The organism is Streptomyces griseorubiginosus (assembly GCF_017614965.1).
GTDB lineage: Bacteria > Actinomycetota > Actinomycetes > Streptomycetales > Streptomycetaceae > Streptomyces > Streptomyces griseorubiginosus_B.
In genome coordinates this window covers 1-45107 of sequence record NZ_WVUG01000035.1, presented here as the reverse complement: position 1 = coordinate 45107, position 45107 = coordinate 1, and the positions used below count along the sequence as shown (strand labels likewise).

The following is a 45107-nucleotide window of genomic DNA, read 5'->3' as shown; positions in this document are numbered from 1 at the left end:
CCCCACAGGCGGTCATCGCTCCCCCGGCCAAGGCCGCCAGCACCAGCCGCCGAGTCGTACTCATCCACTCCCCCACCTGCCGGAACGTCCGTCGGCCATGCTAAGCAGCGCGCTCCCCGCCCCCGCCCGCACACCGGACAAGGCTTCCCCAACAATCCTTTGTTGATCATTTGCCCCACCCGACCGAACCATCCCGACCGGTTCGGCCGCAGGGGGAGCGTGAGCGTGGTCGACGAGGTGACCCCGTCGTAACCTCACCTGACGTCGACGAAATCCCCCGCCGTCTTCGCCGGCCCGGTCGTGTCCGTACCGGCGAAGACGAAGCGGAAGTAGCCGTCCCTCGTGGCCTTCGTGGTGGTTCTCAGCGAGCCGCCGCTGCCGCTGGTGACGGTCTTGAGGGTGGTGTAGGTGCTGCTGCCCTTCTTGCGGAACTGCAGTTGCACCGGCCGCCCCTGGTAGCCGCTGTACTTCCCGCTCCCCCAGTCGGCGCGGGTCAGCCTGCCGCTGACGGTGATGGTCCTGCCCTTCTTCACCGGCTCGGGCGAGGCGTTGACCGTCAGCGTGGCGTACCGCTTGAACTGCGCCGTGCCGGCGACGTCGGCGTCCGTCCAGTCGTCGGTGGTGTCCTGTGCCTCGGCGAGCACCTTCCAGGTGCCCGCGAGGCCGTTGTGGTGGAAGTCCCGCGCGGCGTCCACTCCGAAGCTCACCGTGCAGGTGGAGGTGGTGGGGTCGGTGGCCGAGACCGTGCAGGTGCCCGGCGGCGGATACAGGGGCAGGTGGCCGTCGGCGTCGTCGGTGTTGGGACCGTGCCACAGGTAGGCCCAGGTCTTCGCGACGCCGTCCGGGTCCGTGGCTCTCCAGGTGATGGTGACGGTCCTCTTGGTGGTCAGGCCGAGCACGATGTCCTTGCCGCCGTTGACGACGACGTCCGAGAACGTGGTGTCACTGGGGGCGGCCCGGTCCGCCGCGTCGGCGGCTGCGGGAACCACCGACACGGACAGGGCGGTGGCGAGGGACACGGCGGCGAGGGCCGGGCGGATGCGCATGGCTTTCCCCTTCGCGTTCGGAGGGCTCGCCCGTCTCCCCATGGCGAGACCTGATGATGCGTCACGCGTGTTGGACACTCGGGGGCCGGTGGTGGTTGTCCCGTGCTCGCAGTCGCCGCGAGCGCGGGAGCAGCGGCGGCTGCTCCCGCCGAGGTCTCAGGAGGCGATGGTCGTCGTCTGGCCGGTGCCGCTGTTCTGCAGCCACTGCGACCAGGACAGGTTGAAGTCCGCGTAGCCGTTGTCGCCGGCGGCCTTGCCGCGGGGAGAGCCGGTGATGGTGATCGGGTCGCCCTGTTTGACGAAGTCGTAGAACCATTTGGCGTCCGCCAGCGACAGGTGCACGCAGCCGTGCGAGCCCTCACCGTGGCCCGGATACGGGTCACCGGTGGAGTAGTGGACGTAGGTGCCGGAGTTGGTGAGGTGAACGTCCCACGGGAGGGTCAGGTCGTAGTAGTTCGGGTCGCCCTTGGTGCAGCTGATGCCGACGCTGCACGAGGTCATGTGGACCTCGGCCTCCTTGTCGATGACCGCCATGGTGCCGTCCCACGAGGGGAACGCCGCGCTGCCCGCGTCGATGGGCAGGGTCTTCACGAGCGTGCCGTCGTGCGTGACCCGCATGGTGTGGCCGGTCACCGACACGGTGGCCTCGTTGTCGTCGCCGATGGTGAAGGCGTGGTGGTAACCGTGTGTGCCGTAGCGGCCGTTGCCGTCGGTGACGCCGGTCAGCTCGGCGTCGACGCTGACCGAGGTGCCCGGCTTCCAGTAGGTCTTCGGCCGGAAGTCGACCCGCGTGTCGCTGAACCAGTGCCATGCGCCGATCGTCGGCACCGAGGTGGTGATCTTGAGGGCCTTCTCGATCCCGGCCCGTGCGGAGACGGCGACCGGCTTGCTGAAGACCACGGACACCGGCATCGCCACACCGACGGTGGTGCCGGTGCGCGGGGTGATGGACTCCAGGAGCATCGGCGGCCCGGCCGGCGTGCTCGGCTTGGCGTGGGCACCGGACCTGCCATGGGCCGCCGCCGCGTTCGCCGAGGCCGCCTTGCCGTTGGACGTGGTCGCCGGGTGGCTTCCGGTACCGCACGCGCTCGTCCCCACGAGCACCGCGCCGGTCAGCAGCGCGATCGAGACGGCCGTCCTGCGCCGGCCCGCGGTCACGCGCTTGTTCCCCCACAGCTGTGCATGCCTGCGCAATTCATCGCTCCTCGGATCGTCCCCCATGCCGGACATCTCATCGCACGCGTTCGGCCGATCCATGACCGATTCGTCTTGACCGTGTAACCGTCGTCCCGTGGGCCACCGGAGCGGAGTGCGCCACCCCTTGCTCGCCGGGTCAGTGGTGGGGTGAGCGCATCACCCGCTGGATCCGGTCCTCGCGGGTGTGCGCCTGTGGCCAGCGGCCGGCTGCCCGTACGGCGGCCACGATGGCCGCCGTGGCGACCGGGACGACCAGGGAGACCAGGACGACCACGGTGAGCATCAGCGGTCGGCCCGCTGCGGTTCTGCCGTGGCCAGCGCCCGGAACGCCGCCCACCGCACGCGGGGGCGTGGCAGGCCACGGCGTTCCAGATAGCGTGCGGTGGCCCGGTGCGTCCGGCGCAGCACCCGCAGCGCGTCACTCGGGCGCCCGGAGCCCATCGGCTCCACCACGGTGCCGGGCACCAGCAGCCAGCCACCGTCGGTCTGCCGCAGCTCTCCACGGACGAGGGTGTTGCGCATGTTGTTCAGCCGCTCGTCGTGCCGGTGCACCAGCAGGGAGGCGGGGCCGGCCGTCACGGCGACATCGGCGGGTACCGTCACCGCGAAACCCGCGTCCGTCGCCACGGGCCGGGTCCGGGCGAGTACGGGTGCGCCCGTCCCGTCGCACACCGCGAGCACCGCGTCCGGGTAGCGGGCGAGTTGCGCGGCCCCGAGCAGGGATGGCGCGGGGGAACCGGTGACCGGCCGGGTCCCGGGCAAGGAGGCCGAGGGAGGGCGTACGACGGCCTGTTCCGGGGTGACCGTGATGAGCAGGCGCAGGTAGTACCACTCCATCAGCCGCCGGACGCCGGGGGCGAGGTAGGACCGGCTGTGCGGCTGCCGTTCGAAGAGCATCCGCCAGTAGTTCTCGGCGCCTTCCGGCCCCGTCATGATCTCGTCCGGGCAGACGGCCCGGCCGCGGACGAGGATCTGCGGTGCGTGGTCGAGGCCGCTGCCGGTGGGGTCGGACCAGAGCAGGGCCACCCGCCCGTCCCGGCGTACGTTCAGCGCCTTCTGCGCGAAGGCCAGGGACGTGGTCAGCAGCAGCGTGCCGTCGGGCCGGCGTCCGACCGCGGCGGGCCAGGCCACCGGTGCGCCGTCCCGGCCGAGCGTGACGAACTCGCAGGTCCGGTAGGCGTCCAGGACGTCGAGGGGGACGGTGTCGAGGACGGTCACCGGCCCGTCCCCTCAGGCAGCGCGCCGCGCAGGGCACGGCAGGACGCGGCGTACTGCCGTCGGCCGACGGTCTTCCACAGCAGACGGCCGAGGAAGGGGGCCCTGCCGAGGAAGTAGGCGCGCTCCTCGGGCGTCGCGTCTTCGAGGATCGCGCCGACGGCCGTCATCACCTTGTTCCTGGGCAGTGCCTCCAGCCCACGCCGGCCCACCACGTCCCACTCGGCGACGGTCAGGTGGGTGGCGACCAGCGGCAGCACCAACCTCTCCTCGTCGTCGAGGTGTTCGAGCAGCGCGGTGCGATGCTCGGTCAGCGCCAGGGCCAGTTCCTCCCGGGCCATGGGATCGGCATCCCGCAGCCACACGGGCAGCCACTGGGCGACGACCGTGAGGCTCCGGTCGATGCGCTGGTGCTGCTGCTCCATCCGGTCGACCAAGTCACCGTCCGCGCCCCGGGCGTGCAGCAGTGGCCACACCAACTCGTCCTCCAGGGCGTGGTGATGGTGCAGCCCCATGACGTAGTCGTCCAGGTGGGCCGCGATGCGTGCCGCGCGGGTGGTGTCGCCGTCCGGCACCGCCCGTACCAGTCGGGGCGCGAGCGCCGACTCTCGCCGGAAGACGCGGTGGACGACCACCATCTCGTGGGTGTAGGGCCGTTGGCCGGAAGGGGAGGGAAATGCCGTACTGCGGGACACGCCTGCTTGCTCCAACATCGAGGGCCGTCAGATCGCGTCCACGGTCGCCCGACCGTCTTGGCATCTGCTTGGGACGCCCCTTGGCACCCCCCTTGGGACAGCGCTGACCAGCGCGTTTAGCGCATGTTGAACGGCCTGTCCGCACCGCTCGGGTAGATTCGCGCGGCGTGCTGCGTATTCGAGTCCTCGGCCCCCTGGGCGCCGAGCTCCGGGGGACGTCCGTCGCCCTGGGGGCTCCCCGGCAGCGGGCCGTTCTCGCGATGCTGGTCGCGGCCCGCCAGGAGGTGGTGCCCGTCGACCGCATGGTCGACGAGCTGTGGCGCGGGGCGCCCCCGGCCAAGGCCACCGTCTCCCTGCACGCCTATGTCTCGAACCTGCGCCGCCTGCTGGAACCGGAGCGACGCCCGCGCACCCGCCCGTCCGTCCTGGTCACCTCCCCGCCGGGTTACGCGCTGCGGCTGCCCGCCGAGGCGGTGGACGCCTGGCGGTTCGAGGCCCTGGTCTCCCGGGCCCGGAGCGCCCCGCCCGACCGGGCGCGGGAGCCGCTGGCCGAGGCACTGGGGTGGTGGCGGGGTCCGGCCTTCCTGGGACACCAGGACGAGCCGTGGGCCGTGTCCGAGGTGGCCCGGCTGACCGAACTGCACGCTCAGGCACGAGAGTTGGCCGTCGCGGCCGATCTGCGCACCGGACACGCGTCCGAAGCGGTGCTGGCGGCCGAAGTCCTGGTGCGGGACAGGCCGTTGCGGGAGGAGGGCTGGCGGCTGCTCGCCCTCGCCCACTGGGCCTGCGGCCGCCAGGGCGACGCCCTGTCCTGTCTGCGCCGCGCCGCCGCCGTACTGCGCGAGGAGCTCGGCTGCGACCCCGGACCGGCCCTGGCCGAGCTGGAACACGCCGTCCTCGCCCGGCGGTTGGACGTACTGCGCGCCGCCGTACCGATGGATGCGCCGGGGACGGCCGCCGGTGTTCCCGACGAGGAGGACGGCCTCTTCGTGGGCCGGGAGGCCGAACTGAGCGCCGTGGACGCGGCCGCGCGGGCGGCACGGCGCGCGGGCGGTGTGGTCCTGGTGACCGGCGAGGCCGGAGCGGGGAAGTCGGCACTGCTCGACCGGCTCGCCGGGCGGCTGCGGTCCGCGGGGTGGACGGTGGTCGTCGGGCGCTGCCCCGAGTACGAGGGGGCACCGCCCGCATGGGCGTGGGTGGAGGCGCTCGGCGCCCTCGCCGAGCACGTGCCTCCGACGCACCCCGAGGAACTGGTCGCCCTGCTGCGCGAGCCGGAGGCCATGGCCGCCACGACACGTGACGAGGCCGCCGCGGGACGCTTCCGTACCCACCGTGCCTTCGCCGCCTGGCTGCGGGCCGCGGCGGCCGGAGGGCCGCTCGCCGTCCTCCTGGAGGACCTGCACCGCGGCGACGGCGAGACCCTGGCCCTCCTGGAGGCCGCCGCGCAGATCACCGGTGTCCCCCTCCTCGTCGTGGCCGGCTACCGCCCGGCCGAGGTGGGCGAGGAGCTGGTCAAGACCCTCGGCCGGCTCGCCCTCCGGGCCCCGCGCCGCATCGCGCTCGGCGGACTTCCGCCCCGGGACGTCGCGACGGTGGTCACCGCCGTCTGCGGCGAACCCGTCGACGAGGACACGGTGGCGGCGCTCGCCGAACGCACCGGCGGCAATCCGTTCTACGTCCTCGAAAGCGCCCGTCTGCTGGTCAGCGAGGGCGCCCTGGTGGCCGTGTCCGAAGTGCCGCAGGGCGTACGGGACGTACTGCGCCGACGCCTGGCCCTGCTGCCCGCGGAGGCCCGGTCGGCCGTGCAACTGGCGGCCGTGGCGGGCCTGGAGGCCGAGGTCGCCCTTCTCGTCGACGCGGCGGAGACCGACGAGGACACGGTCCTGGAAGGACTCGACGCCGCGCTGGCCGCGGACCTGCTGAGCGAACCCGGGCTCGGGCGGGTGCGCTTCGTGCACGCGCTGGTCCGCGACACCGTGTACACCGACCTGTCCGGGCTGCGGCGGGCCCGGCTGCACGACCGCATCGCGCAAGGGCTGCGGCGCCACCGCCCGCACGATCTCGCGGCCCTGGCCTTCCATTTCGCCCGCTCGGGCAGGACGGCGAACGCGCCCCTGGCCGTCGACTACGCGCTAAGGGCGGCCGAGCTGGCCGAGCGGCGGTACGCCCACGACGTCGCCGTAGGGCTGATCGAACAGGCTCTCCACGCACACCAGGAGGCCGTCGCCGGCCGCGACGCCGCCCCGGACGACACGGTCGCCCTGTTCGTACGGCTGCTGGGCGCGCAGCTGCGGGCCGGGGCGACGGGCGCCGCCCGGGACACCCGGCAGCGGGCGGTCGACCTCGCGGAGCGGGCCGGCCGGGACGACCTGCTCGCCACGGTCTACGGCGCCTGGACCGAGCCCTCGCCCTGGCGCAGCCGGCTGGAGGGCTTCTTCGACCGGACCGCCCTGGCCCGCCTGGAACGGCTCGCCGGCGACCGCGCGCTCGACCGTGCGACGCGCGCCCGGGTCCTCCAGGTCCTGGTCGACGCCGTGGCCGCCGAGGAGGTGCCGCGGGCCGTTCAGGCGGCGCGCACGCAACTGGCGCTGGCCCGGGCGGAGGGCGAACCGCGCCTGCTGGCCTCGGCGTTGATGACCTCGGCCAAGCTGCTGCCGCACGAGGTGCAGGGTGCCGTCCGTACGCCGCTCGTCGCGGAACTGCGGCAGCTGGCCGAGACGCACGACCTGCCGGCCTACCGCTGGGTGTGCGAGCACCTCGACGGCATGACCGCAGCGACCCGCAACGACCCCGCCGGGCTGCGCCGGCACAACGCCGAAGGGCTGGAACTCGCCCTGCGCTACCGCATGGTGTGGGCTCAGGGCATCGCCGCCGCGACCTCGGCGATGCTGGCCGCGGTCAACGGCCGCTTCGACGAGGCCGAGGCCCGCTACGCCGAGGCCGACGGCCTGTTGCGGCGCGTCGGGGCCCACCACGCCACCGGTCCGCGCACCCTGGGCCTGATCACCATCCGTCTCGTGCAGGGGCGGGCGGAGGACATCGAACCGGTCGTCCGTGATCTGCACGCGGAGATCGGCACCCCCGTCGCCGTCGCCCACGCCCTGGTCCTGGCCCGGCTGGGTCGGCTCGAGGAGGCGGCGGCGGTGTCCTTCCTGCCGCGTCCGGTCACGGACCACCTTTACGGGATAGAGCTGGACTTCCGCTGCGAAGTGGCGGTCCTGCTCGGCGACACGGAGACGGCGGCCATGCTGATCGAACAAGTCCTCCCGATCCGTGACCAGTTCGCCGGGACGGCGGGCGCCGCCTACGCGACCCGCCCCCTGGCCCACGCGCTGGCCGATCTGTACCGGCTCGTCGGGGAGGACCGGGCGGCGGCCGATCACTACGCGCTGGCCGAGCGCGTCGCGCTCGCCTGGGACGCGCCGCACCACGTCACCGAGGCCCGCCGGGCGGCCGTACGACTGGAGGCGGAGCGGAAGCGCCGCCGAACCCTGGGTGTCTGACATCCGTCCCGCTGAGGCGCCGTGGGCGCGTCACGGCCGCCGCGGGTCGGAGAGGAGCGGCAGGCGCAGGGTGAAGACCGTTTCCGTGTCCGGGGTGCTGGTCACCGAGACGGTGCCGCCGTGCGCCTCGGTGAGCTGGCGGACGATGGCGAGGCCCAGGCCGCTGCCGCCGGTCTGGCGGCTGCGGGACTTGTCGGCGCGCCAGAAGCGGTCGAAGACGCGGGGCAGGTCGTCGGCGGCGATCCCGGTGCCGGTGTCGGCGACCTCGATCAGGACCTCGTCGCCCGCCCGGCGGCAGCCCAGGGTGACGGTACCTCCGGCAGGGGTGTGCCGGAGGGCGTTGGACAGCAGGTTGCCGACGGCCTGGCGCAGGCGTACGGGATCGGCGGACAGGACCGGGGTGTCCTCGACGCGGGTGGTGAGCGTGACGCCGGCGGTCTCGGCCCGGCCGCGGTGGGCCGCGGCGACGTGGTCGAGGAGGTCCCGCAGCCGCAGGGGCTCGGGGTGCAGCCGGAAGCGGCCCGCGTCGGCCTGCGCCAGATGCTGGAGGTCGTCGACGATGTGCTGGAGCAGCAGGGCCTCCTCCAGCAGGGAGGCGACGAACGCGTCGTCGGAGACGGCCAGTCCGTCCTGGGCCGCCTCAAGCCAGCTGCGGATCGTGCTGAGCGGGGTGCGCAGTTCATGGGCGACATCGCTGACCATGGCCTTGCGCTGGACCTCCACCCGCTCGCGGCGTTCCGCCAGGTCGTTGAAGGCGGCTGCCAGCCGGCCGATCTCGTCGTGGGTGGTCACCGGTACCCGCAGATGCTGCTGGGCCGGGTGGCGGGCGGCGTCGGTGAGCGTGCGCAGGGGCCGTACCAGGCGGGTGCCGACGGTGACGGTGACGGCCACGGTGAGGACGAGGACGAGCGCGGCGACACCGGCGACCCGGGCCGTGTTGGCCGAGGAGAGGTCGAAGCCGGGTGCGGCGGCCGATCCGGTGGGGGTGGCGACGAACAGCAGCGCGGCCGGAGCGACGTACGGGGCGAGCTGCTCGCGGCGGGCGGTGTCGATGCACGGCTGGACGGCGTCGCCGGCGTTTCCGGGGGGACTGAAGCTGAGATCGACCGGCACGGGACCCAGGTTCTGGCGTTTCAGGCAGCCGGTCACCAGGGTGTTGAGCCGGTCGAGCGCCCGTTTCTCGGTGGGAGTGGGGTCGTCCAGTCGGTACAGCTCGCACACCTCGCCGACCTTGCGCTGGGTCCCGATGTCGCCGCCGAGGACGAGGGCGGGCCTGCCGTTCGGCTCTTCGGTGACTCCGGCGGGGGAGCCGACGCCGCGCAGACAGGACTGCAACTTCCTCACCCGGCTGAGCAGTTCCGCACGGTCGGCTTTCCGCAGCCGGTACGGGCCGACCGCCCGCGGGTCGATGCCGTCCGCCTTGACCCCGGGCAGCAGCGCGGGGTCGGCCCTGAGCGGGTCGATCAGCGCCGAGGCCTTGGCGGGGAGGGTGGTCATGGTGCCGGACGCGGCGATGGGCAGGCGGTCCTGGGTGGTCAGGGTGATACGGCGGCCGGTCCGTTCGGTCAGCCGTTTCAGGACGGGCGTGACCGCGGACCAGCCGGTGTGGCCGGCGGCGTACCCGATGAGCGTGTCGTAGATCTGGGCGTCGTCGGCGAGGACCTGTCCCTGCTCCTGCTGGATGGCGCTGGTGGTGGTGCGCGCGGCGAGCCAGGCGGTGGCCGCGACCGAGCACACGGCGATGGTGATCGACGCGGCCAGCAGCCGGACCAGCAGGCTGCGCCGCCACGGCACCCTGCCGTCGGCCCTGCTCCGCTCAGCGTCCACGGCTGCCGTCGCTGAGGCGGTAGCCCACTCCGAACACCGTCTGCAGATAGACCGGCCGGCGGGGTACGGCCTCGATCTTCTTGCGGAGGTTCAACACGTGGACGTCGATGGTGCGTTCGGTGATGTAACGGTCGTCCCCCCGCGTGCCGGCCAGGAGTTGGCGGCGGGTGAAGACGCGTTCCGGCTCGGCGGCCATCATCGCGAGGACGTCGAACTCGCCCGGGGTGCAGGCCACTTGGCGGCCCTCGATCTCGACGGTACGGCGGACGGGGTCCACCGCGAGGGCGCCGACCCGCAGCACCGGGTCGCTCAAGACGGCGGCCGTCCTGGTCCGGCGGAGCAACGTGCGGACGCGGGCCATCAGTTCACGGGGGCTGTAGGGCTTGGTCAGGTAGTCGTCGGCGCCGAGGTCCAGACCGAGCAGCAGGTCCTCCTCGGTGCTGCGGGCGGTCAGCATCAGCACCGGCAGATCGCTCTCGCGGCGGAGGATCCGGCAGACGTCCAGACCGTCGACGACCGGCATCATCACGTCGAGGACCAGCAGGTCGGGCCGCCCGCGGCGGACCTCGTCGAGCGCCGCGCGCCCGTCGTGGACGAGCAGGGCGGTGTGCCCCTCCCGCTCCAGGTAGCGGCGGATCACCTCGGCCTGTTTGATGTCGTCCTCGGCCACCAGGACACGGGCGTTCATGGCGGCCAGGGTAGGCACGACGGGATCAGGCCAGACGGCTTTCTGACGGCGTCCTGACAGGATCGTCATAACTCCGGGCCATGGTCTGCGCCATGTTGAAACCCTCCACTCGAGCCGCGGTGTTCACCTCCGTCGGCGCGGCCGGCCTGCTCCTCCTCACCGCGTGCGGGGGCGCCGGCGGACACGACGACGCGGGCAAGGGCGGCAAGGACGAGGTCGCCTCGCTGAACACCCCTGCGGTGAAAGGCGGTTCGGCCAGTGCGAGCGCCGATCCCGACGCGGGCCGGCCGCAGATCCGGCTGGACAGCACCCAGGACGACGTCAACCGCATGTGGGACGGCTGGACCTCCTGTCTGAAGGAGCACGGCGTCGACAAGACGTACAAGAGGCACCCGGACGCCCCCGGCGTGAAGGCCTGCGCGGGGAAGCTGCCGCTCGATCCGCCGGAGCTGGACCCGGCCAAGAACCCGGACTTCGTCGACGACACCCGGGCCATGGTGAAGTGCATGAACGAGCACCACATCAAGAGCGTGGTCACGGACCGAGGCTGGGGCCTGGCCGACGGCGCCAGCCTGAGCGCCCCCGACTACGACCAGATCATGGTCGCTTGTCAGGTGAAGGCGTTCGGTGACCACCACTGACGACACGGAGGCCGCCCGCCCGTCGAGCGGACGGCGCGTGACACCGGGCAGAGGGCGGGTGGTCATCGGTGCGGTGGCCGTGGCGGTCGTCGTGGCGAGCGCGCTGACCGTGACCGCCTGGCAGAACGACGGCGGGAAGCCGGACACCGGCGGCGGCGCCGCGCACACCGCGACCGCCGTGGTGACCAGGAGCGACCTCTCCAACGCCCAGACCCTGGACGGAAATCTCGGCTACGGCCGGGCCACCATGGTGAAGGGCGGCAAGAGCGGCCTGCTCACCTGGCTGCCCGCGACGGGGGCCACGGTGCGCCGGGGCCGGCCGCTGTACCGGGTGGACAACGTGCCGGTACCGCTCTTCTACGGCGGCACACCGCTGTACCGGACCCTGGAGGCAAGGGGCACCACCGGCCCGGACGTGAGGACGGTGGCCGACAACCTCAGGGCACTCGGCTACGACATCGGCGTACAGCCCGCGGTGGGCACCTGGGTCACCCCGCGGCACGTCACGCCGACGGCCACCGCGAGCCCGCCGAGCCCCACGTCCGGCGCTTCCCCCTCCCCCACCACCCTCGCGGCGCCGTCCACCACCCCCGTCCGGGTCAAACGCGGCGACGGCGTCCTGACCGCCGGCCTCATCGCCGCGATCAAGCGGTGGCAGACCGCGGCCGGCATGCCGGCCACCGGTGTGCTGGGCGTCGGTGACGTCCTGGTGCTGTCCGGTCCCGTACGGGTCGAGGGCGTACAGGCGCAGCTCGCCGACCCGGCCGACGGGACCCTGATGACGGTCACCTCCACCGCCAAGTCGGTGACCGTCCAGGTCGACCCGGGCGAGGCGGGCTCGATGAAGCGGGGCGACACGGTGACGGTGAGCCTGCCCGACGGTTCCACCGCCCCGGGCACCATCGCCTCCATCGGCGCCACCGTCCGCACGACCGACGCCTCGAACGGCGACGACTCCTCCGGGCAGCCCCGGCTGACCGTCGGCATCGACCTGCGCGACACCGCGGCGGTGCGCGGGCTGAACTCCACGCCGGTACAGGTGCAGTTCACCTCGGAGACCCGCAAGGGCGTGCTCACCGTGCCCATCGGCGCCCTGACGGCGCTGCGCGAGGGCGGCTACGCGGTCCAGTTGCCCGGCGGCCGGCTGGTGGCGGTGAGGACCGGGATGTTCTCCAAGGGCGTGGTGGAGATCAGCGGTGACGGCATCAGCGCCGGGACCAGGGTGGTGACGACGTCATGAGCGCGCCACCGGTGCTGGCGGTGCAGGGCGCGAGCATGGTGTACCCGGGCGGGGTCACGGCGCTCCACGACGTCTGGCTGGCCGTCGAACAGGGCGAACTGCTCGGCATCGTGGGCCCGTCCGGGTCCGGCAAGTCGACACTGCTGAACATCATGGGCACGCTGGACCGGCCGACCAGCGGAACCGTGGAGATCGACGGCCAGGACGTGGCACGGCTCTCCGACCGCAGCCTGTCGGCGTTGCGGGGCCGCCGACTCGGCTTCGTCTTCCAGCAGTTCCACCTCACCGACGGGCTGACCGCCGCCGAGAACGTCGCCACCGGCCTGCTGTACGCCGGGGTGCCGCGCCGCAGACGCCGGCCGCTGGCCCTGGAGGCGCTGGACCGGGTGGGGCTGGCCCGCCGGGCCCGTCATCTGCCGCAGCAGCTCTCCGGCGGTGAGCGGCAGCGGGTGGCCATCGCCCGTGCCCTGGTCAACCGGCCCGTCCTGGTGCTCGCGGACGAGCCCACGGGCGCGCTGGACACCGCGAACGGTGTGGCCGTACTGGATCTGCTGACCACGCTGAACCGCGAGGGGACCACCATCGCGGTCATCACCCACGACCGGGACATCGCGGCCCAGTTGCCGCGCCGGGTGGAGATCCGCGACGGCCGCCTGCGCTCCGACACCCGCGTCGACGCCGACGCCCGCATGGAAAGCTGGTCATGACCATCACATCGACGCGTCGGCACGCCACCGGCGGGGTCGGCGACAGCAGGCCGGTGCGGCTGGCGCCGCTGGACATCCTGGGCCTGGGGCTGCTGGGCATCCGTACCCGCAAGATACGCGCGGCCCTGTCCGCGCTCGGCATCTCGATCGGCATCGCCACCCTGATCGTCGTCACCGGGATCCCGGCGTCCAGCCAGAGAGCGCTGATGAGGGAACTGTCCGCGCTGGGCACCAACATGCTCAGGGCCGTGCCCGCCCATCAGGACCCGCCGGTGTTGCTGCCCCCCGAGTCGGTGGACATGGTGCGCCGGATCGGGCCGGTCACGGCGGCCAGCGCGGTGGCCAACACCCATACGGAGGTCTTCCGCAACGACCGCCTGGGCGCCGACGACTACACCGGACTGACCGTCCTGGCCAGCAGACTCGACCTGCTGCGGACGATCAACGCGCGGGTGGCCTCGGGCCGCTTCCTCACCCCTGCGACGGAGAGGTTCCCCACGGCCGTCCTCGGCTCGGTGGCCGCCTCCCGCCTCGGCATCCCGAGGATCACCACCGGGCGGCCCGCCCCGCAGATCTACGTCGACGGCCACTGGTTCACGGTCGTCGGGACCCTCGCCAGAACCCCCCTCTCGCCGGACATCGACCGCTCGGTCCTCGTCGGCTGGGACGCGGCGCGCACCCTGCTGAAGTTCGACGGCCACCCGACCGTGCTCTACCTCAAGGCCAGGGAGTCCCAGATCGAGGCCGTGCGTGACGTACTGCCGGCCACCATCAATCCCCCACTGCCCGGCGTGGTCCAGGTCAGCCGCCCGTCCGACGCGCTGGCCGCCAAACGGGCCACCGCGTCCACGTTCTCCGCGCTCTTCCTCGGACTCGCCGGGGTCGCGCTCCTCGTCGGCGGCATCGGAGTCGCCAACACCATGGTCATCTCGGTCCTCGAACGCCGCCGCGAGATCGGCCTGCGCCGGGCCCTGGGCGCCAACCGGGGCCAGATACGCGCCCAGTTCCTCACCGAGTCGGTCGTCCTGTCGGCCCTCGGCGGCCTGGCCGGCACCGCCCTGGGCACGCTGGCGACGGTCGCCTACGCCACCCACCAGCACTGGCCACCGGTCATCCCCCTCACCTCGGTGACGGCCGGCCTCACCGGCGCGATCGTGATCGGCATGCTGGCCGGCGTCTACCCGTCCCTGCGAGCGGCCCGGTTGACACCGACGGAGGCACTGGCGACGACGTAGCCGCGCCTTCGCCGGGCACGCCGGGGCGCTCAGCCCGCCAGCCCCCTTCCCCGGTCGGCCCGACCACCCTGAGGCCGGCGTCGGGCCGCACCCGGGCGAGGTCTCGGACCCGCCCACGTGCCAGAATGGAGAAGTCCGTTCTCCCTTCCGGCTGCTCCGAGGTTCCCTTCGTGTCCCAGACCGTCGGCCGCGTGCCCCAGCGACGCAACGCACGGTCCAACCGGGAGCGCATCCTGGCCACCGCGCGCCAGGAGCTGGGGCGGAATCCCGACATCACCCTGGAGGAGCTCGCCCGCGCCTCCGGAGTCGTACGGCGCACCCTGTTCGGACACTTCCCCGGACGGGCCGCGCTCCTGGACGCCTTGGCCGAGGAGGCCGCGGAAGCCCTCCAGGCCGCCGTCGCGGTCGCAGCGGACACGACCGAACCGGCCGACCGGGCGCTCGCCCTCTTCTCGTTGTCGCTCTGGCCCGTCGGCGATCGCTACCGGATGCTCCTGGCGCTGGCCCGACGGGACCTCGGCATGGAACGGGTCGCCGGGATCCTGGAGCCCGCCCGGATCAGGGCCACGGCCATCGTGGCGCAGGGACAGCGGGACGGCGTCTTCCACTCCCAGCTGCCCGCCCCGGTGCTGAGCGCCGGCCTGGAGGCGATGACGGTCGCCCTGCTGGAAGAGGTCAACACCGGGGCGCTGGAGGACGACGGCACCCGGGTGGCCGTCACCGCGCTCATCGCGGCCGGCGTGCCGGAGAAGCGCGCGCGGGCCGTGGTCGACGACGTGGCCACCGCACCGGACGCCCCTGCCGGCTGAGCCACGACACGGCGACCGGCCTCGTCGGCCCGCTCCACACCTTCCGCATCCGCACCGTCATCGACCGCTGCCCGCTCCCCCTCCTGGCCCACGCCAGGCCCCCTGATGAAAGAGGAGGACGGTGCCGGGCGTCCCCTCCCGGCACCGTCCCGGGGCCGTGCGCCGCTCAAGGCACGGCCCGTCCTGGGGGTGGAGGAGGCCGGAATCGGGGTTCCGGCCTCCGGTGTACGGGGCTCAGGCGTCCACGGTCTCGGTCTGCTCCTCGGTCGTCTGCGCCGCCTCTTCCGCACCGTGCTCGATGGTGTGCCCGCGGCGGCCGGGCAGGACGGCGATGACGATCAGGGTGCCGGCGGCCATGATGATGCCGCCGATGAGACTGGTGTGGGCGATGGCGTGGGCGAAGGACTCGTGCACCGCCCCGAGCAGGGTCTGGGCCTGCTCGGCACCGCCCTGGGGGTTCTTGGCGACCTGCTCGGCGACCGCGACGCCGCCGCCGACCGAGTCCTTGGCGGTGTCCATCGCCTCGGCCGGGAGATGGCCGCCGACCAGGTCGGTCAGCTTGTCCTTGTAGGAGGTGGCCAGCAGCGAGCCGAGGATGGCGATGCCCAGCGAGGCGCCGAGTTCCAGGGCGGTGTCGTTGGCCCCGCCGCCGACGCCCAACTCGTCCTCGGGGAAGGAGCCCATGATGGTGTCGGTGGCCGGGGACAGGCTCAGGCCGATGGCGAAGCCGAGCAGCAGCAGCGGGGCCAGGAAGTCGGTGTAGGTGGAGCCGGAGTCGATCCGGCTGAGCAGGAAGACGCCTGCCGTGCCGATCACCATGCCGGTGCCGACCACGATCTTCACGCCGAGCTTCGGAGCCAGCTTGCCGGTGACCGCGGCACCGGCGAACACGGCTCCGGCCAGCGGCAGCAGGCGGATGCCGGTCTCCAGGGCGTCGTAGCCGAGGACGAACTGCAGGAACTGGGTGGAGTAGTAGATCGAGCCGAAGGTGCCGAAGAAGAAGAACAGCACCGCGAGCATCGAGCCGCCGAAGGGACGCTCGGCGAACTTGCGCACGTCCAGCATGGGGTTGGGGTGCTTCAACTCCCAGGCCACGAAGGCCAGCAGGCCCACGCCGGCCACGACGGCCGCGGTGATCGGGCCGGCGCCCCAGCCGAAGTGCGGGCCCTCGATGGTCGCGTAGACCAGGGAGCCGACCGACACGATCGACAGCAGACCGCCGACGTAGTCGATGCGGCCCATGCCCTCCGCCTTCGACGGCGGCACCAGCAGCAGCGCGCCGACGACGCCCAGGACGGCGATGGGGACGTTCATCAGGAAGGTCGAGCCCCAGGCGTGGTCCTCCAGCAGCCATCCGGCGGCCAGCGGACCGGCGGCGATGGCGAGACCGGAGGTCGCGGACCAGGCGGTGATCGCCTTGGCGCGCTCGGCCCTCGGGAAGATCGCGACCAGTAGCGACAGCGTGGCCGGCATGACGACGGCGGCGCCGACGCCCATGATCGCGCGGGCCGTGATGACCAGGTCGGTGTGGTGGACCAGGCCGCCCATCACGGAACCGCCGATGAAGATCAGCAGACCCAGGACGAGCGCGCCCCGACGGCTGTACTTGTCGCCTATCGCGCCGAGCACGAGCATCAGCGCGGCGTAGGGGACGGTGTAGCCGTCGATGACCCACTGCAGGTCACTGCTGCTCAGCCCCAGGTCCTTGGTCATGTCGGGGGCGGCCACGATCAACGACGTGTTCGCCATGACCACGATCAGCAGGCTCACGCAGAGCACCAGCAGCGCCCACCAGCGGCGCGGATAGGGGTCGGCCATCTTCTCGACGGGTGTCTTCGCAAAGAGCGGCATGGTCAGGCTCCTCGGCAGAGGGTGAAGCGGTGGCTTCGGGGTGTGGATCGGTGGGAGTGGCGCGGGTGAGGCCAAGAGGAGGCCCGACGCCAGGGCAGTTAATTGCCCGCTGATGTGCAATCTAGTTTATTGCCCGTCGATGTGCAACTATCGAGTCGCCCTCCCCCCGTCAACCGGAGGTCCGACATGACCCACGCACCCGTCGCAGCAGCCCGGGAGAGCAGCCGAACCCTGCTCACACGGGCTCGCATCCTCGAAGCGGCCCGACAGCAACTCGGCCGCGCCCCCGACAGCAGCCTCGGTGACATCGCCGAGGCGGCGGGCGTCGTACGGCGCACGGTCTACGGCCACTTCAACGGCCGGGCCGCGCTCGTGGAGGGGCTGGTGGAGGAGGCCGCGCAAGCATTGCGTCGGGCGCTCGCGGTCCCTCGGGCACCGGTGGCGGACGCCGTCACGGAGCTGGCCCGCTTCGTCCTCGCCCTGTGGCCCGTCGGCGACCGCTACCGCATCCTGCTCCGCCTCGCCCCCCAGGACCTCGACCCCGACCGGGTCACCCAAGTCCTCTCCCTCGCACGCGAGACGGCGGAGGCGATCATCTCCCGCGGCCGGCGCCAGCGGGTCTTCCAGACCTGCGCCCCGCCGGCCGTACTGGCCCGGACGCTGGAGGGCTACCTGCTAGGGCTCCTGGAGTGCGTGAACAGCGGGGTCTGGAGCGACGACGGCACCGACACCGCGACCGCCGCCCTGATCGCGATGGGGGTGGCCCCGGACAGCGCCACGACGTGCGTCCACGGACTCGTCCGACCTGAGGACGACGCCGCGTAGGCGCACTCCCCAGGCACCACCCGAAGAGGAGTCTCCATGTACCATTCCCGCCCCGACGAGGAGTACGTCGGCGAGCCCCACTACGGCGACGGCTCCCTGTACGTGAGCCCCCCGACCCGGACCAGGCGACGCCTGATCCTCGTCGCCGCGTCCCTGGCGGCCCTGCTGATCGGTGCCGTCGCAGTCGACCGGGCCGCCGCGGCACACGCGGAGAGCCGCACGGCCAAGGCCTTCCAGGACGGAATGGGAACCGCCGATCGTCCATCGGTACACGTCAGCGGCTTCCCCGTGCTGCCCCAGCTCGCCGAGGGCCGCCTGAACCACGTCGACCTCACCGCCCACGACATCCCCGCGAACGGCACGACCCGGCCCCTGCCGGTGACGAAGCTGACGGTCGGGATGGACGGGTTGAAGACCTCCGGGAGCGCCGGCGAGGCACACGCCCGCAGCGTTCGGGCGACCGCCCGTCTGTCGTACGCGGACGTGTCGAACGCGCTCGGCCTGGAGGTGTCGCAAGGCGACGAGCCGGGCCGGATCGACGCGACGGCCGGTCTGCCGCTCGTCGGCGACGTGACCGTGAGCGTGACCGTCTCGGCGGCCGGCGGCAACCGCATCGCCTTCACGGACGTACGGGCGGAGCAGGGCGAACTGCTTCCCCCGTTGAAATCACTGTTGGACAAGGCACTGGACGAGCCCATTCCGCTGCGGAACGTTCCCGCAGGGCTGCACCTTCGCTCGGTCACCGCCACCAAGGACGGGATCGACGCCCGCTTCACGGGCCGCGCGGTCACCTTCCGCCCGGACTCCTCGTCCGCTTGACGTCAGTCGATGTCGGGCAGGGGGCGCCGGGCGACCTCGTGGGCGTCGTCGGCGGGCAGGCCCAGCATGCGCAGGACCATCTCGGCGAGATCCACCGCGGCCTCGTCGCCGTCCACCTCAGGACGGGCGAAGCGCAGCTCCACCAGGGACAGCAGGGTGCCGCCCAGCGCGGACAGGGCGACCGTGGGGTCGACGGCGGTGAAGCGGCCGGAGGCCGCGCCGACCTGGAGGTCACGCAGGGCCCGGCGGGTCAGGCCGTTGTCCGAATGGATGTGGCCGAGACCGCCACGACGCAGGACCTGCATCAGCTCCGGATGGGAGTCGGCCATGCGGGCGCTCATCCGGAAGCCGGCGGCGACGAGTTCCGCCGGGTCGTCGATCCCGGCCAGGCGCTTGTCGAAGTTCTGGCCGAACTCCTCCAGCGCGTCCACCACCGCCGCCTCGAACAGCTCGTTCTTCGACTCGAAGTGGTTGTAGAAGGAGCCGAAGCCGACGTCGGCGCGCTCGGCGATCGCCTGGATGCTGGCGCTGGTGTCCCCGGTCTCGGCGAGTATCTGCCGGGCCGCGCGGATGAGCGCCTTCCGGGTCTCGGCGCGGCGCCGCTCGAACCGGTTGCTGGGCGGGGCTGACGTAGGCATGCGCGCAGTCTAGCCGCGTAGCGATCGTGATCGCAGTCCTGATGAATTCATCATTTCCGCTGGCGAACACCTTGACGAAGAGACTGTCAAACTTGATGATTTCCTCATTACGGCAATGTTGCTCGGAGGGCACCATGTCTGAAACCCGCGTCCACGGGGCCGACATCTTCACGGCCCACCAGGACCTGCACAGCGAGCAGGGCGCCCTGCGCGGAGAACACCCCGGCCGCTCCCGGAACCCCCTGATCAAGGTGGCGGACCTGGCCTGGCTGGAGTTCGAGAAGCCCGACCTGGACCGGGCCGAGGTCTTCGCCCGGGACTTCGGCTTCCAGGTCGCCGCCCGCACCGAGCGCGAGCTGTGGCTGCGCGGCACCTTCGCGGGCTCGCCCTGCATGGTGATCCGGCGCGGTCGGACCTCCCGTTTCATCGGCCCGGCGTTCCGCGCGGCGGAGCGCGCCGACCTGGACCGGCTGGCCCGGGCGACGGGCCGGGACCTGCGGGAGGTGGACGTGCCGGGCGGTGGCAAGGTCGTCGACCTGCTCGACCCCTCGGGCTTCCCCGTGCGGGTGGTGCACTGCGGCGAGCGGCTGCCCGCGCTGCCGGAGCAGCGGCCGCTCCTGCTCAACTTCGGCACCGATCACCGCCGTACGAACGCCACCCAGCGCCCGCCGCGCGAACCCTCCCGCATCCAGCGGCTGGGCCATGTGGTGCTGGAGACAAGGGTGTTCGCCCGCGCCCTGGACTGGTACCTGGACACCCTCGGCATGATCGTGTCCGACTTCCTCTTCCTGGACGGGCAGCGGGGCCGGGGGCCCACGATGGCGTTCATCCGCTGCGACCTCGGCAGCGTGCCGGCCGACCATCACACCCTCGCCATGCACCTGGGACCCGGCACCGGCTACGTCCACTCCGCCTACCAGGTCACCGACCTGGACTCGATCGCGACCGGCGGGGAGTACCTCAAGGAGCGCGGCTACAAGCGCAGTTGGGGCATCGGCCGGCACATCCAGGGCAGCCAGCTCTTCGACTACTGGCGCGACCCCGACCACTTCATGCTGGAGCACTTCGCCGACGGCGACCTGTTCTCCTGTGACCTCGAGCCCGGCTGGGCACCCATGTCCACCAGCGGACTGGCCCAGTGGGGACCGCCCGCCACCCGCGACTTCCTGGGGGCGAGCCCCTCCCCGCAGCGGGTCCGCGACGTCATCCAGGCCCTGCGCGGCGACAACGAGATGGACCCCGCACGCCTGCTCGGCCTGCTCAAGGCCGCAAATTCCTGAACCCTTTCACAGAGAGCCATGTCATGAGCACCAATGTCCTGCGTACCGCCGACGGCTGGTGGGTCGTCCGCGGCGACCGGGCCGTCCCCGTCGACACCAAGGCCGCCACCACCGCCGAACTGCTCGCCGACCGCGACGCCGTACGAGAGGCGGCCCTCTCGGGTGAGGCGGGCACGCCCGTCGCCGACCTGGCCGCCCTCTCGCCGGTCACCACCCCCTGCCGCGTCGTCGCCCAGATGGTCAACTACCGCAGCCACGCCCGCGATTCGGGCTTCACCGGCGACATCCCGCCCGCCTTCTTCCGCAAGGCGTCCGGCTCGGTCAGCGGCCCCGGCGAGACCATCGTCCGCCCGCCGCACGTGAAGTTCCTCGACTACGAGATCGAACTCGGGCTCGTCATGGGCGCGCGGCTGCCCGTCGGCACCGTCGTCGAGGAGCGGGACCTGCCCTCGTACGTCGCCGGGCTGGTCGTCACCAATGACGTCAGCGCCCGTGACGTGCAGCTGACCAAGACGCAGTTCTACGAGAGCAAGTCGTACCCCACGTTCACGCCCACCGGGCCCCACCTCACGCTCCTGGAGCCGGAGGACTTCGCCCGTCTCCTCGATCTGCGGCTGAAGTTGAGCGTCAACGGCGAGCTGCGTCAGGACCGCACCCTCGCCGACATGATCGTCCGCCCGGCGCGGGCGCTGACCCTGCTGGCCCGCTTCCAGACCCTGGACGCAGGCGACCTGCTGCTCACCGGCACCCCGGGTGGTACGGCGCTGAAGGCACCGCCGAAGGCCGTCGAGAAGATCGGCGCGCTGCTGCCGCCCGCGGTGAAATGGAAGGCGTTCTTCAAGAGCCAGGCGAAGAACCCGCACTACCTGCACCCGGGTGACGTGATCACGGCGACGATCGCGACCCCCGACGGCCGCATCGACCTCGGCGAGCAGCGCACGCCCGTCGCGGCCGCGAACTGACACCCGAGGTGAGCCGCACATGACCGTCGACGAAGCCGCCCGTGTGCCCGTCGTGATCGTCGGGGCCGGGCCGGTGGGCGTGACCGCCGCCCTCCTCCTGGCCCGGCACGGCGTCCGCAGTGTCGTCCTCGAACGCCACCGGGACATCTATCCGCTCCCGCGCGCCGTCGCAGCCGACGACGAGATCCACCGGATCCTTCAGGCCGCGGGTGTCGGCGAGGAGTTCACCGCGATCTCACGCCCGGCGGGCGGGCTGCGGCTGCTGGACGCCCGGCACCGGGTGATGGCCGAGTTCCGGCGCTCCCGGAACGGCCACCACGGCTACCCGCAGTCCAGCATGTTCGACCAGCCCGAGCTGGAACGCGTACTGCGCGACGCCCTGGCCACGCGCCCGGAATGCGAACTGCGCGGTGGCGTGGAGGTCACCGGCGTCGGCCCCGACACCACCGGCCCCGTACGCGTCACCTATCGCGACGACACCGGCGACCACGAGCTGTGGGCCGAGGCGGTCCTCGGCTGCGACGGCGCCAACAGCCTCACCCGCGAGGCGATCGGCGGCACCTGGGAGGACCTGCGCTTCGAGGAGCGCTGGACGGTCATCGACGCCGAGACGACAGGTCCCGTCCGTTGCTGGGAGGGCGTCGACCAGGTCTGCGACCCGAAGCGACCGGGGACCTTCATGCGGGTGAACGACACCCGCTACCGCTGGGAGTTCAGGATCCAGGAAGGGCAGGAGACGGTCCGCGAGCTGGTCGCCCCGTGGCTGCCGCCCTCGTACGACGGGGACTTCGAGATCGTCCGCGAGACGCAGTACACCTTCCGGGCACGCGTCGCCGACCGCTGGCGCAGCGGACGGGTCTTCCTGCTCGGGGACGCCGCGCACCTCACCCCGCCGTTCGTCGGACAGGGCCTGTGCTCGGGGCTGCGGGACGCCCACAACCTCACCTGGAAACTCGCCCGCGTCCTCCGACACGGCGCGGACGAACGGCTGTTGGCGACCTACGAGAGTGAACGCAGACCGCACGCCCGGCATGTGGTCCGGCTCGCGGTCGTCATGGGCTGGGCCATGACCGGCGGCCAGGACGGCGCCGCCGCGCTCCGCCGCAGGCTGCTGTCCGCGGCATGCCGCATACCCGGCCTGACCGAGCGGGCCGGCCGCGACCTCAGCCCGCCCCTCACCGCGGGACCGCTGGTGCGGCGCGGCATCCGCCGGAGCCTGGCCGGCACGATGTGTCCGCAGCCCTGGGTGAACGTCGACGGACGGCCCACCCGTCTCGACGAACTGCTCGGCGACTCCTTCACGATCCTCACCTCGGCCGCCCCCTCGCCTTCGCTGACCGCGCTCGCCCAAGCCCTCGGCATCAGGGCGGTCTCCGTGGCCGACCTCGGCGACGACGGCACGCCGGCCGCCTGGCTGCGCGCCGGCCGGGCGGACGCCGTTCTGCTGCGCCCCGACCGGGTGGTCCTGGACGTCGTCCCGGCCGGTACCCGGGACTTCACGGACACAGCGGCCTGGGCGCCCCTCCTGCACACCACCCGCAGCCCCCACCCTTCCCCACGGACCGCCGAGCAGAGCCTGCTGAGGAGCGCCACACCATGACCCGTCCGTACCCGGCCCCCTTCACGACGCCCGATCCGCAGACCCTCGCGCACAGCCGCATCATGGACTTCGCCCGTCACGTCGGGAGGGACGGCGCCGACTACGCCGCCCTGCACCGGTGGTCGGTCACCGACCTGGAGGGCTTCTGGGCCGCGGTGTGGGAGTACTTCGACATCGACGCGGACACCCCGTACGAGCACGTGCTGGCCGAGGAACGGATGCCCGGCGCCCGCTGGTTCACCGGTGCCACCCTCAACTACGCCCACCACGCGCTGCGCAACCTCGGCACCGACCGGCCCGCGATCATCGCACTCGACGAGAACGGCTCCGGCCACCAGCTCACGGGCGAGCGGCTGCGCCTCCTGGTCGCGTCCGTCGCCGCGACCTTGCGCGACCTGGGCGTCGGCCAGGGCGACCGGGTCGTCGGCTACCTCCCCAACACCCCGCACGCCATCGTCGCGTTCCTCGCCGCGGCGAGCCTGGGCGCGGTGTGGTCGGTGTGCGGCCAGGACTACGCGCCCAGGGCCGCCGCCGACCGGTTCGCCCAGCTCGAACCCACCGTGCTGATCGCCGCCGACGGTTACCTCTTCAACGGCGTCACCCATGACCGCCGCGACGCCGTCCTCGAACTCGCCGGGTCCCTCCCGACCTTGAAGGCGACCCTCCTGGTCGACCATGTCGGCCTGCCCTGGCCGGAGGGCAACCGCCCCTCCCTGGCGATCCCGTGGGAGGACGCGTCCACCCGCACCGAGGAACTCGCCTTCACCGCCGTGCCGTTCGACCACCCCCTGTGGGTCGTCTTCTCCTCCGGCACCACCGGTCTGCCCAAGGGCATCGTGCACGGCCACGGCGGGGTCCTCCTCGAACACCTCAAGACCCTCGCCCTGCACTCCGACCTCGGCCCCGGCGACCGTCTGCTGTGGTACACCACCACCCACTGGATGATGTGGAACCTTGTCGTCTCCACCCTGCTGACGGGTGCCACGACCTGCACGTACGACGGCAGCCCGGCCCCCCACGCCAAGCCCGACGTGCTGTGGGAGCTGGCCGCCCGCCACCGGGTGACGGTCTTCGGCACCAGCCCCCAGTTCCTGCTGGGCATGGCCAAGTTCGGCATCGACCCCTCCGCGCACGACCTGTCGTCGATCCGCGTGGTCGGCTGTACCGGCTCCGCCCTCCCGGCCTCCGCGTACCCCTGGGTTCGCGACCACGTCGGCGACCGCGTGCTGCTGGCCTCCATCAGCGGCGGCACGGACGTCGTCTCCGGCTTCGCGGGCAGCGCTCCCAACACCCCTGTCTGGGCCGGTGAGTTGTCGGCCCCGCACCTGGGCGTGGCACTGGCGGCGTACGACGCCGAGGGCATGCCGGTGGTGGACCAGGTCGGGGAGCTGGTCGTCACCCGCCCCATGCCGTCCATGCCGCTGTACTTCTGGAACGACCCCGACGGCAGCCGCTACCACGACGCCTACTTCGCCTCCTATCCGGGCGTGTGGCGCCACGGCGACTGGATCACCCTCACGGGCCACGGCTCGGTGATCGTGCACGGCCGCTCCGACTCCACCCTGAACCGCAACGGCGTACGGCTGGGCAGCGCCGACATCCACGACGTCGTCGAGCGCCTCCCGGAGATCGCCGAGGCGCTGGTCATCGGCGCGGAGGAACCGGACGGAGGCTACTGGATGCCGCTGTTCGTGGTCCCTGCCGCCGGTACGACACTGGACGACGCCCTGCGCGACCGCATCCGCGAGGCCATCCGCACCGGCGCCTCCCCTCGCCACGTACCCGACGAGATCATCGAGGTGCCGGGCATCCCGCACACCCGCACCGGCAAGAAGGTCGAGGTCCCGATCAAACGCCTGCTCCAGGGCGCCCCCGTCGAACAGGTCGTCAACCCGGCAGCGGTGGACGCCCCCGACCTCATCGACTGCTTCGCCCGGCTGGGCGCGGAACGCCGGAACCGGTGACCGTGAGCAGACCGCCGTTGCGGGTCGTCTTGGCGTGAGCGGTGGTCCATGCCGTACCGCTCGGGTCGCGCGCGTGCCCCGGGAGGGCAGGGCGCCGGTCAACGGCCAACGGCCGGTGCCTCAGACCTGTCGTTCTCCTGTCGTTCTCCCGCGCGGACCAGGCCGGTCTCGTAGGCGATGACGACGAGTTGGGCGCGGTCGCGGGCGCCGAGTTTGGCCATGGCGCGGTTGGCGTGGGTCTTGACGGTGACCGGGGTGACGAAGAGGCGTTCGGCGATCTCGTCGTTGGCCAGGCCGGTGCCCACCAGGGTCAGCACCTCGCGTTCCCGGGGAGTCAGTGAGGCCAGTCGGCGCGTGTCGACGAGGTCGTGAGGGGCGGGCTGGGCGAGGAGGCGGGCGATGAGGCCCTTCGTCGCCGCGGGTGAGAGCAGCGCCTCACCGTCGGCGACGAGACGGATGGCGTCGAGGAGCTCGGCCGGTTCGACGCCCTTGCCCAGGAAGCCGCTCGCGCCGGCCCGAAGTGCCTCGATGACGAGTTCGTCCTCCTCGAAGGTGGTCAGGACCAGGATCCTGACTCCGGCCAGGTCCTCGTCCCGGCCGATGAGCCGGGTGGCCTCGATGCCGTCGACCTCGGGCATCCGGATGTCCATGACCACGACGTCCGCGCGCTCGGACCGGACCAGTGCAGCGGCCTCGCGACCGTTGGATGCCTCCCCGACGACCTCCATGTCCGGCTGCGCGTCGATGAGCAGCCGGAAGGTGCCGCGGAGCAGAGCCTGGTCATCGGCGAGCAGGACGCGGATCGTCATGGGCGGACTTTCCTCACGGTATGTCAGACGGTGGTGGGGGTGAGTGAGAGCGGCAGGTCGGCGACGACCTGGAAGCCGCCCTCGGGACGCGGGCCGGCGGTGACGGTCCCGCCGACGGCGGCGGCCCGTTCCCGCATACCGATCAGTCCGTGCCCGGTCCCACCCCCCTGGGCCGCGCCGGGACGCCCGTCGTCCGTCACGGTGATCCGCAGCGAGCGGGGACCATGGTCCAGGATGACGTCGGCCCGGGTCGCGGACGCGTGTTTGCGGGTGTTGGTGAGGGCTTCCTGGACGATGCGGTAGGCGGTCAGCTCGGTGGCGAACCGCAACTCGTAGCCGTCGGCGCTCACTTCCCGCTTCGTGTGGGGCGGCGGGCCACCCCCCACCCCGGCGTTGTTGACGAGGATCGCCAGCTCGGGATGGTCCGCTCCGACCCGTTCGGCGAGAGCGCGCACCTGCGACAGATCGGCCAGATCGGCCAGATACGTGTCCACCTGCCCACCCGCGGCCCGCACTTCGGCGCCGACCGCTTCCAGACGCGTCGCGTCACGACCGTGCGCCAGCACGTGGACCCCTTGTGCGGCCAGGGCCAGGGCCACCTCCCGTCCCAGTCCGGATGTCGTACCGGTCACCAGGGCGACCCTCTTGTTTCCAGCCATCCATACCACCTCCGCAGACGCCGCCACAACGGTCTTGCGCCCTCCACGGCGCGGGCTCGGCGTGCCTTCTACTCTGGCCGAATTCGGGTAACCGGAGCGAGGGAGGTCCCTGGTGCTCTTTGCACCAGTGTCCTCGCCAACCCTCACTCGCCCGAGCACGGCGACGAGGGTCCGCGTCAGCGGCAGTCGAGGTGGGCTCAGCGGGGCAGCGCCTCCCTCTGCAGGGCCTGCAGGAAGGCGGGTTCGGTCTGCCGGAAGGCCGGCTCGATGTGCGGGTACGGCGGCTGGCGGTACTGCCGTCCGAGGCTGTCGACGCCGAGGAAGCCGCCGTACTCCAGGCGGTGGGACTGCGGGGCATCCGTGAACACCACGGCGCGTCGGCGCTGGAGTCCGGCAGCCACTTTGCGGCCATGTGGCCCGGCAGCCGCGTCGGCCGCCGGTCGGCTGCGGCCTGGAACGCCGGCTTGTACGCGAGCGCCCCCAGGTGTCGATGACGAGCTGCCGCCAACGCCGCATGGGGCAACTCCAGTTGGGATTCCGCCTCAAGGACGGCGCAGCCCAAGGGACGGCCATCTTTGCTCGCGCTTGACGGGTGCGTTACCTCGCACTTAACCGCCCTCCCTAGTGTCGTGAGGGTTGGCATGTGCACAGAGTGAACTACGGGGGTGGGGTGGCATGTCGGACCTGAAGAAGCAGGCCACGTCCATGCACAAGGCCGCGTCGGGGCTGCGGACGGTGGGGCATCACACGGCGAAGCCGTTGCAGCAGTTCGACGCGCAGTCGCATGACCTGGACGCGCTCGGCGCGCTGGGTTCCCTGCTCGGCGCGAAGAGCGAGGTGGAGCAGGGCATGACCACCCTGGTGAAGCTGACCAAGGCGCTCGAGGAAGAGTGGGAGGCGGAGGCCAAGTTGATCGGCGAGGTGTCCGACGCCTTCGACCTGCTGGATGTGCTGATCGCAGCCGCAGCCCAGAACAAGAAGGGCTGAGCAGGCGCAGCGATGGTCGACCTCAACCCGTTTCACTACATCAACAAGTTCAACCACATGTTCGGCGACAGCGTCGCCAGTGGTCTGGAGTTCCTGGGCATCAGCGATCCGGCGGTGAATCCGGACGGCGTGCGGGAGATCGCCAAGAAGTGGCGTCACCTTGCCGATGGCCTGGACGACGCGGCGGAGGCTTCGCGCAAGGCGCTCGCGGACGTGGAGTGGGAGGGCAAGGCCGCCAAGGCGTACAACAAGCGGGCCAAGGCGGCCCGTAAGCAGGCCACCGAGATGGCCCACTCCCTGCGCGAGGGCGCCAAGGCGCTGGACGACTTCGCGGACAAGGCCCACGAACTCCTCTCCGAGATCGGCGTGATGCTCGCGGAGATCGCCGAGTTCGAGATCGCCGGTCTGGCGCTGGACGTCCTCACCGCCGGCGCGTCATCGGTGGCCTCCACCCTCATGGCCGGCGAACGCGCCCTCAAGGTCGTCGCCCTGATTGGACGGATCGAGGAGGAGGGCACCGCGCTGGGCTCCGTGATCCGCGGGATCATGGAGGTCATCCGGGGCGTGGAGCGGGCGCTGAAGGCGCTCAAGGAGATCCGCGGCGTCGCCGAGGTGGCCAAGATGGCCAAGGGCGGCATGGAGTTCACCGCGTTCCAGACGCTGCTCGAGGACCCGGGTGCCTTCAAGAACCCGGAGAAGCTGGCCGGGCTTCTCACCGAAGGCGCCCTGATGGGCGTCGGCTTCGGAGTGCTCGGCAAGGCCCTCGGCAAGGGGCTCAAGGCCCTCAAGCCGGCCGAACTGGCCGAACTCAGCAAGGCCCTGAAGCTGAACTGCGCCACCTTCGAGCGGCTCAAGTTGAACCCAGGGTTCAACAAGCTGCCCGCCTCGATCCAGGACATGGTCAAGACGTTCGTCCGGGATCCCATCGACGTGGCCACCGGCGACATGGCCCTCTCCCGCACGGATGTCCAACTCGGCGGTGTGCTTCCGCTGGTACTGAGCCGCACCCACATATCCTCGTACCGCTTCGGCGGCTGGTTCGGCCCGTCCTGGGCCTCCACGCTCGACCAGCGGGTTCAAGCGGACGGCGAGTACCTCGTCTACGCGACCCCGGACGGCGCTCGCCTCTGTTTCCCCGTCCCCGACCCGGAGACCAACGCCCCTGTCCGTCCGGAAACCCCCGGCTCCCGCCTCACCCTGGTCTGGGACGACGAGACAGACGGCGCAATCCGCATCACAGATCCGGCCACCGGCCTGGCCCACGTCTTCCACAGCCCCGTGCCAGCGGCCGATGACACTGCCGTGGACCTGCCCCTGCAACACATACAGGACGGCAACGGCAACCGCATCACCGTCACCTACGCCGACGGCGACATCCCCTCCGCCGTGGTCCACTCGGGCGGCTACCACATCGCTCTGGACCGCCACCCGGTCCTCTCGCGCATCACCGGCCTTCGCCTCCTCGACCCCGAAGCCCCGGACTCCCCCGGCACCACCCTGCTCACCTTCGGTTACGACGAGGCCGGCCGATTGACCGAGGAGACCAACTCCTCGGGCCTGCCGACGCGCTACACCTACGACGCGGAAGGCCGCATCACCTCCTGGACCGACCGCGGCGGCACCACGTACTGGTACGCCTACGACGAGCAGGGCCGGGTGACGGCCACCGGCGGCACCGGCGACGCGCTGGCCTCCACCCTCACCTACGACGACACCACCCGCACCACCCGGGTGACCGACTCCCTCGGCCACACCCGCGTCTACGAGCACAACGAAGCGCTGCGTCTCGTTCGTGAAACCGACCCGCTCGGCAACGTCACCGAGTACGAATGGGACGCGGAACACCGCCTGACCGCTTCCACGAACGCACTCGGCCACACCACCAGCTACTTCTACGACCAGTCCGGAAACGTCACCTCCACGGTCCTTCCCGATGGGTCCACCGGCACCGCGGAGTACAACGATCACCACCTTCCCGTCCGCGTCACCGAGCCGAACGGGGCCACGTGGATCCACCAATACGACGCGCACGGCCGTCCACTGATGACACGGGACCCTGTGGGAGCCGAGACCCACTACCGGTACAACAAGTCCGGTCATCTGGTGGAGATCGTCGACGCGACGGGGAACTCCCGGCGCATCACCAACGACAAGGCCGGCCTCCCGCTCCGGGTCACCGACGCGCTCGGCCACACCACCCGGATCGTCAGAGACACCTTCGGCCGAGTCGTCGAGGCCGTCGACCCCCTCGAACGCAGTGTGCACCTGGCATGGACGGTCGAAGGTCTGCCCTCCCTGCGTCAACTCCCCGACGGCACCCGCGAAACCTGGTCATGGGACGCGGACGGAAATCTCCTCTCACACACGGACGTGACCGGCGCCGCGACCTCCTACTCCCGCACGCACTTCGGGCTGGCAGGCACACGAACCGATCCCGGCGGCACCACGTACACCTTCGGCTACGACACCGAACTCCGCCTGACCGAGGTCACCAACCCCGCGGGGCTCACATGGCGTTACGAGTACGACGCCGCCGGCCGACTCGTCGCCGAGACAGACTTCAACGGCCGCTCACTGACCTACGACTACGACGAAGCCGGCCAGCTCGTCACGCGCAGGAACGGGCTGGGCGAGTCGATTCACTACACGCGTGACCCAAGAAGCCGCGTCACAAAGCAGCGCAGCGAGACCGACGTCACCACCTTCGAATACGACGCGAGCGGTCACCTCCTGCGGACGGCAAACGCGGATGCCGAGATCGTGTTCGGACGGGACGCGATGGGCCGCACGCTCTCCGAAGACGTGAACGGCAGCGTGACCCGCTACTCCTACGACGAACTCGGCCGCTGCATACGCCGGACGACCCCATCGGGCCACACGTCGACCTGGTCGTACAACGCACAGGGCCTCCCCACCGAACTCGTCACGGACACAGGCAGCCTGGCCTTCGCCTACGACGCCGCAGGACGCGAAACCTCCCGAAAGCTCGGCGAGACACTCACCCTGACCCAGTCGTGGGACGCCGCCGATCGCATGACGGCCCAAAGCGTCACGCGACTCGCCGCCGACGCTGAACACGTGGTCCACAGACGCACCTACGCCTACCGCCCGGACGGCTACGTCACGGAGATCGACGACCTCCTCTCGGGAACCAGGCACTTCGAGCTGGACACGGCAGGCCGCGTCACATCCACGCGAGCGGACAACTGGCGCGAGAACTACACCTACGACAGCACAGGCCGCCTCGCCCGGGCGGTGTTGCCCGACGATCCCACTCCCCAGCAGCACGAGTACAGCGGGAACCAACTGCGCACATCCGGGCGCACCACCTTCCATTACGACGCCGAAGGCCGCGTTGTCCGCCTGTCCCGGAGACTGCTCAACGGCCAGCGGCGGATCTGGACCTACGAGTGGAGTCCGGAGAACCGGCTGACACGCGCCACCGGCCCGGGCGGCCAGACCTGGCAGTACAGATACGACCCCTTGGGACGCCGTACCGCGAAGCAACGGCTGTCAGAGGACGGCTCAGTCGTGGAGGAGACACGGTTCGGCTGGGACGGCTCCCGTGTCGCCGAACAGATCGGCTCGAACGGCGAGGTCACAACCTGGGACTACGCCCCCGATTCGCACCGACCGCTCGCCCAGACCGACCGCGCGGCAGCACGGGACGAACCCTCCGCGCCAGACGGCTCACCCCGCTTTCACGCGGTGATCACCGACACCGTGGGTACGCCCACGGACCTCATCGGCCCGGATGGAAGCATCGCCTGGACCAGCCGGGCCACGCTGTGGGGAATGTCCGTGGTGCCGTCGCCAGCGGCCCCCGAGTCCGTGGACTGTCCTCTCCGCTTCCCCGGCCAGTACCACGACGCCGAAACCGGCCTGAACTACAACTGCCAGCGCTACTACGCCCCCGACGCAGGCCGGTACATCAGCCCGGATCCTCTGGGGCTGGAGGCGGGGCCGGACAACTACGGATATGTGCCGAACCCGCTGGCCTTCCTGGATCCCCTGGGACTGCAGTGCGCGGAGGGCGGTCCCGTCGAGATCACCGTCCAGTGGCTCGAGGGCATGCCCAAACAACAATTCAGAATGAAGGCCGACGCGCTCCTGAAGCTGAGCGACGCGGGAGTTCTGTTCAAGGCGCCCAACCCGGTGGCCCGAGACTCAACGATCACCAACAACTACAAACGAGACCTCATACGCCGCGTTTACGATCAGTTCGGAAAAACCAACCGCGAGTTCGCGGACACCCTCCGTAGTAGAATCCTCCAGAGGATGAACCCGGATCACGTGTGGGAACTGCAACTGGGAGGGCCCGATGCCGCAACCAACCTGCATATCCTGGATGCGTTCACCAACCAGCGCATAGGAAACCAGATCTGGCAACAAATCAGGAACCTTCCCGACCACACTCCCCTGAAGATTAGGATCGAGGGCCCCGAATGATCTCCCGGGAACTGGAAGAACTCTTGGTGGCGGCACGCACCCTGCTCGCCGACGATTTCGAGCTGGGCATGATGAACGATGTTCCTGCCGGGTACTCCGGGCGTCCCCTCCCCTCTGACGTGCCTGCCGCCTACGCGGACTTCCTGAGCAGAGCGGACGGGGGGATCTTCGGCTCCGTGGTGCTCTTCGAGGCGAAGGTCGTCGTCGACTCCCAGTTCTACGCGGACCCCGGGGAAGGGACTCCGGTCCAGTTGAACCGGGATGAGTGGTTCTGCATCGGCAAGATCAGCGAGGACCCCGTGTTTCTTCACCGGCCGACCGGAGAAATCTGGGGCTTCCCCGACACTGGCGTAATCTGGTGGCAGAGCGAGGTCTTCGAGAAATTCGCCGACGACCTCAACGACTTCCTGCTCGACAAAGCCTTCGGCAGCGGATATACGAATATCGCCGGCGACGATCCGGACGATTCCTGGCTAACGGTACTGCGGCAGCTGGGTCGCATTTCATAGGCGCTCCACCAACGCCGGCTGCGGCTCAGCGACGACCGGTCAGGCGACTTTCGTTCGGGCGTGACGGCGTACCCGGTACGGAGCCGTCAAGGAAGAGATCCGTCAACTGGCCTCTGACGCGCCGACGTACGTCGTCATCTGCTCCTCCAGTACGGCGAACGTCCGCGGCGGGCCGACGTGGCTGATGCGGGACTGCCCGAGACGGCCGGGGCTCAGGAAGTCCGCATCTACGCCCACGAGTTGGGGCATCAACTGCTGGGCCATCCACCGCTGCCCTTGGTGCCGGCCGGGAAGGAACCTCCCGAACGCGTCGAGCCCGAGGAAGAGGTCACCTTCACCTGGCTGTCCAACGACCTAGTTCTCCGCCGCTCCAGATGGCACGCCAGGGGAAACATGAAGCGTCTCAGAACCATCGTCCTCGTCGGTGCGGCCGCCTTCACCTTGTCGTTCGGCACCTCTGCGGAAGCAATCCCGCAGAGCGACCCATCACCGTCCGCGACTATGGTGAGCCCGCCAAGCCTGCATGGGCACAAGGCAGTGAAGGGCACCGAAATCACCGAATGGGGAAAGACCAAGGCAGGAAAAAGTTACTCCCTGACATTTCTTTTCCGATCCTTGTGTCCAACCTGCGTCCAGAACGCGTCCTGGATCGGACAAGTCCGCTGCCGTAGCCAACGTTCTTCAGCACGCGGAGTTGATCAAGTCCCGCAAACCCTGGCACGGCCTGACCGACGTCGAACTCGCCACCCGGAATGGATGGACTGGTTCAACGACCAGCGCCTCCACACAGCGATCGGTGACATCCTCCAGCAAGAGCACGAGACCGAACTGGGAGCCGAAGACCATGCTCGAATACGCCGTTGTGAACCTGCTCGCCTGCCTGATGGTGATGGTGCTGGGGGTCCTCGTGAGGGTTGCTGTGGCCTATCTCGCACGTCAGGGCGGTACCACATACCCCGCCGCTCTCAAGCAAGGCTGCACAGCCCGTGCCTCAACCCTGCTGGTGGTCACCGCTATTGTTTCGACGTTTTTCGCCGTCCTGCCCACAGCCACACCGATCGTCGTTCCCACCCGTTGACCCGCATCTCTCGAGCATGGCCGACCGCCACCTGTGAGGCGCTGTCCCGCCGGGTCTTTCCGCCGGCAGGGACGCCGTTGACTGCTGGAGGAGCGGGAGGCGGTGGACTGATGGAGACCGAATGCCGAGCGAGCCCCGGACAGGTGGTCCGGGGCTAGCCGTGTGCGGTGGCTGTGCAGCGCGAGGCCTCACATCTCGGGTTCTCCCGCGGGGTCCAAGGCGTAGGTGACTCTTTCCCCGACCCGCACCGCGGCCTCGATCATTCTCTGCCGCTCGCTCCCCGAGTAGAGGTCGGCACAAGCGCAAATCGCCGGGTACAGCTCCGAAAGCAGGAGGGCGACCGATTTCGGGACGACCTCGGATGTCCGCCACTGATTCCCGAACTGGTCGATCTGCCTGCACAGCTCGTCCAGCGCGAGCTGATCGAAACCGTCGTTCAGGCGCAGGGGACCGACGAACGCCTCAGCCGCATCGCCAAGTTGCGACACGAGTTCCTCATACACTGGACTATTCCTCATCTTCGACCAAGCCGATTATGGCGCTCGGGTTTATGTATCTCTCGACCAGAGCCTCTTGCGATGATTGCGCATTTGTGTTCGCAGACCATCCCCGCAGATACCTTGCCCTGTTTTCCGCCGAGGTGAGATCGACCAGCCGCGCCTCCACTTTGTCGCCGTCGATGATAGCGACCCGCTGACCGGGCTGGCGCCACTTCTTGATCACATCCCAGCTCTTCGTCACCGAAATCCATTGGGTCCGTACTCGACTCCCCTGGCCTATCTGCACGTTGATGGTGTAGTCACCGTCAACGTTCTTGGCGAACAATCCCTCTGCCGGATCCTCGTCGGGGCGCAGATTTCTGTACCAGATTCCGGCAGCTGCCGCCGAGGGTCCGCCGCGCAGAACGTCTTTGAGTGACCCTCCCGACGAGTCCGACGAAGTCATCGGGAAATAACCGAAGTCGGTGGAGTTGTGAGCGTCGGGCCGGCTCTTGGGGCAGGCTCCGGGGGCCTCGTCGCAGAAGACCTCCCAGAACGTCTCACTCGCCAGGTGGATTCCGTTGCGGGCGTCCCAGATGTCGTTGGCGTCCGTCATCCGGTTCTGCTTGTCGACCATGTGGAGTGCGTCGAGCCAGGCGCGTTTCGCCTCCTCGTCGAACTGGCGCGGCGGGATCGGCGCGATCGTGACCGGATCGCTCGCCGGGGCCCTGCCTGTGCCACCGCCGCCGCCGCATTTGTGCGTGGCGCAGTAGTTGCTGGAGCCCTTGTACTTCTTCGACCCCGGGTCTTGTTCAGGGTGATAGGTGCCGTACGTGCCGTTGTTTCCGGAGCAGAAGTGGACGGGCCCACAGCTTTCCAGGCCCGTGGGGTCGCTCTGGGTCACCGGGCTGTTGTCGGCGTAGGTGTAGCCGTTGAGGGACTGGGTGTCGCTCGTGTCGAGTTCCGGGTCGACGCTGAGGAAACGCCCGGTGGCCGCGTCGTACTCGCGGGCACCGACATAGGTGAGGCTGGTGGAAGAGTCGGCGGACTTGCCGAGAAAGGCCTTGTCGTCGGGCCAGCTGCCGGTGCCGCCGGTGCGAGCGGCTCCGAAGGGGGTGCTGTACCGCTTCGTGACCGCCTGACTGGTGGCGTCGAGGGCAAGGCTGCTGGTGCCGTGCTGGTCGGACGCGAGCCAGGAGAGGGTCTCGGTGCCGGTCTTGTCGGTGCGCAGAGCGATGACCTGGCCGCCGACGTTGTAGTACCGCTGGGCCCAGTACTTGGCGGTCGAGGTGGAGGTGTCGAGGTGTACCTCTGTGCCGTCGTCGAGGTGGAGAACGGTCTCTCCGCCGGTGTTGCGGCGGATCAGGAGCGTGCCGTCGGCATCGTAGACGTGGCTGGTGGTGCTCTTCGTGGTGCCGGAGGCGGACTTCTCGGTGAGGGTGCCGAGTTGGCCTTCGGGGCTCCAGGTGAGGCTCTGGGTGTCGGTGCCGTTCGGGCGGCCGGTGGTGTTGCCTGTCGCGTCGTAGGCGTACGTCGCGGTCACACCCGTGCATGAAGTGGCCGTGGTGGTGGCGGTCAGGCCGTGCGGGTGAGCGCTGTCGCCGTAGCAGTACGTCCTGTGGTGGTGTCTCCGGTGACGGTGTGGCTGGTCTCCGTGGAGCGCAGGCCGCCGTCGGTGTAGCGGTACGAGGTCCAGTACGGGGCGGCGCCGCCGAGGTTCGCGGTGGTACGGCCGGAGGCGGAGCAGTCGGCGGTGGACGGGGTCCAGGCCTCGGTCAGGCGCTGGTGGCCGTCGTAGGCGAAGCACTGGTTGTCGGCCTTGCCGGTGCCGCCGAGGGTGGTGGGGTCGGTGACGGAAGTGACGTTGCCCGCATCGTCGTAGCCGTAGTTCAGTTCCTGCAGCTCGTAGTTGTGGGTCTGGTCGGTGACCGCCGACTGCTTGAGCCGGTCGGTGCCTTCCTCCCAGGTGTTGGTGATGTAGGCCTTCTTGGTGCCGGCGGCCGTGGAGGTGCCCAGGGTGAACTGCTGGGGCCGGCCGGTTTCGGAGTAGGCGGCGCCGAGCAGGTAGCCGCTGAGGCCGGCCACGTCCGTGGGGACCTTCGCGCCACCAGTAATATACAAAGGATCTTGTATCTTGATACACTTCAATTGATACATACGTGAAGAGGGGGACATCATGAGTCGGACGGTCATCGATCTCGACGACGAGGCGCTGGAGGAAGCAGCCAAGGAACTCGGCACCACCACCAAGCGCGACACGATCAACACCGCCCTGCGCGAAGTCACGGCCCGTTATCGGCGCCTGCGTTCCCTCGAAGAGGCCCGCGAACTGGCAGCCGAGGGCGCCCTGGACATCGATATGCTGCTGGACAAGCAGGCGTACCGTCATACGAGCGCCGACGCGGCACGTGGTGATCGCAGCCCTGGAGTGGACGCGTGACCGTCGCCGACTACCTCGTCGACACCTCCGCCCTCGCCCGCATCCTCCTCCGCCAGAACACCGCCGAATGGGACGACAGGATTGCCGCCGGCCTCGTCGCCATCTGCGACCTCACCGAACTGGAAGTCCTCTACTCGGCACGTTCCGCCACGGACCGCACTCGTTTGAAAGCGGCCCTCGACACCCACTACGCCTGGTGCCCCATGCCCGACGGCGTCTACCGCCGCTCCCGCACCATCCAGGAACAACTGACCGCCAAGGGAGAACACCGCAGCGCGGGCCCCGTGGACCTGCTGGTGGCCGCAGCCGCAGAAGAAGCGGGACTCACCCTGCTCCACTACGACCGCGACTTCGAAACCATCGCCCGCACGACAGGCCAGCCGGTCCGCACAATCGACCTCAGGCAGTAGAGCGCGCACGGCGCCAACGGGCGCCGAACTTCCGACCGGGCCGACCGCCTGGCGGCCAGCCCGCTGCGGCCTGGGCCGGCTCCCGACGCCCAGGGGTGGCCGGGCAGCACCACTTCCGGATCCTCGCGTCCAGCCAGTGTCCAGAATGCAACGTCCAGACACCCCCCACGACGCCGTCATCCAGCGGTAGGTCAAGACGTCTGCGCAGGTCAAAGTGAGGCCAACTAACGCTGATGGCAACGGAGTCGAACTCACGAGCAGCGGATTCAGCCCCGCAGCCCAAGGTCCTGCAACCCGAACCGCGATGAGACGTTTCCGCAGCTCACAGAGGTGCACAGTGGGGCGGGTGGGACTCGAACCCACGGCCGACGGATTATGAGTCCGCTGCTCTAACCGGCTGAGCTACCGCCCCGTACGGCGTGTCGCGTACATGTGTGCGCGCCGTCTGCCGCAGCATAGCCGCTCATACGATCTCCTGCTTCGCAGGGGCGACTTCGCATGCCCTTGAGGACTCCGCCGTGACCTGCACGGTTCCCGGGGCCGGGGTGAGGACATGAAAAAGGACCCCTTCGGGGCCCTCGTTCAGCATGCTCCCCCGACTGGACTCGAACCAGTAACCTGCCGGTTAACAGCCGGCTGCTCTGCCAATTGAGCTACGGAGGACCGAGCTCCCCCGACTGGACTCGAACCAGTAACCTGCCGGTTAACAGCCGGCTGCTCTGCCAATTGAGCTACGGAGGAATGCCTCGTTGCATCGAACGTACCTACCTGGGTATTCGCCAGGGGGCGGGCGCTCGCTGCGACACATACATTAGCGCAAGCAGGGGGGTGCTCCGCCAATCGGTTCCCCCGGCGCCGACCTACACGAGGGAAGGGTGGCCTCCATGCGCTACAAGCTCACGTTCGTCGTCGGCCTGGCTCTGGGTTACGTGCTCGGCACGCGCGCTGGGCGCGAACGCTACGAGCAGCTGAAGAAATCCGCACGCCAGGTCGCCCAGAACCCGGCCGTCCGCAACACCGCCGAGACGGCGGCCCAGCAGGGCCGCCAGTTCGCCGGCAAGGCTTACCACACGGTCAGCGACAAGGTCGTCGACCGGGTGCCGGAGTCGGTGGCGGGGCGGGTGCGATCCCTGAGGGACCGCAACACCAACGGGACGGGCCAGGACGACTGGGGTACCAGCAATACATAGGTTCCCCGACAAAGGTTCCCGACACAGGTTCCCGACATAGGTTCCCGCCAGCAGACGGCACACAGCCCCGGGGCGCGGAGTCCCACGGCTCACAGCCCCGCGGCAGACACCCCCATGGCGGACGGCCCATAGAATTTCCGCCATGGGGATAGTCGCCGGGCTGGACAGTTCGCCCGATTTCACTCGCATCGTCGTCTGCGACACGGACACGGGCGCCGTGCTCAGGCAGGGGTACGCCCCGCATCCGGTGGACGGCGACCGCCCCGCGGACGTCGATCCGCAGGCCTGGCTGCTGTCCCTCGGCGAGGCGGCCGGCGGCGGTCTGCTGGAGGGCGTGCAGGCCATCGGCGTGTCCGCGCAGCAGAACGCCGTGGTCCCGCTGGACGCGCAGGGCAACACCGTGCGCCCGGCGATGGTCGGCGGGGACAGGCGGAACCAGGTCGCGGCGGCCGATCTCATCGACGCGCTCGGCGGGCGGGAGGCGTGGGCGCAGGCCGTGGGGTGCGTGCCGCAGGCGGCGCAGCCCGTGACCAAGCTGCGCTGGCTCGCCAAGAGCGAGCCCGACGCCGCCCTGCGCACCGCGATCCTCATGCAGGCCCATGACTGGCTGGTCTGGCAGTTGCTGGGGCGGCCTGTGAGGAGAACCACGGACCGGGGCGGCGCCTCCGGGACCGGGTACTGGTCCGCCGCCACCGGCAACTACCGCACCGACCTCGTCGAGCTGGCGCTCGGTCACCAGGCCATGCTGCCCGAGGTGATCGGCCCGGCCGAGGCGGCCGGTACGACCCCGGAGGGGCTGCTGATCTCCGCCGGTACCGGCGAGACCATGGCCGCCGCCTTCGGGCTCGGCATCGGGCTCGGGGACGCGGTGGTGTCGCTGGGCGCGTCGGGGTCCGTGATGGCCGTGCATCCCGAGGCCCTGGTCGACGGCACCGGGATGATCACCGCCCTCGCCGACGCGACCGGCATGCACCTGCCCGTCGTCACCACCCTGAACGCCGTACGGACCCTGCGCGGGACCGCCGAACTGCTCGGGCTGCCGGATCTGGAGAGCCTGTCCGACCTGGCGATGAAGTCGACGCCGGGCGCCCACGGTCTCGTACTCCTGCCCTATCTGGAAGGGGAGCGGACGCCGAATCTGCCGCACACCGCCGGGACCCTGTCGGGGCTGCGGCGGGAGTCGATGAAGGCCGAGCATCTGGCGCGGGCCGCGTTCGAGGGCATGCTGTGCGGGCTCGCGGACGCGCTGGACGTGCTGCGCGGGCGGGGCGTGGAGGTACGGCGGATCTTCCTGCTGGGAGCGGCCGCCGAGCTGACGGCCGTGCAGGCGGCGGCGCCCGCGCTGTTCGGCGCCCAGGTCGTCGTACCGCAGCCCGCCGACTACGCGGCGATCGGGGCCGCCCGGCAGGCCGCGTGGGCGCTCGGCGTCTCGCAGGGCACGCTCGATCCGCGCACCCCGCCGGCCTGGCAGGGTGCGGCGGCGCAGGTGCTGGAGCCCGGCGAGGAGCTGGCGGTGGGGCAGGCGGTGCGGCAGCAGTACGTTTCGGTCAGGGAGCAGACACACCCTGGCGCGTTTCGTCCGTAGGACGACAAAGAGGACTGCTGTCGGCTTAATCGGTTGAGGTAACGCGGGTGGAGTGTCCGACGATAGGGGCCACGGGCAACGAACCCGCCCCATCGCCGACTCCGAGAGACGTAGCGTGCTCATACGACTACTGCGGACCTATCTGAGGCCGTACAAGAAACCCATCGGTGTGCTGGTGCTGCTGCAGTTCCTGCAGACCTGCGCCACCCTCTACCTGCCCACGCTGAACGCCCACATCATCGACAACGGTGTCGTCAAGGGCGACACCGGCTACATCCTCTCCTTCGGTGCCCTGATGATCGGCATCTCGCTGGCGCAGGTCGTGTGCAACATCGGGGCCGTGTACTACGGCGCCCGGACCGCGTCGGCGCTCGGCCGGGACGTGCGGGCCGCCGTCTTCGACCGGGTGCAGTCCTTCTCGGCGCGTGAGGTCGGCCACTTCGGCGCGCCCTCGCTGATCACCCGTACGACCAATGACGTGCAGCAGGTCCAGATGCTGGCCCTGATGACGTTCACCCTGATGGTGTCGGCGCCCATCATGTGCGTGGGCGGCATCGTGCTGGCGCTCGGACTGGACGTGCCGCTGTCCGGGGTGCTGGTCGCCGTGGTGCCGACGCTGGGCATCTGCGTGACGTTGATCGTACGGCGGCTCCGGCCGCTGTTCCGGGCCATGCAGGTCCGTCTGGACACCGTCAACCGGGTGCTGCGGGAGCAGATCACCGGCAACCGCGTGATCCGGGCCTTCGTGCGGGACGAGTACGAGAAGGACCGGTTCCGGAAGGCGAACACCGATCTCACCGAGATGCAGCTGAAGACGGGCAACCTGCTCGCGCTGATGTTCCCGGTGGTCATGACGACCGTGAACCTGTCGTCGATCGCGGTGGTGTGGTTCGGCGCGCACCGCATCGACAGCGGCGGGATGCAGATCGGTGACCTGACCGCGTTCCTCGCCTATCTGATGCAGATCGTGATGTCCGTGATGATGGCCACCTTCATGTTCATGATGGTGCCGCGCGCGGAGGTCTGCGCCGAGCGCATCGAGGAGGTGCTGGACACCGACTCCAGCGTCGTGCCGCCGAGCGCGCCGGTCGTCGAGCTGCGCCGGCACGGGCATCTGGAGATCCGGGGTGCGGGCTTCCGCTATCCGGGTGCCGAGGAGCCCGTGCTGAAGTCGGTCGACCTGGTCGCCCGGCCCGGTGAGGTGACCGCCGTCATCGGCTCGACCGGCAGCGGCAAGTCGACGCTGCTCGGCCTGGTCCCCCGCCTGTTCGACGCGACCGACGGCGAGGTCCTGGTCGACGGCACGGAGGTGTCCACCCTCGACCCGAAGCTGCTGGCCAAGACGGTCGGCCTCGTCCCGCAGAAGCCGTACCTGTTCGCGGGGACGGTCGCGACCAACCTGCGCTACGGCAATCCGGACGCCACGGACGAGGAGCTGTGGCACGCGCTGGAGGTGGCGCAGGCCAAGGAGTTCGTCAGCAGGCTCGAGGGCGGGCTCAACGCGCCGATCGCGCAGGGCGGCACCAATGTCTCCGGTGGTCAGCGCCAGCGGCTCGCGATCGCGCGCACGCTCGTCCAGCGGCCGGAGATCTACCTCTTCGACGACTCCTTCTCCGCCCTCGACTACGCCACCGACGCGGCGCTTCGGGCGGCGCTCGCCCGGGAGACCGCCGAGGCGACCGTGGTGATCGTCGCCCAGCGGGTGGCGACCATCCGCGACGCCGACCGGATCGTCGTCCTCGACGAGGGACGGGTGGTCGGCACCGGCCGCCATCACGAGCTGATGGCCGGCAACGAGACCTACCGGGAGATCGTGCTCTCCCAGCTGACGGAAGCGGAGGCTGCCTGATGGCCGGGCCGATGGCGCGGATGATGGGCCAGGGCGGCGGCCCCGACAGCCGTTCGATGGACTTCAAGGTGTCGGGCAAACGGCTGATCGCCCAGTTCAAGCCGGAACGGCTCACCATCTACGCCCTGTTGCTGTGCGTGGTCGTGAGCGTGGGCCTGAACGTGATCGGGCCGAAGATCCTCGGCAAGGCGACCGACCTCGTCTTCTCCGGGATCATCGGTCGGCAGATGCCCGCCGGGGCGACCAAGGAGCAGGTGCTCGCCTCGATGCGGGAGCGGGGGCAGGGGCAGATCGCCGACATGCTCCGCAGCACCGACTTCACCCCCGGCAAGGGCATCGACTTCGACGCGGTGGGCCGGGTCCTGTTGCTGGCGCTGTGCACGTTCCTGGTCGCCGGTCTGCTGATGGCCTTCGCGACGAGGCTGGTGAACCGCAGCGTCAACCGCACGATGTTCCGGCTGCGCGAGGACGTGCAGGCGAAGCTGTCGCGGCTGCCGCTGTCGTACTTCGACAAGCGGCAGCGCGGTGAGGTGCTCTCCCGCGCCACCAACGACATCGACAACATCGGGCAGACGCTCCAGCAGTCGATGGGCCAGCTGATCAACTCGGTGCTGACCATCATCGGTGTGCTCGCGGTGATGTTCTGGGTGTCCTGGCTGCTGGCGCTGGTCGCACTGGTGACCGTGCCGCTGTCGTTCGTGGTGGCCACCCGGATCGGCAAGCGGTCGCAGCCGCACTTCGTGCAGCAGTGGCGCACCACCGGCAAGCTCAACGCGCACATCGAGGAGATGTACACCGGGCACACCCTGGTGAAGGTGTTCGGGCGGCAGGAGGAGTCGGCGCGGCAGTTCGCCGAGCAGAACGAGGCGCTGTACGAGGCGGGGTTCAAGGCGCAGTTCAACAGCGGGATCATGCAGCCGCTGATGATGTTCGTCTCCAACCTCAACTACGTGCTGGTGGCGGTCGTGGGTGGTCTCAGGGTCGCCTCGGGCGCGCTGTCCATCGGTGACGTGCAGGCCTTCATCCAGTACTCGCGGCAGTTCTCGATGCCGCTGACGCAGGTCGCGTCGATGGCGAACCTGGTGCAGTCGGGCGTCGCCTCGGCCGAGCGGATCTTCGAACTCCTGGACGCGGAGGAGCAGGAGGCGGATCCGCTGCCGGGCGCGCTGCCCGAGGAGCTGCGCGGGCGGGTGGCGCTGGAGCACGTGTCGTTCCGGTACGACCCGGAGAAGCCGCTGATCGAGGATCTCTCGCTCACGGTGGAGCCCGGGCACACGGTCGCGATCGTCGGCCCGACCGGCGCCGGCAAGACGACCCTGGTCAACCTGCTCATGCGGTTCTACGACGTCTCCGGCGGGCGCATCACCCTCGACGGCGTCGACATCGCCACCATGTCCCGGGACGAACTGCGCGCCCAGATCGGCATGGTGCTGCAGGACACCTGGCTGTTCGGCGGCACGATCGCGGAGAACATCGCGTACGGCGCCTCGCGCGAGGTCACCCGCGGCGAGATCGAGGAGGCGGCGCGGGCGGCCCACGCGGACCGGTTCGTACGGACGCTGCCCGACGGGTACGACACCGTGATCGACGACGAGGGCACGGGCGTGAGCGCCGGTGAGAAGCAGCTCATCACCATCGCGCGGGCGTTCCTGTCCGACCCGACGATCCTGGTGCTCGACGAGGCGACCTCCTCGGTCGACACCCGTACCGAGGTGCTGATCCAGAAGGCGATGGCCAAACTCGCCCACGGGCGCACGTCGTTCGTGATCGCGCACCGGCTGTCGACCATCCGGGACGCGGACACGATCCTCGTCATGGAGAACGGCTCGATCGTCGAACAGGGCGCGCACGCCGAGCTGTTGGCGGCGGACGGGGCGTACGCGCGGCTGTACAAGGCCCAGTTCGCGCAGGCTGTGGCGGAGGTGGACTGACAAATCCGGGGGCTGGTCCTACCTGAGGGGCGCGGGGAACTGCGCGACCAGCCCCCACACACCCGCACCCGGCATCAATCCAGATAGCCCCGTAGCTGATCCGCGAAGGCGTGATCCCGGAGCTTGTTGAGCGTCTTCGACTCGATCTGCCGTATCCGCTCCCGGGTCACCCCGAAGATCCGGCCGATCTCCTCCAGCGTCCGGGGACGCCCGTCGGCCAGCCCGTACCGGAGCTGGACGACCTTGCGTTCACGTTCGCCGAGAGTGGAGAGCACCGCCTCCAGATGCTCGCGCAGGAGCAGGAACGCCGCCGACTCCACGGGTGACGTCGCGTCGCCGTCCTCGATCAGGTCGCCGAGGGCCACGTCGTCCTCCTCGCCCACCGGGGCGTGCAACGACACCGGTTCCTGGGCCAGACGCAGGACCTCGCTGACGCGCTCGGGCGGGAGTTCGAGATGGGCGGCGACCTCTTCCGGGGTCGGCTCGTAGCCCCGCTCCTGCAGCATGCGGCGCTGGACCCGGACGACCCGGTTGATCAGCTCTACGACGTGCACCGGGACCCGTATGGTGCGGGCCTGGTCGGCGAGGGCCCGCGACATGGCCTGGCGGATCCACCAGGTGGCGTACGTGGAGAACTTGTAGCCGCGGGCGTAGTCGAACTTCTCGACCGCCCTGATCAGGCCGAGGTTGCCCTCCTGGACGAGGTCGAGCATGGTCAGTCCGCGGCCGACGTACCGCTTGGCCACGGACACGACCAACCGCAGGTTCGCCTCGATGAGCCGGCGCTTGGCCATGCGGCCCATGACCACCAGACGGTCCAGGTCGAGGGCCAACTGGCTGTCCAGGTCTGGGGTGTTGCTCAGTTTCTCCTCGGCGAACAGCCCGGCCTCGACCCGGCGGGCGAGCTCGACCTCCTCGGCCGCGGTGAGCAGCGGGATGCGGCCGATCTCGCGCAGGTACTGGCGGAACAGGTCCGAGGACGGGCCGCCGGTGTCGGCGCGGGCGCGCTCCGCGGCGGTTGTCTCCGCCGGTTCGGGGGCCTCGGCGGCCTCCAGTGCCTCGGCGGGCGGTTCGGCCGGCTCTGGCGGCCCTTCGGGTTCCACGGGATCCGCCTCGGGGTGGTGCACGACACGGGTCTGCGGGGGGACCGCGACGAGGACGTCGGTCTCCGCGTCCGGTTCCGTGCCGTCCGTACTGATGTCGGTCTGTGTGAGGGTCTGGGTCTGCACGGGGGCGACCTCCAGGATGATCGCTGCCAGGGGGTACGGCAGCGGTACTTCGGGGGCGGAGTCGGCGGCCACGCCGCTGTCCGTCCCGTACGCGATGAGCGGAACCGCGGGGGTGTGGGACCCGTGTGGGACGGATCGGCCGCGCTCCGAGGACTCAGGCACCGCACCCCAGTGTGGAGTACGACACATCGCCGCCACGAGGGGCGTGCGGTGACTTTTTGCAATCGGCCCGTGACCCGGCGGTTACCGTGGCGTACGGGTGCGGTCAGAGAGCCGCGGCGCCGTGTTCCCTGAGGGCCTGGTCGTACTGCTGAAGGACCCACAACTCGTTCTGTACGGCGGCCAGTTGGGCGGGATCGCCGCCGGCGGAGAGGCGGGTCATCTGGGACTGGACGTCGCGGATGCGGCGCTCCACCGCCCGCCTGCGGACCTGGACCAGCACCGTGCCCGCGTACACCTCGTCGACGGTGCGGCGCATGATCGGCTCGACGGCGAGCTCGGTGACCATCGCGCGGACGGTGTCGTCGGGGGCCGCCTCGCGGACGCGGACCAGGTACTCCTGGCCGTCCTGCACGCCGTACTCGGCGCCGCCCGCGTCCATGACCGCCTGGCGCACCGCGGCGTACGGGGCGGCGGTGAACTCGTCGACGCCGTACGCGTCGAAGGCCGGGGAGACCAACTCGGGCCGCTGGAGGGCGAGTTTGAGCAGCTCCCGCTCGGTGGCGTAGACGGGGTTGCGGAGGGTGAGGGCGGGACCGTAG

39 protein-coding genes, 3 tRNA genes and 1 pseudogene are annotated in these 45107 nt (G+C 70.4%); 22 read left to right on the top strand and 21 right to left on the bottom strand.

The features are described 5' to 3' along the window. Positions 1-254: 254 nt before the first annotated feature. The 5 genes from GRC12_RS09995 to GRC12_RS09975 form a co-directional block, all read right to left on the bottom strand. Positions 255-1046, bottom strand: a complete 792-nt coding sequence (locus GRC12_RS09995) for a hypothetical protein (RefSeq protein ID WP_208778830.1) — start codon at positions 1044-1046, stop codon at positions 255-257. A 156-nt stretch (positions 1047-1202) separates the two neighbouring features. Continuing rightward, positions 1203-2240, bottom strand: a complete 1038-nt coding sequence (locus tag GRC12_RS09990; protein WP_244372550.1) for a L,D-transpeptidase — start codon at positions 2238-2240, stop codon at positions 1203-1205. 139 nt (positions 2241-2379) lie between these two features. Further along, positions 2380-2526 (bottom strand): hypothetical protein, encoded by a 147-nt coding sequence (locus tag GRC12_RS09985; protein WP_208778828.1) that lies wholly within the window; start codon positions 2524-2526, stop codon positions 2380-2382. Further along, positions 2526-3461, bottom strand: a complete 936-nt coding sequence (locus tag GRC12_RS09980; protein ID WP_208778827.1) for a pyridoxamine 5'-phosphate oxidase family protein — start codon at positions 3459-3461, stop codon at positions 2526-2528. Before GRC12_RS09980 ends, GRC12_RS09985 begins: the two co-directional genes overlap by 1 nt. After that, positions 3458-4153 (bottom strand): hemerythrin domain-containing protein, encoded by a 696-nt coding sequence (locus tag GRC12_RS09975; RefSeq protein ID WP_308286519.1) that lies wholly within the window; start codon positions 4151-4153, stop codon positions 3458-3460. The genes GRC12_RS09980 and GRC12_RS09975 overlap by 4 nt, the downstream gene beginning before the upstream one ends. A gap of 167 nt (positions 4154-4320) precedes the next feature. Between GRC12_RS09975 and GRC12_RS09970 the strand changes: the two genes are divergently transcribed. Then, positions 4321-7656, top strand: a complete 3336-nt coding sequence (locus tag GRC12_RS09970) for a BTAD domain-containing putative transcriptional regulator (protein ID WP_308286518.1) — start codon at positions 4321-4323, stop codon at positions 7654-7656. A 30-nt stretch (positions 7657-7686) separates the two neighbouring features. On the opposite strand, the gene GRC12_RS09965 is transcribed toward GRC12_RS09970, so the two are convergent. Both GRC12_RS09965 and GRC12_RS09960 read right to left on the bottom strand, forming a co-directional pair. Next, on the bottom strand, positions 7687-9483 hold the full coding sequence (locus GRC12_RS09965; protein WP_308286517.1) for a sensor histidine kinase: 1797 nt from the start codon (positions 9481-9483) through the stop codon (positions 7687-7689). Further along, entirely contained in the window at positions 9473-10171 is a 699-nt protein-coding gene (locus GRC12_RS09960) for a response regulator transcription factor (protein ID WP_208778826.1), read from the bottom strand. The genes GRC12_RS09965 and GRC12_RS09960 overlap by 11 nt, the downstream gene beginning before the upstream one ends. A gap of 92 nt (positions 10172-10263) precedes the next feature. Between GRC12_RS09960 and GRC12_RS09955 the strand changes: the two genes are divergently transcribed. From GRC12_RS09955 to GRC12_RS09935, 5 genes are all read left to right on the top strand, one after another. Continuing rightward, positions 10264-10812: a hypothetical protein gene (locus GRC12_RS09955; RefSeq protein ID WP_208778825.1), complete on the top strand. Its 549-nt coding sequence runs from the start codon at positions 10264-10266 to the stop codon at positions 10810-10812. Beyond that, a complete protein-coding gene (locus GRC12_RS09950) occupies positions 10799-12052 on the top strand; it encodes a hypothetical protein (protein ID WP_308286516.1) in 1254 nt (417 codons plus the stop codon). The genes GRC12_RS09955 and GRC12_RS09950 overlap by 14 nt, the downstream gene beginning before the upstream one ends. After that, the gene (locus GRC12_RS09945) at positions 12049-12759 is read left to right on the top strand and encodes an ABC transporter ATP-binding protein (protein WP_280117448.1); all 711 of its coding nucleotides are present in this window, start codon (positions 12049-12051) and stop codon (positions 12757-12759) included. The genes GRC12_RS09950 and GRC12_RS09945 overlap by 4 nt, the downstream gene beginning before the upstream one ends. Further along, complete coding sequence (locus tag GRC12_RS09940) at positions 12756-13994, top strand: ABC transporter permease (RefSeq protein WP_208778824.1); 1239 nt, start codon at positions 12756-12758, stop codon at positions 13992-13994. Before GRC12_RS09945 ends, GRC12_RS09940 begins: the two co-directional genes overlap by 4 nt. 125 nt (positions 13995-14119) lie before the next feature. Then, the gene (locus GRC12_RS09935; RefSeq protein WP_244372549.1) at positions 14120-14803 is read left to right on the top strand and encodes a TetR family transcriptional regulator; all 684 of its coding nucleotides are present in this window, start codon (positions 14120-14122) and stop codon (positions 14801-14803) included. 234 nt (positions 14804-15037) lie between these two features. Here the strand turns inward: GRC12_RS09935 and GRC12_RS09930 are convergent, their stop codons facing one another. Further along, complete coding sequence (locus tag GRC12_RS09930) at positions 15038-16654, bottom strand: MFS transporter (protein ID WP_208778822.1); 1617 nt, start codon at positions 16652-16654, stop codon at positions 15038-15040. Between the two features lie 186 nt (positions 16655-16840). Here GRC12_RS09930 and GRC12_RS46380 point away from each other — a divergent pair, with 186 nt between their 5' ends. Together GRC12_RS46380 and GRC12_RS09920 are read left to right on the top strand one after the other, a co-directional pair. After that, positions 16841-17479, top strand: coding sequence for a TetR/AcrR family transcriptional regulator (locus GRC12_RS46380; RefSeq protein WP_208778821.1), 639 nt, complete (start codon positions 16841-16843; stop codon positions 17477-17479). Positions 17480-17515: 36 nt separating this feature from the next. Beyond that, entirely contained in the window at positions 17516-18298 is a 783-nt protein-coding gene (locus tag GRC12_RS09920; RefSeq protein ID WP_208778820.1) for an LmeA family phospholipid-binding protein, read from the top strand. A gap of 2 nt (positions 18299-18300) precedes the next feature. On the opposite strand, the gene GRC12_RS09915 is transcribed toward GRC12_RS09920, so the two are convergent. After that, positions 18301-18936 carry a TetR/AcrR family transcriptional regulator gene (locus tag GRC12_RS09915; RefSeq protein WP_208778819.1) on the bottom strand — a complete coding sequence of 212 codons (636 nt, stop codon included), beginning with the start codon at positions 18934-18936 and terminating at the stop codon, positions 18301-18303. A 134-nt stretch (positions 18937-19070) separates the two neighbouring features. Here GRC12_RS09915 and GRC12_RS09910 point away from each other — a divergent pair, with 134 nt between their 5' ends. Genes GRC12_RS09910 through GRC12_RS09895 form a run of 4 tightly spaced genes read left to right on the top strand, consistent with a single transcriptional unit; the run spans position 19071 to position 24742 of the window. Beyond that, positions 19071-20216 (top strand): VOC family protein, encoded by a 1146-nt coding sequence (locus GRC12_RS09910; RefSeq protein ID WP_208778818.1) that lies wholly within the window; start codon positions 19071-19073, stop codon positions 20214-20216. Between the two features lie 23 nt (positions 20217-20239). Further along, the gene (locus GRC12_RS09905) at positions 20240-21178 is read left to right on the top strand and encodes a fumarylacetoacetate hydrolase family protein (RefSeq protein ID WP_208778817.1); all 939 of its coding nucleotides are present in this window, start codon (positions 20240-20242) and stop codon (positions 21176-21178) included. Between the two features lie 19 nt (positions 21179-21197). Further along, a complete protein-coding gene (mhpA, locus tag GRC12_RS09900) occupies positions 21198-22778 on the top strand; it encodes a bifunctional 3-(3-hydroxy-phenyl)propionate/3-hydroxycinnamic acid hydroxylase MhpA (RefSeq protein ID WP_208778816.1) in 1581 nt (526 codons plus the stop codon). Further along, positions 22775-24742: an acetoacetate--CoA ligase gene (locus tag GRC12_RS09895; protein WP_208778815.1), complete on the top strand. Its 1968-nt coding sequence runs from the start codon at positions 22775-22777 to the stop codon at positions 24740-24742. The genes mhpA and GRC12_RS09895 overlap by 4 nt, the downstream gene beginning before the upstream one ends. A 98-nt stretch (positions 24743-24840) precedes the next feature. Here the strand turns inward: GRC12_RS09895 and GRC12_RS09890 are convergent, their stop codons facing one another. The 3 genes from GRC12_RS09890 to GRC12_RS09880 all read right to left on the bottom strand — a co-directional run bounded on the left by GRC12_RS09890 (position 24841) and on the right by GRC12_RS09880 (position 26611). Continuing rightward, positions 24841-25551: a response regulator gene (locus tag GRC12_RS09890; RefSeq protein ID WP_208778814.1), complete on the bottom strand. Its 711-nt coding sequence runs from the start codon at positions 25549-25551 to the stop codon at positions 24841-24843. A 23-nt stretch (positions 25552-25574) separates the two neighbouring features. Further along, entirely contained in the window at positions 25575-26210 is a 636-nt protein-coding gene (locus GRC12_RS09885) for an SDR family NAD(P)-dependent oxidoreductase (RefSeq protein ID WP_208778813.1), read from the bottom strand. A gap of 197 nt (positions 26211-26407) precedes the next feature. After that, positions 26408-26611 (bottom strand): hypothetical protein, encoded by a 204-nt coding sequence (locus GRC12_RS09880; RefSeq protein ID WP_208778812.1) that lies wholly within the window; start codon positions 26609-26611, stop codon positions 26408-26410. 274 nt (positions 26612-26885) lie between these two features. Between GRC12_RS09880 and GRC12_RS09875 the strand changes: the two genes are divergently transcribed. Genes GRC12_RS09875 through GRC12_RS09865 form a run of 3 tightly spaced genes read left to right on the top strand, consistent with a single transcriptional unit; the run spans position 26886 to position 32155 of the window. Further along, on the top strand, positions 26886-27197 hold the full coding sequence (locus GRC12_RS09875; RefSeq protein WP_244372547.1) for a hypothetical protein: 312 nt from the start codon (positions 26886-26888) through the stop codon (positions 27195-27197). A 12-nt stretch (positions 27198-27209) separates the two neighbouring features. Then, on the top strand, positions 27210-31646 hold the full coding sequence (locus GRC12_RS09870; protein WP_208778811.1) for an RHS repeat-associated core domain-containing protein: 4437 nt from the start codon (positions 27210-27212) through the stop codon (positions 31644-31646). After that, a complete protein-coding gene (locus GRC12_RS09865; RefSeq protein ID WP_208778810.1) occupies positions 31643-32155 on the top strand; it encodes a hypothetical protein in 513 nt (170 codons plus the stop codon). Before GRC12_RS09870 ends, GRC12_RS09865 begins: the two co-directional genes overlap by 4 nt. A gap of 102 nt (positions 32156-32257) precedes the next feature. Here GRC12_RS09865 and GRC12_RS09860 read toward each other — a convergent pair whose 3' ends face one another. Continuing rightward, positions 32258-32419: a hypothetical protein gene (locus tag GRC12_RS09860; RefSeq protein WP_208778809.1), complete on the bottom strand. Its 162-nt coding sequence runs from the start codon at positions 32417-32419 to the stop codon at positions 32258-32260. A 580-nt stretch (positions 32420-32999) separates the two neighbouring features. On the opposite strand from GRC12_RS09860, the gene GRC12_RS09855 reads away from it, so the two are divergent. Next, complete coding sequence (locus GRC12_RS09855; RefSeq protein ID WP_208778808.1) at positions 33000-33233, top strand: hypothetical protein; 234 nt, start codon at positions 33000-33002, stop codon at positions 33231-33233. A 188-nt stretch (positions 33234-33421) separates the two neighbouring features. Here GRC12_RS09855 and GRC12_RS09850 read toward each other — a convergent pair whose 3' ends face one another. Genes GRC12_RS09850 through GRC12_RS46685 form a run of 3 tightly spaced genes read right to left on the bottom strand, consistent with a single transcriptional unit; the run spans position 33422 to position 35797 of the window. Further along, entirely contained in the window at positions 33422-33736 is a 315-nt protein-coding gene (locus GRC12_RS09850) for a hypothetical protein (protein WP_208778807.1), read from the bottom strand. Positions 33737-33740: 4 nt separating this feature from the next. After that, the gene (locus GRC12_RS46690; RefSeq protein ID WP_308286515.1) at positions 33741-35255 is read right to left on the bottom strand and encodes an RHS repeat-associated core domain-containing protein; all 1515 of its coding nucleotides are present in this window, start codon (positions 35253-35255) and stop codon (positions 33741-33743) included. Positions 35256-35287: 32 nt separating this feature from the next. Next, on the bottom strand, positions 35288-35797 hold the full coding sequence (locus tag GRC12_RS46685; protein WP_308286514.1) for a hypothetical protein: 510 nt from the start codon (positions 35795-35797) through the stop codon (positions 35288-35290). Positions 35798-35888: 91 nt separating this feature from the next. On the opposite strand from GRC12_RS46685, the gene GRC12_RS09840 reads away from it, so the two are divergent. Further along, a complete protein-coding gene (locus GRC12_RS09840; protein ID WP_208778806.1) occupies positions 35889-36152 on the top strand; it encodes a type II toxin-antitoxin system VapB family antitoxin in 264 nt (87 codons plus the stop codon). Beyond that, entirely contained in the window at positions 36149-36562 is a 414-nt protein-coding gene (locus GRC12_RS09835) for a PIN domain nuclease (protein WP_208778805.1), read from the top strand. The genes GRC12_RS09840 and GRC12_RS09835 overlap by 4 nt, the downstream gene beginning before the upstream one ends. Positions 36563-36900: 338 nt before the next feature. On the opposite strand, the gene GRC12_RS09830 is transcribed toward GRC12_RS09835, so the two are convergent. The 3 genes from GRC12_RS09830 to GRC12_RS09820 all read right to left on the bottom strand — a co-directional run bounded on the left by GRC12_RS09830 (position 36901) and on the right by GRC12_RS09820 (position 37303). After that, positions 36901-36974: transfer RNA gene (locus GRC12_RS09830), tRNA-Ile, on the bottom strand. A 178-nt stretch (positions 36975-37152) separates the two neighbouring features. After that, a tRNA-Asn gene (locus tag GRC12_RS09825) sits at positions 37153-37225 on the bottom strand. A gap of 5 nt (positions 37226-37230) precedes the next feature. Further along, positions 37231-37303: transfer RNA gene (locus GRC12_RS09820), tRNA-Asn, on the bottom strand. 143 nt (positions 37304-37446) lie between these two features. Here GRC12_RS09820 and GRC12_RS09815 point away from each other — a divergent pair. The 4 genes from GRC12_RS09815 (at position 37447) to GRC12_RS09800 (ending at position 43117) form a co-directional block, all read left to right on the top strand. Beyond that, positions 37447-37752 (top strand): YtxH domain-containing protein, encoded by a 306-nt coding sequence (locus GRC12_RS09815; RefSeq protein ID WP_133041144.1) that lies wholly within the window; start codon positions 37447-37449, stop codon positions 37750-37752. A 142-nt stretch (positions 37753-37894) separates the two neighbouring features. Continuing rightward, on the top strand, positions 37895-39337 hold the full coding sequence (locus GRC12_RS09810; RefSeq protein WP_208778804.1) for an FGGY family carbohydrate kinase: 1443 nt from the start codon (positions 37895-37897) through the stop codon (positions 39335-39337). 115 nt (positions 39338-39452) lie between these two features. Beyond that, entirely contained in the window at positions 39453-41186 is a 1734-nt protein-coding gene (locus GRC12_RS09805) for an ABC transporter ATP-binding protein (RefSeq protein ID WP_208778803.1), read from the top strand. After that, positions 41186-43117: an ABC transporter ATP-binding protein gene (locus tag GRC12_RS09800; protein WP_208778802.1), complete on the top strand. Its 1932-nt coding sequence runs from the start codon at positions 41186-41188 to the stop codon at positions 43115-43117. The genes GRC12_RS09805 and GRC12_RS09800 overlap by 1 nt, the downstream gene beginning before the upstream one ends. 74 nt (positions 43118-43191) lie before the next feature. Here the strand turns inward: GRC12_RS09800 and GRC12_RS09795 are convergent, their stop codons facing one another. Continuing rightward, positions 43192-44508, bottom strand: coding sequence for an RNA polymerase sigma factor (locus GRC12_RS09795; protein ID WP_208778801.1), 1317 nt, complete (start codon positions 44506-44508; stop codon positions 43192-43194). A gap of 103 nt (positions 44509-44611) precedes the next feature. Then, positions 44612-45107, bottom strand: a pseudogene (locus GRC12_RS09790) (DNA primase); the annotation flags it as partial.

What these genes read in the sequence shown, in the direction of transcription:
- mhpA (WP_208778816.1), top strand. Translation starts at nt 21,198, where the DNA reads ATGACCGTCGACGAAGCCGCCCGTGTGCCCGTCGTGATCGTCGGGGCC.
- GRC12_RS09815 (WP_133041144.1), top strand. Translation starts at nt 37,447, where the DNA reads ATGCGCTACAAGCTCACGTTCGTCGTCGGCCTGGCTCTGGGTTACGTG.
- GRC12_RS09935 (WP_244372549.1), top strand. Translation starts at nt 14,120, where the DNA reads ATGGAGAAGTCCGTTCTCCCTTCCGGCTGCTCCGAGGTTCCCTTCGTG.
- GRC12_RS09945 (WP_280117448.1), top strand. Translation starts at nt 12,049, where the DNA reads ATGAGCGCGCCACCGGTGCTGGCGGTGCAGGGCGCGAGCATGGTGTAC.
- GRC12_RS09930 (WP_208778822.1), bottom strand. Translation starts at nt 16,654, where the DNA reads ATGCCGCTCTTTGCGAAGACACCCGTCGAGAAGATGGCCGACCCCTAT.
- GRC12_RS09860 (WP_208778809.1), bottom strand. Translation starts at nt 32,419, where the DNA reads ATGGCCCAGCAGTTGATGCCCCAACTCGTGGGCGTAGATGCGGACTTC.
- GRC12_RS09920 (WP_208778820.1), top strand. Translation starts at nt 17,516, where the DNA reads ATGTACCATTCCCGCCCCGACGAGGAGTACGTCGGCGAGCCCCACTAC.
- GRC12_RS09870 (WP_208778811.1), top strand. Translation starts at nt 27,210, where the DNA reads ATGGTCGACCTCAACCCGTTTCACTACATCAACAAGTTCAACCACATG.
- GRC12_RS09940 (WP_208778824.1), top strand. Translation starts at nt 12,756, where the DNA reads ATGACCATCACATCGACGCGTCGGCACGCCACCGGCGGGGTCGGCGAC.
- GRC12_RS46380 (WP_208778821.1), top strand. Translation starts at nt 16,841, where the DNA reads ATGACCCACGCACCCGTCGCAGCAGCCCGGGAGAGCAGCCGAACCCTG.
- GRC12_RS09995 (WP_208778830.1), bottom strand. Translation starts at nt 1,046, where the DNA reads ATGCGCATCCGCCCGGCCCTCGCCGCCGTGTCCCTCGCCACCGCCCTG.
- GRC12_RS09960 (WP_208778826.1), bottom strand. Translation starts at nt 10,171, where the DNA reads ATGAACGCCCGTGTCCTGGTGGCCGAGGACGACATCAAACAGGCCGAG.
- GRC12_RS09905 (WP_208778817.1), top strand. Translation starts at nt 20,240, where the DNA reads ATGAGCACCAATGTCCTGCGTACCGCCGACGGCTGGTGGGTCGTCCGC.
- GRC12_RS09910 (WP_208778818.1), top strand. Translation starts at nt 19,071, where the DNA reads ATGTCTGAAACCCGCGTCCACGGGGCCGACATCTTCACGGCCCACCAG.
- GRC12_RS09865 (WP_208778810.1), top strand. Translation starts at nt 31,643, where the DNA reads ATGATCTCCCGGGAACTGGAAGAACTCTTGGTGGCGGCACGCACCCTG.
- GRC12_RS09810 (WP_208778804.1), top strand. Translation starts at nt 37,895, where the DNA reads ATGGGGATAGTCGCCGGGCTGGACAGTTCGCCCGATTTCACTCGCATC.
- GRC12_RS09885 (WP_208778813.1), bottom strand. Translation starts at nt 26,210, where the DNA reads ATGGCTGGAAACAAGAGGGTCGCCCTGGTGACCGGTACGACATCCGGA.
- GRC12_RS09915 (WP_208778819.1), bottom strand. Translation starts at nt 18,936, where the DNA reads ATGCCTACGTCAGCCCCGCCCAGCAACCGGTTCGAGCGGCGCCGCGCC.
- GRC12_RS09875 (WP_244372547.1), top strand. Translation starts at nt 26,886, where the DNA reads ATGTCGGACCTGAAGAAGCAGGCCACGTCCATGCACAAGGCCGCGTCG.
- GRC12_RS09840 (WP_208778806.1), top strand. Translation starts at nt 35,889, where the DNA reads ATGAGTCGGACGGTCATCGATCTCGACGACGAGGCGCTGGAGGAAGCA.
- GRC12_RS09800 (WP_208778802.1), top strand. Translation starts at nt 41,186, where the DNA reads ATGGCCGGGCCGATGGCGCGGATGATGGGCCAGGGCGGCGGCCCCGAC.
- GRC12_RS09890 (WP_208778814.1), bottom strand. Translation starts at nt 25,551, where the DNA reads ATGACGATCCGCGTCCTGCTCGCCGATGACCAGGCTCTGCTCCGCGGC.
- GRC12_RS09985 (WP_208778828.1), bottom strand. Translation starts at nt 2,526, where the DNA reads ATGCTCACCGTGGTCGTCCTGGTCTCCCTGGTCGTCCCGGTCGCCACG.
- GRC12_RS09955 (WP_208778825.1), top strand. Translation starts at nt 10,264, where the DNA reads ATGTTGAAACCCTCCACTCGAGCCGCGGTGTTCACCTCCGTCGGCGCG.
- GRC12_RS09895 (WP_208778815.1), top strand. Translation starts at nt 22,775, where the DNA reads ATGACCCGTCCGTACCCGGCCCCCTTCACGACGCCCGATCCGCAGACC.
- GRC12_RS09855 (WP_208778808.1), top strand. Translation starts at nt 33,000, where the DNA reads ATGCTCGAATACGCCGTTGTGAACCTGCTCGCCTGCCTGATGGTGATG.